48 protein-coding genes, 1 tRNA gene and 4 pseudogenes are annotated in these 57,671 nt (G+C 59.2%); 32 read left to right on the plus strand and 21 right to left on the minus strand.

Annotated features, from left to right (window positions below; translation table 11 throughout):
• Positions 1–114 precede the first annotated feature (114 nt).
• Positions 115–743: pseudogene (locus tag NKH71_RS27750) on the plus strand (DUF6088 family protein).
• A gap of 23 nt (positions 744–766) precedes the next feature.
• On the opposite strand, the gene NKH71_RS27755 reads toward NKH71_RS27750, so the two are convergent.
• From NKH71_RS27755 to NKH71_RS27770, 4 genes are all read right to left on the minus strand, one after another.
• Complete coding sequence (locus NKH71_RS27755; RefSeq protein ID WP_352895494.1) at positions 767–1,447, minus strand: hypothetical protein; 681 nt, start codon at positions 1,445–1,447, stop codon at positions 767–769.
• Positions 1,448–1,614: 167 nt separating this feature from the next.
• On the minus strand, positions 1,615–2,487 hold the full coding sequence (locus NKH71_RS27760; RefSeq protein WP_352895495.1) for a carbohydrate ABC transporter permease: 873 nt from the start codon (positions 2,485–2,487) through the stop codon (positions 1,615–1,617).
• On the minus strand, positions 2,484–3,374 hold the full coding sequence (locus tag NKH71_RS27765) for a carbohydrate ABC transporter permease (protein WP_352857326.1): 891 nt from the start codon (positions 3,372–3,374) through the stop codon (positions 2,484–2,486). Before NKH71_RS27765 ends, NKH71_RS27760 begins: the two co-directional genes overlap by 4 nt.
• A gap of 43 nt (positions 3,375–3,417) precedes the next feature.
• Positions 3,418–4,710 (minus strand): ABC transporter substrate-binding protein, encoded by a 1,293-nt coding sequence (locus NKH71_RS27770; RefSeq protein WP_352895496.1) that lies wholly within the window; start codon positions 4,708–4,710, stop codon positions 3,418–3,420.
• A gap of 327 nt (positions 4,711–5,037) precedes the next feature.
• On the opposite strand from NKH71_RS27770, the gene NKH71_RS27775 reads away from it, so the two are divergent.
• Genes NKH71_RS27775 through NKH71_RS27805 form a run of 7 tightly spaced genes read left to right on the plus strand, consistent with a single transcriptional unit; the run spans position 5,038 to position 11,300 of the window.
• Positions 5,038–6,303, plus strand: a complete 1,266-nt coding sequence (locus tag NKH71_RS27775) for an extracellular solute-binding protein (protein WP_352895497.1) — start codon at positions 5,038–5,040, stop codon at positions 6,301–6,303.
• Between the two features lie 27 nt (positions 6,304–6,330).
• On the plus strand, positions 6,331–7,263 hold the full coding sequence (locus tag NKH71_RS27780) for a carbohydrate ABC transporter permease (protein ID WP_031195041.1): 933 nt from the start codon (positions 6,331–6,333) through the stop codon (positions 7,261–7,263).
• Between the two features lie 2 nt (positions 7,264–7,265).
• Positions 7,266–8,099 (plus strand): carbohydrate ABC transporter permease, encoded by an 834-nt coding sequence (locus NKH71_RS27785; RefSeq protein ID WP_352549465.1) that lies wholly within the window; start codon positions 7,266–7,268, stop codon positions 8,097–8,099.
• On the plus strand, positions 8,096–8,833 hold the full coding sequence (locus tag NKH71_RS27790; RefSeq protein WP_352895498.1) for a PIG-L deacetylase family protein: 738 nt from the start codon (positions 8,096–8,098) through the stop codon (positions 8,831–8,833). The genes NKH71_RS27785 and NKH71_RS27790 overlap by 4 nt, the downstream gene beginning before the upstream one ends.
• Complete coding sequence (locus tag NKH71_RS27795) at positions 8,830–9,705, plus strand: ROK family protein (protein WP_352895499.1); 876 nt, start codon at positions 8,830–8,832, stop codon at positions 9,703–9,705. Before NKH71_RS27790 ends, NKH71_RS27795 begins: the two co-directional genes overlap by 4 nt.
• Entirely contained in the window at positions 9,702–10,472 is a 771-nt protein-coding gene (locus NKH71_RS27800; RefSeq protein ID WP_352895500.1) for a GntR family transcriptional regulator, read from the plus strand. Before NKH71_RS27795 ends, NKH71_RS27800 begins: the two co-directional genes overlap by 4 nt.
• A gap of 36 nt (positions 10,473–10,508) precedes the next feature.
• Positions 10,509–11,300 (plus strand): sugar isomerase domain-containing protein, encoded by a 792-nt coding sequence (locus NKH71_RS27805; protein ID WP_023722251.1) that lies wholly within the window; start codon positions 10,509–10,511, stop codon positions 11,298–11,300.
• 24 nt (positions 11,301–11,324) lie between these two features.
• On the opposite strand, the pseudogene NKH71_RS27810 reads toward NKH71_RS27805, so the two are convergent.
• The 9 genes and pseudogenes from NKH71_RS27810 to NKH71_RS27850 all read right to left on the minus strand — a co-directional run.
• Positions 11,325–11,989, minus strand: a pseudogene (locus tag NKH71_RS27810) (IS5 family transposase); the annotation flags it as partial.
• A 157-nt stretch (positions 11,990–12,146) separates the two neighbouring features.
• Positions 12,147–12,575 carry a type II toxin-antitoxin system VapC family toxin gene (locus NKH71_RS27815; protein ID WP_352790604.1) on the minus strand — a complete coding sequence of 143 codons (429 nt, stop codon included), beginning with the start codon at positions 12,573–12,575 and terminating at the stop codon, positions 12,147–12,149.
• Entirely contained in the window at positions 12,575–12,820 is a 246-nt protein-coding gene (locus NKH71_RS27820) for a type II toxin-antitoxin system VapB family antitoxin (RefSeq protein ID WP_023722247.1), read from the minus strand. Before NKH71_RS27820 ends, NKH71_RS27815 begins: the two co-directional genes overlap by 1 nt.
• Before the next feature lie 744 nt (positions 12,821–13,564).
• A complete protein-coding gene (locus tag NKH71_RS27825) occupies positions 13,565–15,610 on the minus strand; it encodes a CHASE2 domain-containing protein (protein WP_352895501.1) in 2,046 nt (681 codons plus the stop codon).
• 15 nt (positions 15,611–15,625) lie between these two features.
• Positions 15,626–16,438, minus strand: coding sequence for a FecR family protein (locus NKH71_RS27830; RefSeq protein WP_352895502.1), 813 nt, complete (start codon positions 16,436–16,438; stop codon positions 15,626–15,628).
• Between the two features lie 11 nt (positions 16,439–16,449).
• Positions 16,450–17,724 (minus strand): tetratricopeptide repeat protein, encoded by a 1,275-nt coding sequence (locus NKH71_RS27835; RefSeq protein ID WP_352895503.1) that lies wholly within the window; start codon positions 17,722–17,724, stop codon positions 16,450–16,452.
• A gap of 312 nt (positions 17,725–18,036) precedes the next feature.
• Positions 18,037–19,380 carry a cyclic nucleotide-binding domain-containing protein gene (locus NKH71_RS27840; protein WP_352895536.1) on the minus strand — a complete coding sequence of 448 codons (1,344 nt, stop codon included), beginning with the start codon at positions 19,378–19,380 and terminating at the stop codon, positions 18,037–18,039.
• A 70-nt stretch (positions 19,381–19,450) separates the two neighbouring features.
• Positions 19,451–20,191 (minus strand): annotated as a pseudogene (locus NKH71_RS27845) (SulP family inorganic anion transporter); the annotation flags it as partial.
• Positions 20,192–20,330: 139 nt separating this feature from the next.
• Positions 20,331–21,518, minus strand: coding sequence for a magnesium transporter (locus NKH71_RS27850; RefSeq protein ID WP_352895504.1), 1,188 nt, complete (start codon positions 21,516–21,518; stop codon positions 20,331–20,333).
• A gap of 684 nt (positions 21,519–22,202) precedes the next feature.
• On the opposite strand from NKH71_RS27850, the pseudogene NKH71_RS27855 reads away from it, so the two are divergent.
• A pseudogene (locus tag NKH71_RS27855) lies at positions 22,203–23,098 on the plus strand (TIM barrel protein).
• 448 nt (positions 23,099–23,546) lie between these two features.
• Here the strand turns inward: NKH71_RS27855 and NKH71_RS27860 are convergent.
• Positions 23,547–23,795 (minus strand): helix-turn-helix domain-containing protein, encoded by a 249-nt coding sequence (locus NKH71_RS27860; protein WP_352895505.1) that lies wholly within the window; start codon positions 23,793–23,795, stop codon positions 23,547–23,549.
• Between the two features lie 149 nt (positions 23,796–23,944).
• Between NKH71_RS27860 and NKH71_RS27865 the strand changes: the two genes are divergently transcribed.
• Positions 23,945–24,673: a hypothetical protein gene (locus NKH71_RS27865; protein WP_352895506.1), complete on the plus strand. Its 729-nt coding sequence runs from the start codon at positions 23,945–23,947 to the stop codon at positions 24,671–24,673.
• A 298-nt stretch (positions 24,674–24,971) separates the two neighbouring features.
• Here the strand turns inward: NKH71_RS27865 and NKH71_RS27870 are convergent, their stop codons facing one another.
• The 3 genes from NKH71_RS27870 to NKH71_RS27880 form a co-directional block, all read right to left on the minus strand.
• Positions 24,972–26,903, minus strand: coding sequence for a calcium-binding protein (locus NKH71_RS27870; protein WP_352895507.1), 1,932 nt, complete (start codon positions 26,901–26,903; stop codon positions 24,972–24,974).
• A 1,065-nt stretch (positions 26,904–27,968) separates the two neighbouring features.
• Positions 27,969–28,337, minus strand: coding sequence for a VanZ family protein (locus NKH71_RS27875; protein ID WP_352895508.1), 369 nt, complete (start codon positions 28,335–28,337; stop codon positions 27,969–27,971).
• Between the two features lie 291 nt (positions 28,338–28,628).
• Positions 28,629–28,703 (minus strand) — tRNA-Gln (locus tag NKH71_RS27880).
• 565 nt (positions 28,704–29,268) lie between these two features.
• Between NKH71_RS27880 and ppdK the strand changes: the two genes are divergently transcribed.
• The 7 genes from ppdK (at position 29,269) to NKH71_RS27915 (ending at position 35,821) form a co-directional block, all read left to right on the plus strand.
• Positions 29,269–31,944 carry a pyruvate, phosphate dikinase gene (gene ppdK, locus NKH71_RS27885; protein ID WP_352895509.1) on the plus strand — a complete coding sequence of 892 codons (2,676 nt, stop codon included), beginning with the start codon at positions 29,269–29,271 and terminating at the stop codon, positions 31,942–31,944.
• Positions 31,945–32,150: 206 nt separating this feature from the next.
• Positions 32,151–32,336, plus strand: a complete 186-nt coding sequence (locus NKH71_RS27890; RefSeq protein ID WP_352895510.1) for a hypothetical protein — start codon at positions 32,151–32,153, stop codon at positions 32,334–32,336.
• Positions 32,337–32,472: 136 nt separating this feature from the next.
• Positions 32,473–32,655, plus strand: coding sequence for a hypothetical protein (locus tag NKH71_RS27895; protein ID WP_031194824.1), 183 nt, complete (start codon positions 32,473–32,475; stop codon positions 32,653–32,655).
• A gap of 180 nt (positions 32,656–32,835) precedes the next feature.
• Entirely contained in the window at positions 32,836–33,003 is a 168-nt protein-coding gene (locus NKH71_RS27900) for a hypothetical protein (RefSeq protein ID WP_352895511.1), read from the plus strand.
• A gap of 158 nt (positions 33,004–33,161) precedes the next feature.
• A complete protein-coding gene (locus NKH71_RS27905) occupies positions 33,162–33,332 on the plus strand; it encodes a hypothetical protein (protein WP_352895512.1) in 171 nt (56 codons plus the stop codon).
• A 320-nt stretch (positions 33,333–33,652) separates the two neighbouring features.
• Positions 33,653–34,942 carry a glycosyltransferase family 9 protein gene (locus tag NKH71_RS27910; RefSeq protein WP_352895513.1) on the plus strand — a complete coding sequence of 430 codons (1,290 nt, stop codon included), beginning with the start codon at positions 33,653–33,655 and terminating at the stop codon, positions 34,940–34,942.
• 141 nt (positions 34,943–35,083) lie between these two features.
• Positions 35,084–35,821: a polysaccharide deacetylase family protein gene (locus NKH71_RS27915; protein WP_352895514.1), complete on the plus strand. Its 738-nt coding sequence runs from the start codon at positions 35,084–35,086 to the stop codon at positions 35,819–35,821.
• Here NKH71_RS27915 and NKH71_RS27920 read toward each other — a convergent pair whose 3' ends face one another.
• Complete coding sequence (locus NKH71_RS27920) at positions 35,822–36,211, minus strand: DUF427 domain-containing protein (protein ID WP_352895515.1); 390 nt, start codon at positions 36,209–36,211, stop codon at positions 35,822–35,824.
• A 125-nt stretch (positions 36,212–36,336) separates the two neighbouring features.
• Positions 36,337–36,723, minus strand: a complete 387-nt coding sequence (locus NKH71_RS27925) for a hypothetical protein (RefSeq protein WP_352895516.1) — start codon at positions 36,721–36,723, stop codon at positions 36,337–36,339.
• Positions 36,724–36,901: 178 nt separating this feature from the next.
• Here NKH71_RS27925 and NKH71_RS27930 point away from each other — a divergent pair, with 178 nt between their 5' ends.
• Both NKH71_RS27930 and NKH71_RS27935 read left to right on the plus strand, forming a co-directional pair.
• Entirely contained in the window at positions 36,902–38,530 is a 1,629-nt protein-coding gene (locus tag NKH71_RS27930) for a fatty-acid--CoA ligase (RefSeq protein WP_352895517.1), read from the plus strand.
• An 83-nt stretch (positions 38,531–38,613) separates the two neighbouring features.
• Complete coding sequence (locus NKH71_RS27935) at positions 38,614–39,399, plus strand: DUF1499 domain-containing protein (RefSeq protein WP_352895518.1); 786 nt, start codon at positions 38,614–38,616, stop codon at positions 39,397–39,399.
• A 13-nt stretch (positions 39,400–39,412) separates the two neighbouring features.
• On the opposite strand, the gene NKH71_RS27940 is transcribed toward NKH71_RS27935, so the two are convergent.
• Positions 39,413–40,321 (minus strand): MBL fold metallo-hydrolase, encoded by a 909-nt coding sequence (locus NKH71_RS27940; RefSeq protein ID WP_352895519.1) that lies wholly within the window; start codon positions 40,319–40,321, stop codon positions 39,413–39,415.
• Between the two features lie 114 nt (positions 40,322–40,435).
• Here NKH71_RS27940 and NKH71_RS27945 point away from each other — a divergent pair, with 114 nt between their 5' ends.
• The 13 genes from NKH71_RS27945 (at position 40,436) to NKH71_RS28005 (ending at position 54,317) form a co-directional block, all read left to right on the plus strand.
• Positions 40,436–41,026: a biotin transporter BioY gene (locus tag NKH71_RS27945; protein WP_352549035.1), complete on the plus strand. Its 591-nt coding sequence runs from the start codon at positions 40,436–40,438 to the stop codon at positions 41,024–41,026.
• Between the two features lie 401 nt (positions 41,027–41,427).
• Positions 41,428–41,991, plus strand: coding sequence for a transcription termination/antitermination protein NusG (gene nusG, locus NKH71_RS27950; RefSeq protein WP_352549037.1), 564 nt, complete (start codon positions 41,428–41,430; stop codon positions 41,989–41,991).
• Between the two features lie 147 nt (positions 41,992–42,138).
• The gene (locus NKH71_RS27955) at positions 42,139–43,458 is read left to right on the plus strand and encodes a UDP-glucose dehydrogenase family protein (RefSeq protein ID WP_352549039.1); all 1,320 of its coding nucleotides are present in this window, start codon (positions 42,139–42,141) and stop codon (positions 43,456–43,458) included.
• Between the two features lie 40 nt (positions 43,459–43,498).
• Entirely contained in the window at positions 43,499–44,776 is a 1,278-nt protein-coding gene (locus NKH71_RS27960) for a sugar transferase (protein ID WP_352549040.1), read from the plus strand.
• 153 nt (positions 44,777–44,929) lie between these two features.
• Positions 44,930–46,024 carry a GDP-mannose 4,6-dehydratase gene (gene gmd / locus NKH71_RS27965; protein WP_352895520.1) on the plus strand — a complete coding sequence of 365 codons (1,095 nt, stop codon included), beginning with the start codon at positions 44,930–44,932 and terminating at the stop codon, positions 46,022–46,024.
• A 22-nt stretch (positions 46,025–46,046) separates the two neighbouring features.
• Positions 46,047–46,805 carry a glycosyltransferase family 2 protein gene (locus NKH71_RS27970; protein ID WP_352549044.1) on the plus strand — a complete coding sequence of 253 codons (759 nt, stop codon included), beginning with the start codon at positions 46,047–46,049 and terminating at the stop codon, positions 46,803–46,805.
• A gap of 49 nt (positions 46,806–46,854) precedes the next feature.
• Complete coding sequence (locus tag NKH71_RS27975) at positions 46,855–48,204, plus strand: hypothetical protein (RefSeq protein ID WP_352895521.1); 1,350 nt, start codon at positions 46,855–46,857, stop codon at positions 48,202–48,204.
• Between the two features lie 59 nt (positions 48,205–48,263).
• Positions 48,264–49,487 carry an MATE family efflux transporter gene (locus NKH71_RS27980; RefSeq protein WP_352895522.1) on the plus strand — a complete coding sequence of 408 codons (1,224 nt, stop codon included), beginning with the start codon at positions 48,264–48,266 and terminating at the stop codon, positions 49,485–49,487.
• Between the two features lie 626 nt (positions 49,488–50,113).
• Positions 50,114–50,860, plus strand: a complete 747-nt coding sequence (locus tag NKH71_RS27985; RefSeq protein WP_352895523.1) for a class I SAM-dependent methyltransferase — start codon at positions 50,114–50,116, stop codon at positions 50,858–50,860.
• Positions 50,861–50,889: 29 nt separating this feature from the next.
• A complete protein-coding gene (locus tag NKH71_RS27990) occupies positions 50,890–52,089 on the plus strand; it encodes a glycosyltransferase (protein ID WP_352895524.1) in 1,200 nt (399 codons plus the stop codon).
• 275 nt (positions 52,090–52,364) lie between these two features.
• Complete coding sequence (locus tag NKH71_RS27995; protein ID WP_352549053.1) at positions 52,365–52,637, plus strand: LbetaH domain-containing protein; 273 nt, start codon at positions 52,365–52,367, stop codon at positions 52,635–52,637.
• A 2-nt stretch (positions 52,638–52,639) separates the two neighbouring features.
• On the plus strand, positions 52,640–53,608 hold the full coding sequence (locus tag NKH71_RS28000; RefSeq protein WP_352895537.1) for a glycosyltransferase family 2 protein: 969 nt from the start codon (positions 52,640–52,642) through the stop codon (positions 53,606–53,608).
• Between the two features lie 37 nt (positions 53,609–53,645).
• The gene (locus NKH71_RS28005; protein WP_352895525.1) at positions 53,646–54,317 is read left to right on the plus strand and encodes a class I SAM-dependent methyltransferase; all 672 of its coding nucleotides are present in this window, start codon (positions 53,646–53,648) and stop codon (positions 54,315–54,317) included.
• Between the two features lie 495 nt (positions 54,318–54,812).
• Here NKH71_RS28005 and NKH71_RS28010 read toward each other — a convergent pair whose 3' ends face one another.
• Positions 54,813–56,591: a hypothetical protein gene (locus NKH71_RS28010; RefSeq protein ID WP_352895526.1), complete on the minus strand. Its 1,779-nt coding sequence runs from the start codon at positions 56,589–56,591 to the stop codon at positions 54,813–54,815.
• Between the last annotated feature and the right edge of the window lie 1,080 nt (positions 56,592–57,671).

A 57,671-nucleotide genomic window follows, 5' to 3' on the forward strand; every position in this document is an offset into this window, starting at 1 on the left:
CGCCGTGTGTCCGCCGCTCCGCTAAACACGGGGGCTGCGCGGCGGACACGCCGACGTCACAGCTACTGCCACGCCATTTTTGCAGAACTTGACGCACACAACTTTTTCTGACGCATGAAGATGGTCGTTTCCTCAGTTCCTGATCGGATCTTGAGGCGCGCCCGCGGTAGTGGGCGCGGGAGCGTTTTCACGCCCAGCGATTTTCTTGATCTGGCGGGACGGTCAGCGATCGATCAGGCGCTCTCGCGCCTCGTCAAAAGAGATAGGTTGCGGCGTCTCGCCCGCGGACTTTACGATTTCCCGAAACTGCATCCAAAACTTGGGGCGCTTTCCCCGTCGCCCGATTATGTTGCCCAGGCGCTGGCCAGGGAGAAGGGCTCTCATGTGCAGGTCGCCGGGACGCATGCGGCCAATGCGCTTGGTCTGACCAGCCAAGTTCCCGCCCGAACCTCGTATCTCACGGATGGTCCATCCCGTCGCGTGGTGCTCGGAAAGCGTGTTATCGACCTGCGCCATGCGTCGCCCAAACACTCGATAGCACCGGGGAGTGCTGCGGGAACAGTCGTTCAGGCGTTGCGGCATCTCGGGCCATCACGGGCCGCCGATGTCGTTCAGATCGCGTCGCGCCAACTGTCCCTGAGTAACAAAAAGAGACTCGTCTCAACCGCCATACAGGCGCGGCTTGGATGCGTCCAATACTAAGCGCCATTGGCGACTCACCATCGGATGCGGCTCATGGATAGCTTCGTGCGCCAAGCCGCGTCGGTTAGCCATGTGGTGCGCGTGCTAACTCATCCACGGCAGCTGAAAGAACGCGTTCGGGGTCCGAGGCGAGCACATCTTGCGGACGTTTGCCGCCAAGGAAGCTATTGATCGATGCAAACCAATAGGCGAGCCCCCAGGCATCCCTTTTCCCGCGAAACACACTCAGAACCTTAGCGAGCGGTTTAGTGGGCCGATATCCAGCTGCAATATCCAGAGCGTAGCCGGGAAAATAGTCTACACCCCGATGCCGAACTGCTAAGATGCGGCCTTGTTTTTTCCACTTATTTGGCTGCGCACGTGGGTTGCTCGTGCTGAACCCTGCCATTGTCGCGACTTGAGGAGCGGTCAGCCAACCGCCGCTTTCCAATACTTCTCTTCTCGCCTCGGCCGCCATCCGCGCTTGTGTGAGCACGTGTTGCGGAGGGAGTACGTCAGGGACCAGGGCGTCGATTATCGTGTTTATGGCTTCGCGCTGGCGACTCATCAGGATCGTACGCACCAGAGGCGCAATGCTGACGAGCGTGTCCGCGAGGCCGCGCACAGCAGGTTCACTCCCATGCTCGACCGTTACTGCTATGACCAGCTCGGCAGTTAGGCGATCAAGTCGGTCACCAACCTCCTTCGGCCTTCCGGTGAGGACGCCAAATCCCGACAGTTCAATAGTCTCATGGGTAAGTGCCATGATCTCCCGCTCCTGGGGTGATGAGCATGGTTACATATGTAGCACAACAACCGGTATCACAGGTGCAGCTAAGCTGTGGGCATTTGGCGTCCAAGTTCGCTGATTGCCTGGAGCTTGCAGACCGCGTCCCAACGACCGACCGGCGTAAGCCGGCAGTGCCCCCGACGCTATCCCTTGATCGCCGAGCCGACGATCGAATCCACGAAGAAGCGCTGCAGGAAAACGAACAGCACCAGTGGCGGCAGGACGGCAAGAGTGGCGCCCGCCATGACCAGTCCGGTGTTGAGCGCACCTCTGTTGTAGCTGAGCAGGCGGCTGAGGCTAATGACGATCGGATAATCTTCCGCATTGCCCTGCAGCACGGTAAGCGGCCACAGATAGCTGTTCCAATGATAGACGAAGGCCAACAGCGCCAATGCCGCGGTCGCGGGCGCCACGCTCGGCGCGACGATCTTGAACAGGATCACAAGTTCCGACGCCCCATCCATCCGTGCCGCGTCGATCAAATCGTCCGGCACGCCGGCGATGAACTGGCGCATCAGGAAAATGCCGAAGGCATTGGCGAGGTTGGGCACGATGATGCCGGCAAGGCTGGCATTCAGACCGATCGATCCGACGAGACGGTACAGCGGGACCAAAGTCACGATCGGCGGCAGAAACATTGTGGCGATCAGCACCGAAAACAGCAGTGAGCGGCCGGGAAAGTGATGCTTGGCGAAGGCGTAGCCAGCCATCATGCTGGTGACCAGAATGCCAGCGGTGGTGATCGTGGCGATCACGAGCGAATTCCACATCGAGCGGCCGACATTGATGATGCCGGACACTTTCTCATACGCTTCGAGGCTCGGCGTGCGCGGTATCCACACCGGCGGCACCTGCATGGTTTCGGCCGGCGTCTTCAGGCTGGAGAGCACCATCCACAACAGCGGAAAGGCGGAGGCCACGGCAACCAGCAGCATTAGCGTGGCGAGCAGTGCTCTGCGGCCCGCCAGGCGTTTGCGCGCCAACCGGCTCGATGCTGATCGGCCCGGCGCGCTCATTCGTCATCCTTCCGGTTGGCAAATGCAAACAGCGCGCACACAACGACGATCAGCGCCAACATCAGCATCACTGCCATGGCCGAGCCCAATCCGCCTTGCGCGCGCTCGATGCCGACACGGCGGATGTGATAGGTCAGCACATTGGTCGAGCCGACCGGCCCGCCTTGGGTGATCAGCGCCACCGGCTCGAACACCTGCACGGCGTTTATGATGGCGATGACGGCGCTGAACAGAAGCGTGCGCCGCAGCAGCGGCAAAGTGATAAAGCGGAACTGTTCGCGTCGGGTGGCGCCGTCCAGAGTCGCCGCCTCGTAAAGACTGCCCGGGATCTGGGTCAGCCCGGCAACGGCCAGCACGGTAAAATAGCCGATCTGCTGCCAGACATTGAGGACGACGATCGAGATCAACGCCGATCTTGGCGAGGACAGCCAGGGTTGCGGGCCGATGCCGGCGAGGCCGAGCATCTGGTTGAGCGGCCCTTCGCTCGGCGAATAAAGCTTCGACCAGACCAGCGTCACGGCGATCATCGGCACCATGTAGGTGGAAAACAACACGGTCCGCAGCGCCGTGCCGCCTGCGACATCGCGCTGGTAGACCATCAAACCGAACGCGACCGAAAGGGGCAGGATGAGCATCACCGACAATGCCGTGTAGATCGCGGTGTTGAGCAGTGCTCGCTTGAAATCCCGCCCGACCGAGGTCGGTCCGAATATTTCGCGAAAATTGTCGAAGCCGATGAAGCTCGCATTGGAAAAAGGCGTCTGCGTCGACCAGTCCTGGAATGACAGCCAGATGGTGAGCAGCATCGGCAGCAGGATGAAAACACCGATCAATGTCACGGCAGGCGCCAGCATGATGCCCGCCGAGGCACGATAGTTCTTGATCATCGCTCTGCTTCCAAAGCGCCGGGCTCTCGAAACAGCGCCTTCGCTATTTGGCGGCACGCTCCAGGATCGAGACGGCATCGGCCTGCGCGTTCGCCTGCGCATCCTTGGCCGAGAGCTGACCATACTGCAACGCCTCGAGCGTCTGCTGCAGCGATTCGCTGAACTCCTGGCCGCCCGGCACGACAGGGAAGGGCTTGGCGTCGGCAAGGACGCTGACATAGCCGGACAGGAACTCGGAGCCGAGCTTGTCCTTATGGGCTTCGATGTCGGAGGTCCGCGTCGGCAGGATGCCCATCGACATCAGAATATCCGACATTGCCGAGGCGCCGTTCTCGCCGGACTTCGGACTGTTCAGCCACGCCAGGAAATCCCATGCCGCTTTCTGCTCGGCTTCACCGGCATTGGCGTTGACGACGGTCATCCACGAATAGGAGATCGAGTGCGGCTTGTCGCCGTTCGGACCCACCGGGATGGGTGCGGTGGCGATATTGGAGAACTTGTCGCCCATGCCGCTCTTCAATGCGCTTTCCCACCAGTTGGCCATGATGATCATGCCGGTCTTGCCGGAAACGAAATTGTCGAGGAAGGGACCGGTTGTGTTGGCGTCGGCCGTGGCCATCGCCGGATCGCTGGCACCGGACTTGATCAGGTCCTCGTAGAGCTGGAAAGTCTCGCCGGCTTGAGGACTGTCGAGCACCGGTTTGCCGTCCTTGACCAGCTCGCCGCCATTGGAGGCCAGTAGCGAGGCGAAGGGATGGACGACGCCCGCCGCCCAGGAATTGATCATGCCGAAACCTTGCTGGCCGGCATCTTTCCTGGTCAGCTTCTGGGCCGCATCCTTCAATTCGGACCAGGTTTTCGGCGCGGCCGTAATGCCTGCCTGCTTGAACAGCTCCTTGTTGTAGTTCAGTGCATAGACGTCGATCTCGTTTGGAATGCCGTAGAGCGTGCCACCAACAGAGGCCGCACTGACGACACCGGCCGGCCACGCACTCTTGACCTCGCCGGCAACCGCATCGGGGGCCGGCGCGACCAGCTTGTCTCGCGCCAGTTCGGGCAGCCACAAATCATAGATGCCGCCGATCGTCGGCCCGTCCGAGCTGCCGCCCTGGGAACGCAGTGTCGTCAGGAGATCGCCGAAGGGGACGGCGCGCACGGTGACGGTCACATCCGGATTGCTCTTGGCGTAGTCCTTGGCCGCGGCGTCCAGCAAAGCGACCGTTTCGGGCGACCAGTGGGTCAGATAGGAGATGTTGACCGATTGGGTCCAACCAATGGTGGGCGAGGCCAACAACCCTGCAGCCAGCGCCAGTTTCGAAATCCAAGCCAAAGACATCCGACCCTCCGCATAGCCACACAGCGACGTCCATGACGTTATGACAAGTTGAAGCAACGATGCAAGCGCTATCTTCGTGGAGAGCTCCTGCCGGTGTTGCGGCGTTTTCTTACTGCGGTCAACCAAGTATGCAAGATTACATCGTGAAAACAAGAAATTATCTGATACAGTTCGAGATGTTTCTCCGCTGCCGGCCATGCCCGAACATACCGCAAGGCACTTGCGGTCCAAGTCATGTCGTTATAATGACATGAGAAAAGCTATGACTGCCTTGCGGCTTTTGAACCGCCGTGGGATGACAATATCGACAAGAATGGGAGACTGAGCATGCTTTCAATTCATCGACGCGCCGCACTCGGCCTGATCGGCGGGTTTGCCGCAGTCTGCACCGGGGTCCTCACCGCACTGCCGGCCAAGGCCGACGACACCGTGACCCTGTGGAGCTGGCGCACCGAGGACGAGGCTGCGATGCGCCGCATCTTCGACGCCTTCGAGGCCAAGACTCCCGGCATTAAGGTCAACATCCAGTTCACCCCCGACGCCGACTACCAGAACCGGCTGAGCACGGCGCTGCGTGGCGGCCGCGGGCCTGATATCGCTCAGCTCAAGGCTTACGGCGAACTGCAACCGTTCATCGAGGGTGGGTATCTCGACGCGCTCGACGACAGCGTGCCGGAGCTGAAGAACATGCCCGATAGCGCGCTGGGCGGCGCTCGTGGCCGTGCCGACGGCAAGACCTATGGCGTGCCCTATTCGGTGCCGATGATGGGCGTCTTCTACAATCAAGACATCTTCGCCGCCCAGGGCATCGACATTCCCAAGACCTACAAAGATTTCGTCGCCGCCTGCGAGAAGCTGAAAGCGGCGGGGATAACGCCAATAGCCGCCGGCGGTGCCAACGGCTCCGCCTGGGCGCTGGAGATCGGCGTCGGTGTTGTCGGCCCGACCATCTATGGCCCGGGCTTCTACGACGAAATGATGAGCGGCAAGGCGACCTTCGAGGATCCGCGCTACGTGGCTGCCCTGAAACGCTATGCCGACTTGAAGCCATATTTCTCCGACGGCTTTGCCGGGGTCGATTACACCACCTCGACACAGCAATTCATCGGCGGCAAGGCGGCCATGTTCTTCGGCGGCTCGTTCGAGAACGGCAGCTTCAAGGCGCAGAACCCGAAGCTGAAATTCTCGATCTTCCCGTTCCCCGCCGACGATCCTGCCACCAAGCTCTACACCTCGGCCTTTTCAGACGGCTCCTATGGTCTGGTCTCTGAAAGCACCAACAAGGAGGCAGCGATCAAGGTGCTCAACTTCATGGCTTCGGCCGAGTTCGCGCAGCTCTTCGCCGACGAGTTGGGCTGGCCGCCGGCCCGTACCGACGTCACCGTGAAGGACCCGGTACTCGCCACGATGATGGAGATGTCGAAGAATTCCACACCCTATCTGACGCTTGTCGGCTTCCGCTGGCAAACGCCTACGGCCTCCTCGATCCTGCAGTCCGAGATCATCGACATGGTCGAAGGCAACATCACGCCGCAGAAGCTGGCGGCGGACATGCAGGCCGCCGTCAGCAGCTGGTTCAAGCCGAAGCAGTAGGCCGTCACACCCTGCGCGAAACAGCACATGATCGCCCGTCGCCGCAAAAGCAGCCTTCAGCGCACCCAGCAGCGCATGGCCGTGCTGTTCATCGTGCCGGCACTGGCCGTTTATGCGCTGTTTGTCCTTTATCCGCTGCTGATGTCGCTGTGGGGCAGCTTCTTCGTCTGGAGGGGCCTGCGCATGCTGGAGTTCGCCGGCCTGTCGAATTTTACCCGCCTGTTCGTTTTCCCGAGCGGTGGGCGGCTCTACGGAGCGCTCTGGCACAACGTCGCCTGGTTCTTCGGCATCATGCTGTTCCAGAACGGCCTTGGTCTGCTGTTGGCCTGGCTGCTGTTCCTGCGCGCCAAAGGGGCGGCCTTCTTCCAGTCGGTCTTCTTCTTCCCGGCAGTGCTGAGCCCGGTCATCGTCGGCGCCCTGTGGCGGCTGCTGCTGGCGCCCGGCGGCACCATCGAATGGATGCTCAACGGCCTTGGCCTGCATCAAGGCAGCCTGACGGTTCTCGGCAACAGCCACACGGCACTCGTGATGCTGATCGCCGTCGACGCCTGGAACTGGATGGGCCTGCCGGTGCTGATCTACACCGCCGGCCTCAGGCAGATTTCGTCCCAGATATTCGAGGCTGCCAGGCTGGATGGCGCCGGCAGCGGCCGTATGCTGGTCTCGGTTGCCCTGCCTTTGCTGATGCCGGCCGTCGGCACGTTGACGACGCTGTCGTTCATCAACACCTTCAACCAGTTCGACATCGTCTATGTCATGCAAGGCGTGCAGGGCAATCCGAGCTATTCCACAGACACGCTGGTGACCTATTTCTACCGGCTCGCTTTCGGCGCCGAAGGCGCGGTCGGTATCACCGATATAGGCCTGGCGCTTGCGCTGGGAACGCTGCTGTTTCTCATCCTCAGCATCGGCACGCTTGTGATGCTGCGCTTCTTCGACCGCCGCACGGTGCAACTGTGAATATGCTCGCCATCCCTCGACAGCTTGCTCGGCTGCCCGGCTGGACGGCGCTGGTCCTGTGGACCGCAGCGGTGCTGCTGCCGCTCTATATTCTCGTCGTCTCCTGTTTCAAGACCACGGCGGAGATCTACGACAACAGGCTCGGCCTGCCGCAAAGCTTTGCCTTCGACAATTTCGTTGCGGCCTGGACGCGCGCCGATCTCGGCCAGAATTTCATCAACAGCCTGATCGTCACCGGCGGTGCGGTGATCCTGACGATTATCGTGTCGGCAATGGCCGCCTATCCGCTGAGCCGCTATCGGCTGGGCTGGAACGGTATCATGCTCGGCCTGTTCCTGTCCGGCATCATGCTGCCGATCCGGCTTGCCTCGGTGGAGCTGTTCACGCTGATGCGCAACCTTGGCCTGCTCGATTCGCTGATCGGCCTGATCCTCGTCTATTCGGCCATCCGCATTCCCTTCGCCGTCTTCATCTTCGCAAATTTCATGCGGGTACTGCCGTCCGAGCTCGACGAGGCTGCGCGCATGGATGGGGCCGGCGAGGCGCGCATTCTGTTCCAGATCGTGCTGCCAATGGTGAAGCCAGCCGTATCGATCGTCGCCATCTTCACCGCTATCGCCGTGTGGAACGACTTCTTCTTCCCGCTGATCTTCATCTTCGACGACCGCTACAAGACCGTGCCGCTGGCGATCAGCGTGTTTGTCGGCCAGTTCCGCACGGATTGGGGCCTCGTGTTCGCCTCGCTTGCCATCTCCATGGCGCCCATCCTGATCATGTACTGTCTGCTTGCCCGCCAGATTCGCGAGGGCGTCGGCTCCGGGGGAGGCGCGAAATGATCGAGGACAAGGTCTATGCCGCACGCTCGATTCTGGTCGTCGGGGCGCATGCCTTCGATGCCGAGGTGATTGCCGGTCCACTGGCGGCGGCGGCGGTGCAAGGCGGTGCCGAAGTCACCTTCCTGCATCTCAGCATGGGCGAGCAGGGCCATCCAAGCCTCGCCCCCGAGTACTATTGCGTCCAGAAGCAGGAGGAGGCCGCAAAGGCCGCAGCCAGGCTGGGCGTTGCCATGCGCAGTCTCGGGCTGCACGACGCCTTCCTGCCCTGCGACGACGAGACGGCGCTCAAGGTTTGCGATGTTGTGCGCGAGTTGAAGCCGCAAATCGTCATCACTCACTGGCATGGCAGCTGGCACAAGGACCATCGCGCCGCGGCCCGACTGACACAGACCGGTATTTTTTTTGCGGCATTGCCGACGCTGAAGCGCGACCATGCTGCACACACACCGCAACTGCTGCTGTTCGGCGAAAACTGGGAGGACGACGAAGGCTTTCGCCCCGAACACCTCGTCGACGTCACCGACGGCTTCGAGGCCTGGAGCGAGGCGGTGCGGGAATACGAACTGGCACGCGGCCTGAGCAGTTTCCCCTACGTCGATTATTGCAGTGCGCTTTATCGGCTTCGCGGCTGCCTGCGCGGCACGCGCTACGCGCAGGGTTTTGCGGCGGCCTCGCAGTCCTGGCAAGCCGGCAGTGGCCTGTTCGCGCCGGCCAATCGGAGCGGCTCTCGATGACACGCATTCTGGCTATCGATCTTGGCGGCACCAATTTGCGCGCCGTAATCCATAGCGGCGATGTTCGCTGGCTGGAGATGCTGAGCCGCGAGCCTGCGCCGACAAGCCTGGATGCCTTCGTCGCCCGTATCGGTGCCTTGCGCGCCGAGGCCGGTCCGGTCGACGCCCTCGGGCTTGCGGTGCCCGGACTTGTCGAGGGCTCGGTCTGCCGCTGGATTCCGAACCTTCCCTATCTCGACGGCATCGACATCGCGGCCTTGTTTCCTCGTCTGCCTGTTGCCATTGGCAATGACGCGCAGGTCGCCATGCTGGCCGAAGCGGTCGAAGGTGCCGCAAAAGGCCTGTCCGATGCCATCCTGCTGGCGATCGGCACCGGTATCGGCTCCGCCGTTCTGGCCAACAACCGCATCGTTGCCGGCGCACGTGGCGGCGCCTGCTCATTCGGCTGGGCCTGCGCCGACATCGAGGATGAAGGCGAGGACCGCAGCGGCTGGCTGGAGCGCTTCGCTTCCGGGCGGGCGTTCGACGCCGCGGCGCGCCAGATCGGGCTGGCCAATGGCGGCAGGCTGGTCGAGGCCGCGCGGGCTGGCAACACGGCCGCACTTGACGCCTTGGAGCTGCCGGCGCGCCGGCTGGGCACTGTCCTTGCGGGTGCGGTCGCGCTGCTCGATCCGCAGGCGATCCTGATTTCCGGGGGTCTTGCCGATGCGCTGGACGTGGTAGGGCCGCCGCTGCTTTCGGCTTTGCAGCGTCAGCTGCCGCCGCATCTGCGCGATGTCGTTCTGCGGTCCGGCGAATTCGGCTCCCGCGCCGGTCTCGTCGGCGCCGCGCTGGCCGGTCTCGCCGGAGCACAGTGGAGGCAGATAAGATGAGTCAAGCGAGCTTCCATCTGCCCGACCGCCGAAGGCCCGAGCCGCTCTGGTATCAGGTGGAAGAGGCCATCCGCGCCATCGTCAAGAGCGGCGAGTGGGCGACCGGCGACCAGATTCCGGCCGAAGACAGATTATGCGCCCTGTTCGGGGTGAGCCGTATCACGCTGCGCCACGCTCTGCGCAATCTTGAGGAGCACGGGCTGCTCAGGCGCGAACATGGCCGTGGCACCTTCGTGCGCTCCACTACGCTGGTCGCCGGCACCCGCGAACTGACCAGCTTCACCCAGGAAATGGGCAATATGGGCGTGGTCGCCGGCTCTCGCTTGCTCGACTGCAGCCTGACCACCGCCAACGTCGCCGCGGCCGGAGCGCTGGAGATCGAGGAGGGCGACCCGGTGGTGCGCATCCGGCGGCTCAGGCTCGGGAACAACGAGCCGATCGGCATCCAGACGGCGCAGCTCTCGGCCGCGCGCGTGCCCGGCTTTCTCGATGCCGGCCTGCTGCAGGGCTCGCTCTACGAAGCACTGGAACGCCACTATGGCATCGTGCCGGTCGCAGCGCGCGAAAACTACCGTGTCGGCGCGGTCGGGGCGGCGGATGCCGAGTTGCTCGATCTGCCTGCGGGGAGCCCCGCTTTCGTGGTCGAGCGCATCACCACCGACGAGCGCGGCCCGTTCGAATTCACTGTCTCGGTGATGCGTGGCGACCGCTACGAAATCCGCTCGACGCTGCGTGCCGGTCGCGCCGCGCCAACCGCAAGAAGCTGAGCCATACCCAAGCCGACCCATAACAGGAGTACCGACGTGTCCGATCTTTACATACCCCGCCTTGCCGCCCTCATCGAACAGGCCTCGAAAGCCAATGCCGAAGCCTTTGGCGAAGCGGCCAGCCGCTTTGCCGACACGCTCGAGAGCGGCGGGTTGGTTCATCTTTACGGCTCGGGCCACTCGGTGTTGCCGGTCCAGGAAGTGTTTCCGCGCTACGGCAGCTATGTCGGCTTCAATCCGCTGACCGACCCGCGTGTCATGTGGCATAACGTGCTCGGCGCCGGCGGCGTGCGCGAACTTCTGTGGCTGGAGCGGACCGAGAAATACGCCGAGAAATTCCTCGACCACCAGCCGCTGAACAAAGGCGATTCGATCATCATCTTTGGCCACAGCGGCCGCAATTCGTCCGGCATCGACACCGCGCTTTATGCGAAAAAACGCGGCATCTTCGTCGTTGCGATAACTAGCAAGAACAATCTCGACAAGCCGGCGACGCACTCTTCCGGCAAACGGCTTGCCGATGCCGCCGACCTTGTCATCGACACCTGCTCGCCGATCGAGGATGCCATCGTGCCGGTCGAGGGCTGGAGCCGGCCGGTCTCCGGTTCGTCGACCGTGCTTGCCATGATCCTGGCGCATGAGCTGATCGCGCGCACCGCCGAGGCGCTTTCGAAACGCGGCATCGAACTGCCGGTTTTTGCCTCGCCGACAATTGCCGGCGTCACACTGCACGACACCGACGTCATCTATGGCGTCTATCGCGAGAAAATGCTCGAGGCGCAGAAGAAGCACCTGCCGACGTTCCAGGCGACCATGCGCGGCGAATGACAACCGGGCAGGGCACGCAAAACGCTAGGACGTAGACTCATCACCGCGTAGCCAGAGGCGAGTTGACACGAGTTTCAGGGCAGCAAGGTAGTTTTCTGCCAGCTTGTCATATCGAGTTGCGATGCGAGGGAACTGCTTGGCCTTGTTGAAGAACGTTCGACGAGGTTGCGGGCCTTGTAGAGAAAGGGGCTGAAGCACATCGGGTCCTTGCGGTTGGCCTTGGGCGGGATGTTGGCCCATGCCTTTTGCTCGGTGACGGCATTGCGCAAGGCGTGGCATCATAGCCCTTGTCGGCGAGCAGCATGGCACCCTTGGGCAAATCCTTGATCAAGTCCGCTGCGTAGGCGATGTCACTCATTTGACCTGCCGTGAGCGTCAGCTTGATCGGCCTGCCTTCGGCGTCGACAAGAGCATGGATTTTGGTCCTCAGCCCGCATCGGGAACGACCGAGACAATAATCTCGATCCCCCTTTTTGCTGTCGCGCCTTGCTGATGGACGCGAACAATGGAGGTATCGATCATCTGCACCGTTGCATCATGGGCTTTGGTGATGCCATGCATGAGGCGGTCCCACACACCTGCTTTCCGCCATCGAACGAAGCGATTGTAGCAGGTGGTGCGTGGGCCGTATCGCCCCCTGGAAGATCGCGGCATGGCGCACCCGATCGCAGCACCCAGAAGATGCCGTCTGCCCGCTGTGCCTGGACGGTGATCGTGCCGAAGAAAACCAGTGCTGCAGCGAACGTTCGTCGTAATATTGCGTTTAACCATGAAAGACGACGATTCGCCCAAAGCATGCAAAAGGGCCCATCGGCTCTCGCGCCGCGATGCAAGGCCAGGAAAGCCTTACGCCAGATCAGTTTGTGAAAAGTCATTGCCCTTGTAAAGCAGGGCAAGCCGGTGAGCCTTCGCGCAAGCGTAGGCAAAACAATCGCCGAAATTGAGATCGGCTTTGTGCCCGACTGCTTTGCCGTATTTCATGCTGGCTTCGATCGCCCGGTCGCCGATGTCGCCGGACATCATGATTTCCTTGCCGGCGATCTCGATCAAAAAGGCGTCGACGGTCTCACGGGCTTGCGCCAGCATGTCGGCCGTGGGCTTGGCGTTCTTTTTGATGGCTTCGGCCGATGCTCGCGCGAGACCCTGGACTGCCTCGAACCGGACGAGCGGGGAGATATACAGCGGCTTGGTCGCGGCCGCGAGCCGCTTTTCCAGTTCTTCCGCGCCAGGTTCCTCGTTCAGGATGGCAACGATCACCGAGGCATCGACGAACATCAGTCGTCGCTCCACATTTGGTCGGTGAATTTCTTCATATCGAAATCAGGGTTGGCCGGCCCGATCCGCCGTGCCATTTCCTTGACTTTGGCAAGTCTCTCGCGCAGCGGGACGCTGCCGCGGTTGCGCTCGATCTCATGGCGCAAGGCGGTTCTGACGGCCTCGGTCTTGCTGCGCGCGTTGGTAATCTGCTGCAGCTCGACGGCCATGGCATCGACGTCGGGATCGCGAATGAAGAGCGGCATTTGTATATCCTCTAAGTGATATATGTATATCATATCGCAGATATACTGGCCAGCGAATTCGCGAGCGGCGGTTTTGATAAGGAGGGGAGGGAGGAATGCAGCTCGCGAAAATCCGTCGGAAGGTTCGGTTCTGGTGCTCAGTCCTTGGAATTGCTCGGCGTCTGAAACACGTCGCTGCGGCCATGTCACTGTCAACGCCCACATGCCCAAGGCGCATCGGTGCTGCGTACGCCGACGCCTGCGCATCCGAACATCCGCGCGACCGATTGATGTCGATAGACCGCCCACGCGCCCGACGAGGCCAGCGCTGCATCGATTGCGTCAGGTTCATAACGGCCATAATCCCGGCCCAGCGAACTCTCTCGTTAGGGCAGCTCGGGGAGTGCTACGGCTGGATGCTCTTGGGAACATCCCGAGCGCATGATCCGGCGGCGAGGATAAACAATCTGAACCACGCGCTGCCTCCACATGATGGCGCCGGCTAACTCAACGAAGCCGTGCTGCCATTCGTGGTGAACTGGATAACACGGCCTATCTTCTCGCTCGAAAATTCGGCGGCCTCGACAATCATTGCCGGGGTTACCTCGACGGATCCCTTCGCCGTCTATCCGCGTCTCATCGGCTGTCGCGCTGATCCGGATTGACAGCCACCCGCAATTAAAGGGCCGTTTGATGACACCTAGGCCTCCCCAGCAGTATTAGTTCACAAAGCAGGTCGGCACCCCTGCCATCCGCTGGATCCGGTCAGCGTGTGCTTCGGGTTCGGGGTGCAAGATCAGGCGGTGCCATTTGCACGGATGGCGGCGAACCAACCACCACGGCAGGGGCGCCAGATTGCTCACCACGTTGGCTCTCTACTTCGCGGCTCATACCTTGGTGAGCAGCTTGCATCTCCGGAACGGTGAAAACCGGCACCTCGCCCTTGAAACCCTGGAGCTCAAAAGCGCCTGCCTGGACGACCGGCATCGATGCTCCTGCCGCAAAGCCGGGACCAAGCACCAGGGGGATGCCCAGCTTCTTGGTCGTCGACTCGAGCCGTGCCGTGCGGTTCACCGGGGAGCCGATCGCGGTGTAATCGAAGCGCCGTTCGGAGCCGAAATTGCCTACCGAGCAGATGCCGGTCTCGATGGCGACGCCGATTGCGATGGAGGGGTGGCCGTCCGCGGTGAAGGCGGCGTCTTCACGCTTCACCCGTTCGATCAGGGCAAGCCCCGCGTCGAGCGCGCGCTCGCGATGGTCCGGCTGATCAAGCGGCGCGTTCCAGAAGGCGAGCACCGCATCGCCCATGAACTTGTCGATGGTGCCGTCGCGCTTGAGGATCTCATCGGTCGCAATGCCGAGGAAGTGATTGACCACCTTGGCGATTTCCTGGGTATCGAGTTGTTCGCTCATCGTCGTGAAGCCGCGTATGTCGCTGAGCAGGATCGTGATCTCGCGCTTCTCGCCGGACAGGATCGCTTCGGTGTCCGAGCTTGCGAGGCGCTGCACCACGGAAGGCGACAGATACTGGGAGAACTGCCGTGCCAGGGTGGACCGGCGCTGCTCGCTGCGCCTGTAGAGAACATAGCCTTCGAAGCCGGCTACCAGGATCGTCGCAAGCGCCGGCTGCAGCGGGTCATAGAGTGCACCCTGCAGGCTGTATTCGAGAGCGCCGAACACGAACGGCGTGACGGCCAGCAGCACGAGAGCCAGGGCACCAAGCACGACACGCCAGGCGAGCACTCCGGAAAGTCCGATGAAAACGACGGCACTGAGGACAAACCAGAGCCGCTCGAGCGTACGCGCGTGCGTTGGCTCTGCAAGGTAGCGCCCGGCAAGCATCTGGCCGATTGCATCGGCGTGGATGTCTGCGCCTGGTCGCGCTGGACGCGTCGGGGTGGGCAGGTACTGCGTCAGTCCCACGGCCGACAGATCGACAATGGCGATGGCGTCCCGCAGCCGCGGATCACTGCCGCCCGAAAGGATAGTGCTGGCAGATATGCGGGGCGTATCCGTGGCGGTTTCCCAGAGGCGGATGCTCCCCTCCGGCTCGAGCGGCACGATGGCGCCGGCCATCCTGAGTGCGTCGAACCCGGCGGCATTCATCCGGGCTATGTAGCCGTCCTGCCCGGCGTAAAGGCGCAGAAGCTCGAGCGCGAAGGACGGCCACAGCTGCACGCCTTGAGCGGTATTGCGAAGCCACAGCAGCGGCACATGGCGCAGTACGCCGTCGGGATCGGGCAAGGTGCGAATTACGCCGAGGCCCGCGGCGGCGTTCGAGAATTCGGCAAGCGAGCCGGTCAGGCCGGTGAACCCGGGAAGTGTGTCGGGTACCTGCCCGACGATCGACCAGCCGGCTTTGGGCTCTGCTTCTGAAACCGTCGCCTCGTTGCCCAGGCTGACGGCAAGCGCCGTTCGATTTTTGGCCAGCGCCGCTGCCAGGCGCTTGTCTCCGCCGATGCCCTCAGGCGAGGTGTCGGCCTCGGGGAGTACCAGCGCAAGCCCGACCACCACCGCGCCGGATGCGGTGATGCCATCGACCAGATCGGCCAAGAGGCCACGGTTCCAGGGCCATCGCCCATGTGCCTTGAGGCTGGCGTCGTCTATCGAGACGATCACGACAGGATTGCTCGTCGCCTGGCGTGGGGCGAGAAACTGGTAGAAGTCGTACGTCCGCTCACGCAGGCGCGACAACGGCCCGTCAAAAGCCAAATGGCAAGCGAGCAGCAGGAGCACGACCACAAGGCCGGATATTTTGCGCCTGCCAGCTTGCCGCCAATCAGCCCAGCGCCAACCGGCCAAAAGGCTCATGTCGTGCGGCCGGGCCTAATTGCAGTAGTAGTCGCAGCCCTCGCCATCGCCATCGCCCTCATCCTTCACCCCGCCACCGGCAGGTGGCGTTGGGCTGTCGGGGAACTCCATGACCACTCCTGGCAATGCGCCATCGCTGGACTCGCAGACCTTGAGCGAGCCGCCGAGTGCCGACGCACAAAGCGCGCTTACGTCCAATCCCGGACCCGGTGCGCCTGGCAGGCCGGTGCCGGCAATCCGGTCGATGCTGTCCAATATCGGGAAGGTGTCGATTCCGCCGTAGCCGGTCAGCAGCTTGCCATCTTCCGATGTGCAGGCGTAGCCCGGGTTTGTGATGACCAGCCGTTTCCCATTGATCGTGCAGGTCATGCGGCCGGCGCGCAGAATGCCGACGGTCTGGCCGGCTGCCACCAGCACTTCGATGATGCCGCCTCTGGCTCCGAGCACCATATGCGGCGTCGCAACCTGCATGACGCCGCCTTTCGAAACCTGGCCGCCATAGAAACGGGCCAGGCCGCTATTCATCCCGATGTCGATCTTTCCCGATCCGGAGCCCGGATTGTAGACGAATTCATCGATCGTCAGGCTGGTGTTTGGACCAATCTTGGCGCTCGATTCGTCCCGGAACACCAGCATTCCAAGACCAGTGGGATTGCTGCGCAGTTGGTCGCCGAGTTCGACGCCGGCACCGACGTTCATTGTCCCGCCGTTGTTGCGGACGATGTTGGTCTGGTAGGCCGTCATCGACCCGACCGTTTCAGCGGCAGATGGTGCCGCAAAGGCAAGGCAGGCGACAAAAATGGCGATCTGACGGTACGGGGTCCTCATCGCGGCCTCTTTCAATTGAGCGTCAACGTGTAGCTCATGAGCATTTCGAACGATTTTCGGTCGCGGCTGGCGATGTCGAAGTTGGTTTCGCGATAGGCAAGATCGACGCTGATCTTCTGCGACTCCGTCAGCTGAAAATCGCTTTCCGAGGCAATGCGCCAGAAGTCGCTCTTGATATTTGTGCCGATGCCGATGGACAGATCGGGAGTGTCGCTATGGCCGGCCGAGAAGGCGACCTGGTGCGACCATGCGAAAAGATCCGGTACGTTCATCAACAGGCCGCCATAGCGGACCTCGCCCGTGTAGCTGCGGCCGATTTCGCCAGATCCGGAGGCGAAGTCATTCGAGCCGACAAAGCGCAGTCCGAGCGCCTGGCCATTGCGGAAGCGGTAACTGCCGCCTGCCTCATAGAAAACCCTGCTATCGGCGAAAATGCCTTGCGAGGCGCTTAGATCGATGTAGCCGCCACCGGCGAAGAGCGTCGTCTCGACCGTCGGGCGAACGAGGAAGCGTCCACTGAGGCCAATGCCGGTTTCGTGGATATCGCTGTCGAAACGATCTGTAACGGTGAACGCCGAAAGCAGCAGGCGCAGCGAATCGATCCCACTATTGGGCAGTCCCTTGTCCCAGGTGATCGCGGCGTTGCCGTGGATGAAGGTCTCCTTGCTACCTGGAACCGACAGGTCTTCCGTGAAAAAGCGCTGTGTCGCCGTCAACGACCCCGAAAGGACGAGAGCGTCGGCACTTGGCGTGCCGAGGTCCCACCGGACAAAGCCTTCCGCCCGCCCATAGGGCGAGACGAAGCTGTCGTCGTCCTGCGCCCCGCCGGGCTCAAAATCGGTAAATGCGCTGAACACGCCGCCGGTCAGGGCGAGTTCCCAGGTGATGCCACGCAACGCGCGCTCGATGCGGGCGAGCAGGCGAACAGCTTCCTGCTGCTCACTTGCGGTTAGGCCGCCGACTTCGATGCCGTACTGCACCTGCCGCCGGGCCAATTCATAGGAGCCGACATGATAGTACAACCGGCTGGCCGCCAGCCGGGCGCGTGCATCGCGGGGATATTTGATCAGATACTGCTCGATTGAGGAGATCGCCTGATCGTACTGCCCGGCGTTGACGGCAACCGTGACGAACTGGGCGAGTGTTCCGTTGTCGGCCGGACTGGCGATGCGGGCTGAAAACGCATCGTCATAGGCCGAAAAAAGACCCTGCGCGCCGGCCGGCAATACGCCGATACAAAGCAGCGCTGCGGCGCAGCCGACGACCGTTCGAAACGAAGATTGCATGCCGAGAACCCACCCCAAACCCGACTAGTGCGAACGACTTAGCACGACTACAAGAAAAAGGCGACTGACCTGTGACGAACTCGTCCGAGTTTTCAGCAGCTGTTGCAGCTGCGCAACAAACAATAGGGTCAATTCACATTTCGGCTGCGCTGGTTGCCAGAACATCTTCGCAGAGTTGCTGTATTGGCCGAAGTATTCGGTAGCGGCATAAACTAACAAAACTCATCTCCGGATAGCGAATCTAGCGTTCTTCAAGATCAATATAGTTCGCGTGATTCTGCGCGCATTTGGTCGCTGCCTAGCCCATCGATGTCACATATGGCTCATCCGAAGGTCTTCCGTCGCATTGCGGAGGCGATCGGAGAGCTGGCGGGCAATGCTTCTCAACACGGCTTGCGCGATATGCGGCTTGGCCCTTGATATCTTGTTGGCGGCCGACGAGGTCAGCTCATAGGCAACAACGTCCTCGTCCGCGATCACGTCGGTCGAGCGCGGTCGCTCGGTAAGGAAGCCCATTTCCCCGACGGTACATCCAGCCCCGATGCTTGCCAGCCGCCGCCGCCCGCCAGGCGCATCCACCCAGACGCTGATACAGCCGCGCGTCAGCATCCACAGTCGGTCGGCCTGATCGCCAGCGCGGCACAGCACGGCGCCTTTGGGGAACTCGACGCGGTCGAGATAGCTCATCAGCATCTTCAGATCTTCCGGCGCCATGGTCATGCCGAAATCGGTGCGCTCGAGCGGCACCTCTATCACCGAGCGGGCAGCACTGTCGGTCCGCTCGACGATTTCCTCCTCGAAGCGCTCCAGCGCTGCCTCGAGATCGGGGTAGATGTTGGGCCCATCGCTTTGTGACGTAAACTCCTCCAGGGCCTCGGCATCCCTGAGATCACTGAAGAACAATCGCTGACCGCGCCGGGCACAGCGAGCGGAGATCTGCTGCAAGGTCAACGCGCCGGAGGCGTCGACGTCGCTGACGGCGCGGAAATCGAGAATGATCACCCGCACCACGCTGGGCAGCCGGTCAATTTCCTCCGCGAGCTCATCGGCATTGCCAAAGAATAGCACCCCCTGCAGCTCGAGGACTGCCAGTTCGCGCTCGTGAATCGCCAGCAACTCGGTCTGAGCAGTGGAGCGGATGCGCCTAGAGCGCGTCTTGCCGACGATCTCCTTGCGCCGCACCACCGGTCGGCTCATTTCGATCATGAAGACAATGCAGGCCAGCGCCACGCCGACCACGGCGCCGACAACGGGTTGGCCAAGGACTGTGGCGAGCGCCACAGCGGCGACCACGGCCATATTGCGCCGTGCCTGGGTGCGGCCCGCCGCACTGTCGCCGAGAAGTGCCTGCCGCGCCGTCCGCAGCGCCCAACGGTCGATGGTATTGATGCCGACGAAGACCAGAATGGCGGACAGCACAACCAGCGGCATCGAGAAGATCAGATCCGGGAACGCAAGGATGGCCGCAAGCAGCACCGCCCGGCTCGCAAACGTCGACGTGCGCATGCGCCCGCCGGCACGGTAGTTGGCGGCGGTCAGCGCGGCCGACGTGGATACGAACAGCCCGCCCATCATGGGAGAGACAACATTGGCCATGCCCAGCCCGATAAGGGCGCGGTCCTGGCCGACCTGAATGTCGGCCAGATTGGCGCGCAGTGCGCAGGGTAAAGACGGTGTCGAGCGTTCCCACGATCGCCAAGGTCAACGAGCCCGCAATCAGGGTCCACCAGATATGTTTCAGCCCCAGCCGGAGCGTTGAGGCAGCCTCGATCATGCTTACCGGTGCCCAGCCCTCTATATCGATCGATCCGATAACGGGCCCGAGCTCAATGTCGGGCGCCCACAGGCGGGCTGCGTGGTAGATCACATAGCCGATGATCAGGCCGGCAAGCAGCGCCGGAATCTTGGGGGCAAGCCGCGTGATCATCGCCATGGCCGCGATCAGCGCAAGACCGAATGGAAGTCTTGTGATCGTCGCCAGGCTGAAGTCCGCCGCTATGATGCCGCTCCAGGAGGAGACTGCGAGAAGCATCGGCGTCTGGCTCTTGATGACCAGGATTCCGACGCCCGAGACGAACCCGGCGACAACCGGATGGGGGGCAAGCTTGACGATCCGGGCGAGTCCGGTCGCGCCGATAAGCATCATCCATAGGCCGGTCAGCATCACGCAACCGACGAAGGCAAGCAGCGCTTGTGTCGTGTTGCCGTCGAGAGCGACCAACAGGGATCCCAGCAGGCTCGCCTGGATCAGCGAGTTGCTGGGCATGGTCGTCACGAAGCACGACCGTTGAAATGCGGACGCGACAATGCCGCCGACAATGGCAGCGATGACGCCGGCAAGCGCGCCTTCCGCCACCCGATCTGCGCCGAGCGGTGATAGGGCAAGGACGCCGGAGGAGACGCACATCGGCAATGCTACGCCCGCGGTCGTCACGCCCGCGGTGAGTTCCTGGGCCAGAAAGCCCATGCCTGCGCTTAAATTACGCGCAAAATCCGTCTGTATCGCAACCTGCTCAGTCACGGTGGTTCAAAGCTCCAAAAATCCAACGGTGATGATCCCGCCGACCGCGTCCTGTGCAGGACGCGCATCGGCGGACACGCCAAAACTACAACACGAGCATGGTGGCGAGCCCAAGCATCAGGCCCATGCCTACGATATCGGTGACGGTGGTAAGAAAGATCGCCGAAGCTACGGCCGGATCGGCGCCGACCCGCCGCAGCCCCAACGGGATCAGCACGCCGGAGATTCCGGACATGAGGCACGATCCGGACATGGCGAGCAGGATGACAAGTGCCAGCATGGGCGCCTGGGCTGCCGACTCCGGCTGCCGCGAGGCGTAGAACCACATGGCCGCAGCCGCCACAAGACCGACGAGCACGCCGTTGGCGATCCCGAGCGCGCCCTCCCTCATCACCAGGTGCAGTTTCGGTCGCTTATCGACATCGCCCAGGGCAAGGCCACGTAGCGTCATAGCCAATGCCTGGCAGCCGGTGTTTCCGCTCTGCCCGGCCAAGACCGGGAGGAATGCCGCCAGGGCGACGATCTTCTCGATCGTGCCTGTGAACGAGCTGACCACGAAAGCGGCCATGAAGGCCGTCAGCAGGTTGAGTTGCAGCCACGGATGACGCTTCAGGAAGGCTGAAAACAGCGGCGTGAAAGAACGCTCCTCCTTCTGCACACCCACCATCTGGCCAGGCTGGGCAGAAATCTCGATGATTTGCTGCTCGAACAAGCGCCAGCCACGGACCTGCCCGAGCAGCCGGTCCTCCGCGTCCACCACTGGATAGACAGGGTAGTGCCGGCGTACCGCAGCCTTGCAGGCGTCGCTCAAGGACAGACCGACGGGGAGGGCGAACGGCTTTGGCAGCATGATCTGATCCACCGTGGCGTCCGCTTCGCTCAGCATCAGATCGCGCAGGACCACGAGGCCAACCAGTTTGTCGCCCTGGTCGGTGACGTAGAGATAAGTGAGCTCGGTCGGCACCTGGGTGCGTCTGACGGCCTCCACTGCGGCGGCTACCGTCGTGCCGACAGGAACGCTGGCGGGAATCGGGTCCATCAGCTCGACGAGCGACTCGGGGATTGCGGGGTCCTTGCCATCGCCGTGAGGCTTGATAGGCCGCATATGCGGCGGCAAATGCTCCGCCACCTTACGGGCGTGCCGGTCCGGCAACAACTTTAGTGTGTCCCGAATGAACTCGGGAGACTCTCGGGCCAGCAATACCGCCGCGTCATCAGGTGCTCGAGCACGCAGCGTGCGCACCAGCTTTTCAACGTCGTTCTGTTCCTTCATCTGTTCCCCCAATTGCGAGTGTCTTGCCTCTGACGGTATGACACGAATCTGATCGCTCCGCCCTGGCGCAGTGGCCTAAGCGCCTCGATCCGGGAATCTTCGCCTTCTCCAGGCGCCGAGTAGACCGTGCCCAGACAAATCTGAGCCATTGCGGGTGCATACAGGCGGGCTGTAACCTCTGCGTGTCGCCGAGAATTCAACGTGTTGCGAACTTCACCGGTCTTTTCGTGGGCTCTGCGAGCACGCCGCACCAATGAAACGCAAAACCCGGAAACTCTGCAGAGGCTGGGCCTCTGACGTTCGAATGATTTGCCTCATGCGGCGCATCTTGCCAGTTCCACCAGCTCTGCGCTGATGAATTCGCCAGGATGACAGGGTGATTTGCGTGAAACCGTAATAGTTTAGCCTGAGAAAGGGATTCTCTGTATGAAGTCTGTCCGGAGCTAGAGGTGCTTTTGAGAGCTTGCAGATCGGGGCAGGCAGTCTGCTTTGTGAGATTCGAGATCGTTGCGGTCCGGTCCGAGTTAATGTAGGCCCACTGATCACAGCGGTAGACCCCTCGATCGCATCTGGGGGCGAACGAAGACTTGTTTCGAGAGTGGCATCGGTTCGGCAATTGCCATCTCACCTGACAGTGATCCGGACCGGCCTGGGATTCCTGGCCGCCCGTCATCGGGGATGCATATGAGCAACATTATCGCCCCAGGTTTTAACTCAATTTCTGCCAATGGCGGGTTGGAGAGTCTTGCGGCGGACTTTCGCTGATTTGCCGACATGGGCGTCGAAGCCGTCGAACTGGGACTGAGGACCTCGACCTCATAGCCGGTGGCCGTATAGTCCCTGAAAGAGCCGAGAGGCTTATCGCGCTGACGAGGCAGTTCGATTTCCGCTATACGGTTCACGGCGTCGTCTCATCGAACCTCATGGACCCGGCGGTCTGTCGTTACCAGATTGATGCAGCCAAGGCCTTGGTCGAACTCTGCGATCGGATCGATGCGCGCGTGCTTGTCCAGCATAGCGGGCATTTTCGCGCCGACCAGATTCTCGATGGTCCCGGTTTCGAGGAACGCGAACGCGAAGCGTTGCTCGAGCTCGCTGAGTTCAGCAAGCTCTATGGTGTGCGCATCGCCTTTGAGAACCTCTTCGCCATGGACCCAAGTCAGCGCCGGCAGACCCCGGCCGAGGTGGCGCAGACGGTAAAGGCGGTCGGCCATTCGAACCTGGTGGCGCTTATCGATTTCAGTCACGCTTATATTGAATCGACCCATCGCGGCCTGAACTTCCACGAGCAGCTGCGGGCCATGGCGCCGGTGGCGGGGCACCTGCATGTCCATGACTCCTTCGGGCGCCCGCAGGGCTTCCTCAGGACCTATCTCCCGCAGGAGGATGCAGCGCTGGGCATAGGCGACCTGCACATGCCGCTCGGCTGGGGCGATATCGAATGGGATGACATCTTCAGCGAGTTGGTATTCTTACCCGGGACCGTCCTCATCATGGAAATCGGACCCCGCTATCGTAACGAGCAGCCCGATTGCCTGGCCCGGGCAAAAAATTTCATCAGCCCTGAACAATCGCCCTGAGCGCGGGGCGAGGGAGTAAAGGGCCGACAATCCACCGCTGGGTGCTGTCAATTTCGGCCAGAGCTGCCGAACTCGTTGGCAGCGAGCCGTTCCGCATTAGATCGACCGTAGCAAGTGTTTTCGGTTCGATGAGAGGTGACCGGCCGGTCTGCCACACGCTGACGACCATGTGGCAGCCCTTGGTGGTCGAGCGCGGGCAGGCGCCGGAAACGTGCCAATCACCTACCTTTTAGCTAGCCCGCCCTTTGGCCATCTTCCACTGTGCAATCGCATGCCTGCCCAGCAACTCAGTTTTCATATACGCATCGGATGCCCCACATTTCGGTGGAGCTGATGGCGAGGCATTTCTGTCTCAAAATGTTCGCGAAAATCGGGCTCTACGGGGCAATCGTTTGCGAGAGAGGATTCGCCGTCGTTTGATTCAAATGTGACGGCTCGCGGTAATGGCTCATTTGTTGTTAGATCGGCGGGCGAGCCGGACGCCAGGTCCTCTGCCATTCTCTGGGATGAACTCGACGCCAGCGGTCTCAAGGGCACTGCGTATTGCATCAAGGTTGTTCCGATGGGGGACTCGCGCCCCACGTTCGAAGTCCACGAGGGTTGCTCTGGAAATGCCGGCCGCGGCTGCAAGTTCGCTCTGACTCCAGCCAAGCATCGCCCTGGCCCCCCTGCATTGTTCCACGGAAATTAGGCTCATTGGCTGAAGTCAGTCTTTTTGGTTGACTTTCGCCTGGCAAATCAGGCTAAATGAGAGAGTGAGGCAACTGTAAATGCTAGGACGGCTGAGCAGGTGTTGCTGCACCTGCCCAGCCTGACCACAACCAAAGCTTCTGAGGAGCTCGGATCATGGCTGATTCCGACAATACCACGACTCGGTTCCACGTCACCCGCAGGCGAGTGCTTGCCGGAACGATGGTGACTAGCACTGCATGGGTCCTTGAAGGTAGCGCATCCGCAGGCGACGCCGGAAGGACGAATTTGCCTTCTGATCCTGCGTTGGTGCTGTGGCGGGAATGGGAGGAAGCCCATAAGCTGACCAAGCGGCTTTGCCGCAGACAGCAGCACTTGGAAACGAAGCTCGTCGAGAGTGTAGGCTTTCCCTGTGTGACCGTCCGCTTATCCAAGGGCGAGGAGGTGACGGTCCATTCTGTCGAGGCGCTCAAAGACGTGCTTGGCAAAGAGCCAGATACAGCGGCCCTCCGCAAGAAAGCCGAGGCTGATTTCGCGGCGCATCAGGCACGCTGGAATGCGGCTGCGGAGGAGGGCGGCTATACTGCGGCACTTCGAGCCGAGCGCCAGGCTGGCGAGCGGGTGCAGGATCTGCTGCAAACATTCTCAAGGACTGCCGCCACGACTCTCGCCGGTGTTGCAGTCAAGCTCGATGTCGTGTTGCGCGAGGGCGAAAGCGAGGAGGAGTGCTCCGAATTCCCCTGGCCGCAAATCCGCTCGGCGCTCAGCGATCTGGTGCACATCTCCGAAGACGTCGGTGCTGATGGGTGCGGCGTCGAGGTAGTCGGCATGACTAAGCCGAAAATCTCCGCCATGTCCGATGACCGCCAATTAGGACGAGGTTGAACTGCCCGCCGCTTATAGCGATCTTGTCGCCTATGCTGAATTGCTCGTGCGAGACCGGAGAGACCGGCGCTGGTCTGGCAAAGCTGATAGCGCCGATACTGGCAAGGTACTCGCAGTGATAATCCCGAAGGGCGCTCACCAATGGTCCAGCTGCGTTTTCTCGCTCACCTTAGGGCCCGCCTGCTAGCTCCTTGGGGAAGCACAGGCCAAAACTAAGCATCCCACTTGGAATTCCGGTGCTTGAACAAAGACGGAACGGCGGACCGGCTCCAGCAGAAGGTCCGCCGTTCCGGGGCGTTCAGATCACAAGAAACGAACCTGCTGCAAGCGACAGACCTGGAGAGAGAGTGGCGAACTGTATTTGAGATGCGCCGCCGATCCCGTCGCTGTCGAAAGAGAGCGCCCCGGTTGAGCTGTTGTAGATTATATGGTCGGAGCTGTCATGCGCGGCCGTGCCAGCAAAGAAAGCATCGGATGAAAGGCCACCCAATTTAAGCCCGGCAAAAACGGCGTCGTCGAGTTGGATCTTGTCCTGGAGCTTGTCGAAGTCGGTGATCCTGTCGATATTGCCGGCTCCAAGAGCGCTGTTGAACACGAAAGCATCATTGCCTCCGTTACCGGTCAAGATGTCGGCACCGCCGCCTCCGTTGATGATATTAGCGCCAGCATTGCCCTGGATGGTCTGGGCAAAGGTGTTGCCCGTCAGGTTGATTGCAGACGTACCGGACGGAGTGGTGGTGGCGAGAAGCTCGATCTGTGAACTGGCCGAAAGCGCATGGCTCACCGCAGCGAACACCCTGTCGGTACCGCCACCCGCCGCCTCGTTTACCATGTCACCGGCGTTGTCGACATAATAGGTATCATTGCCGCCATAGCCGACCATCTTGTCGGCGCCACCACCGCCGTTGATGACGTTTGCGCCAGCATTGCCAAAAATGGCTTGGCCGAACGCGTTGCCGGTTAGGTTTATTGCTGTCGTGAGCGTCGGATTGTTGGTGGCGAGGAGCTCAACCTCTGAGCCGGCCGAAAGGGCATGGCTGACAGCAGCGTAAACCCTGTCAACCCCACCGCTCACCGCTTCGACTACCTTGTCGCCAGCGTTGTCGATGTGGTACGTGTCGTTACCGCCATAGCCGGTCATGGTGTCGGCGCCGCCGCCGCCCCTAATGTAATTGGCGCCGGCATTGCCCTGGATGGTCTGGCTGAACTCGTTGCCTGTGAGGTTGATCGCCGTGGTGCCGGACGGATTGCTGGTGGCAAGAAGCTCAATCTCCGAGCCGGCCGCAAGGGTATGACTTACGGAGGCGAGTGCTTTGTCGGCACCGCCGCCGGCCGCCTCAATCTCCTTGTCGCGGATGTCGTCGACATAATAGGTGTCATTGCCGCCATAGCCGATCATCGTGTGGCCGCCGGCCCCGTGAAACACATCGTCGCCGCTGGTGCCATACAAGGTGTCGCTTGTGTCGACGGGAGGCGGAGTGGTCCCCGTCGTCGCAAGGTTGTGTTCCCGGAAAACGGCCTGCAGTTCCGAAGAGCTCTCCAACGCTGTGTCGCCTCGCTGCGAACCCCAGGCGTATGCGTAGTCGAAGGCAGGTGACGGAACCAGCTTGGCCCAGTGCTCCATCATGGTTTCCATCTGGGCGGCGGTGGGCACGACATATTTGCCACCCATGTCGGTGTTATACTCGCCACCTCCAAACGCCTGGTAGCCCGGAACGATCTGGCTCGTCGGGATGCCCGATGCTTGAGCAGCGGCGACGAATTTATCGATCATGTTGTAGTCGACCGGGCCATCGGTGCGGACAGGATAGACATCTATGCCGTAGTAATCGATACCCGTATTGGCGGGATTGTACGTGCCCCTAAAATCCGGATTCGCCGACGTCCCCAAGCTCATCATTGTGATGTAGGTCTTGGCGCCTGGAAAATGCTCATGGATCCAGTCGGATTCTGCCTTCAGATTCGCGGCAGAGGCGTAGGTACCCCATTGGCCGGTGGGATCCGGCTCGTCAACCAGGAAGAACCCAAATACGTTCGGATTGCCGAGGAAAGGAGTAACCTTGTCGATAAAGGATTGGGTTACGCCGTTGGCCTCGTCGAGGTAGACCAAGCCTTTCATGCCCTCTGGCAGCTCGTTGACTTGGTCAACATATTGCACGCTAGCCAGATTGAATCCGGCTTTTGCAATGTCCGTGCCGGATCCGCCCGACGTGTAATGGAGAGTCGCCATCCATAATCCCTCATATTGATTCGATAGCGCCCCGCGAATGTCTGCCTACTAGAAGGTGTATATTAGCGCCAAATCACATACCTGCACGCCCTGATAGAATGGTTGATCGGTGGCAGGATTTCGACATTGAGGCGAAAAATATACTTTACAAGGTCGACGATAGCGATGAAGAGTCAAATTTGACTGCGGGAGGATTTTAATGATTGGCTCAAAAGTTATCTATGATATTTTTTACGAGACACTAAATGCACTGATACGTAAGAATAATTAGTTTAATACTATCCAAAAGTTAGTTTATAATTTTGGATTTGTTGATGAATAGATATCCGTTGTAAGCAAAATTGTGATAGTTGTTGTTATAAGGCGAAGATAAATGAAAAAAACTGGTGCTTTGATTAGTGGAGCGTGGGAAGATATCGGTTTGAATGCCAAAGAGCGTGCAGTAACACCCCCATTTTATTCATTATGAATTTTCCTGCCGGCCAATTGGGTCGAGCTTAAACTAGGAGTCTTGCCTGACCACGTTCTCTGCCGGCGACGCCATTTTCTTGTGGACAGGTAACCGCAAGTGGCAGCCCGCGACCAAGTTGTCCGCACTAAGATTGCAACTCGGCAAACTGAAATGCGGTTCAATCAGAATCCAGCAACACCCAGGTGACCATGGGAACGATCCCGGACTGCAGACGTGCCGGTTTGGGCCGAGATGGTAGGGACTCGGAACGCCAGAGAGTTGGGCCATGTGCCTCTTGTGTCTCGACGGATTCCTTGGTCGGAATTCTCCCAGGCATCCCGGCGCATCAGGCAGCAAAAAGACCCGTAAGATATAGAAGGCGGCGCAGCCATTGAGGGGGACGACGTGCCAAGCGCCTGTCGAAAGAGACGAGCGCGCGACAGCGCGTCGAGCAACTCCGGCCCGATGAAGACGGGTAGGCCTTTCCTGCAGGCCTTGCGCAGCACTCGAATCTCGCTGCAAAAAGTCACCGCGGCAACCAACGGCAACCAACATCCGTTCGGCGCTTGAGATATGTCTACCGGAACAGATTGGCGCCGTTCAGAGGATGTCCCTCAAGCCACTCGTCGAACAAGCGAATTTGCACAGCTAATGGCTGCCAGCGCGCACCAGATGCCGACACAATCAGCTGCCCAATCAAATCCATCGAGATCTCGCCCTATTAAGGTCGTACCCTGAAGGATTTCAATCGCAGCACCAACCAGAGCGAGGAAGACCATCAAACTCGTTTTGCGTTCCGGCCAACCCAGGCTGCCAACAAGCATCAGCGCCGCGAAAGCGACACCGTGATTAAGCTTGTCATAGTGGAAGCCTATGCCGAAGCCGAGCTCCTTGAGACGGAAAACTGGCAGAAGTGCAAGCACGAGAACGGCAAGCAGCGTAACGAAAAAGGCTGCTCTTTCGGCAATTGAGTGTAATCTCATTCTGCTCCTACGATGTTGTTTGCGGGCCGGGCGTTGCCACCCAAGGCTCGGCTCCGAGATCGACATCGGCTCCCGCATGGTGCGAGGCGAGGCTATTGCTCCCCCCTCACGATCGCATCCGATTTGTCCAAAATCAACCGAGCTACATATTGAGCCGCCACATTCGTAATAAAAACTTGCGACACGTTAAACGCTGTCTATCTCTCGCGCGAAAATTGTCGTGCCCCTATGGAGCGGAGAACTCCAACGGGCACGTGCATTCGGAGTCGTCAGGAGCGGACCGAGAGAAATTGGCTGGGGCGCCAGGATTCGAACCTGGGAATGTCGGTACCAAAAACCGATGCCTTACCACTTGGCGACGCCCCATCAGCCGGGAACGTGCCCCCAGCGCGCGGGCTTATAAGACGAGCGGGGGGAAAGCTCAACGGCGAAGATACAAAATGTCGTAAGCAGAAATTGTCCGGACTAGGTAGCACGTGAGCTGTCCGGTTTTCTTGCCAGTCCTTGGAGGCTGGGGATCAAACGGACAGCATGGCTACAGGATCGGAGAATGTTCGCGACGCTTGAGCCGCTGGAATGGCGGCGATCTTTCGATGATCGAGGCAGGTGAGTTGCTGGGCCTCTCGGAGCGGTAGGATGGACAATTGGACCGCCTACAGCCCGGAACCATGAGATCACTTTAAGGATAGTGCCGCCCTGTCCCGGCGTTCCGCCCATCGCTGCCATAATCGAATTTTCCGGTCAGTTCTGTCTGTTTGTTCTCGTTATGTGCTGTGGCGGGTACGCCCGAGACACCGGTCTTTCTGGGCATCAGTATCGCTTAATCGATTGTAGAGGACCGCCGGCTTGGTCGACGCCTTGCCTTTCGCACTGCACCATCATATCGCTCGATTTGCCAGTACTTCCAGCTCCTGCAAACCGGGGATTAAGCATGACCAAGTGGGTCTACACCTTTGGCGACGGCGCCGCGGAAGGCCGTGCCGGCGACCGCAATCTGCTCGGCGGCAAGGGCGCCAACCTCGCCGAAATGTGCAGCCTGGGCCTGCCGGTGCCGCCGGGCTTCACCATCACCTCCGAGGTCTGCAACGCCTATTACGCCAACGGCCACACGTACCCGGCTTCGCTCGAAGCGGACGTTGCGGTCGCGCTCGACCATGTCGGTCGGCTGACCGGGCGCCGTTTCGGCGATCCCTCGAAACTGCTTTTGGTGTCGGTTCGCTCAGGTGCGCGCGCCTCGATGCCAGGCATGATGGACACCGTGCTCAATCTCGGCCTGAATGACGAGACGGTCGAAGCCTTGGCCGCCGATTCAGGCGATCCGCGCTTTGCCTATGACAGCTACCGCCGTTTCATCCAGATGTATTCCGATGTCGTCATGGGCCTCGACCATGAGGTGTTCGAGGAAATCCTCGAAGACCAGAAGGGCGGCCTCGGCCATGAGCTCGACACCGAGCTGACGGCCATCGAATGGCAAGGCGTGATCGCGCTCTACAAGGCCAAGGTCGAGGAGGAGCTCGGCAAGCCGTTTCCGCAGGATCCGCACGAACAGCTCTGGGGCGCCATTGGCGCGGTCTTTTCCAGTTGGATGAATAACCGCGCCATCACCTATCGGCGCCTGCACGACATTCCCGAAAGCTGGGGCACGGCGGTCAACATTCAGGCCATGGTCTTCGGCAATATGGGCGACACTTCGGCCACCGGCGTCGCCTTCACCCGCAATCCTTCGACCGGCGAAAAGCAGCTCTATGGCGAGTTCCTGGTCAACGCCCAAGGCGAGGATGTCGTTGCCGGCATCCGCACGCCGCAGAACATCACCGAGGCTGCGCGCATTGCCGCCGGCTCCGACAAGCCGTCGCTGCAGAAGCTGATGCCGGAGGCCTTCCAGGCTTTCGTCAGCATCTCCGACCGCCTGGAAGAACATTACCGCGACATGCAGGATCTCGAATTCACCATCGAGCGCGGCAAATTGTGGATGCTGCAGACCAGGTCCGGCAAGCGCACCGCCAAAGCGGCGCTGAAGATTGCCGTCGACATGGCCAGGGACGGACTGATTTCGAAGGAGGAGGCGGTCGCCCGCATCGACCCGGCCTCGCTCGACCAGCTGCTGCATCCGACGATTGATCCGAAGGCCGCGCGGGATGTGATCGGCGTCGGCCTGCCTGCCTCGCCGGGCGCTGCCACAGGCGAGATCGTCTTTTCCTCCAATGACGCCGAGGAGGCCAAGGCGCAAGGCCGCAAGGCGATCCTGGTGCGCATCGAGACCAGCCCTGAGGACATTCACGGCATGCATGCGGCCGAAGGCATCCTGACGACGCGCGGCGGCATGACCAGCCACGCCGCCGTGGTAGCGCGCGGCATGGGCAAGCCTTGCGTTTCGGGCGCCGGCTCGCTGCGCGTCGATTATAAAGCCGGCACGCTGATGGCGATGGGAGCGACCTTCCGCAAGGGCGACATCATCACCATCGACGGCTCCAACGGCCAAGTGCTGAAGGGCGCCGTGCCGATGCTGCAGCCCGAACTCTCGGGCGATTTCGCCGCCATCATGGAATGGGCCGACGGCGCGCGCCGCATGAAGGTGCGCACCAACGCCGAGACGCCGCTTGATGCGCGCATGGCGCGCTCCTTCGGCGCCGAAGGCATCGGGCTTTGCCGCACCGAGCACATGTTCTTCGACGGCGATCGCATCATTGCCATGCGCGAGATGATCCTGGCCGATACGGAAAAGGACCGGCGAACGGCGCTGGCCAAGCTGTTGCCGATGCAGCGCTCCGATTTCCTCGAACTGTTCGAGATCATGGCCGGCCTGCCGGTGACGATCCGCCTGCTCGATCCGCCGCTGCACGAATTCCTGCCAAAATCCGAAGAGGAGGTGGCCGAGGTCGCCGCCGCCATGAACGTGTCGCCGGACAAGCTCCGGCGACGCACCGAAGCGCTGCACGAGTTCAATCCAATGCTCGGCCATCGCGGCTGCCGGCTTGCCGTCTCCTATCCCGAAATCGCCGAGATGCAGGCACGCGCCATTTTCGAGGCGGCCATCGAGGCCGGCAGGAAGGCTGGCGCGCTGGTGGTCCCGGAGATCATGGTACCGCTGGTCGGGCTGGTGAAGGAGCTTGAGTTCGTCAAGGCACGCATTGATGCCGTCGCCAAAAGCGTGATGCAGGAGACCGGCGTCAGGATCGATTATCTGACAGGCACGATGATCGAACTGCCGCGCGCCGCCATCCGCGCCCATGTCATCGCCGAGGCGGCCGAATTCTTCTCTTTCGGCACCAACGATCTGACCCAGACAACCTTCGGCATCTCGCGCGACGACGCGGCCTCGTTCCTCGAGACCTATCGGAAAAAAGGCATTATCGAGCAGGATCCGTTCGTGTCGCTCGACATAGAGGGCGTCGGCGAGCTGGTGCGGATGGCGGCCGAGAAGGGCAGGGCGACGCGGCCCGACATCAAGCTCGGCATTTGCGGCGAACATGGCGGCGACCCAGCCTCGATCCATTTCTGCGAGAAGGTCGGCCTCGACTATGTCTCGTGCTCACCCTACCGCGTGCCAATAGCCAGGCTGGCTGCTGCGCAGGCGGCAGTGCAAGCTGTAAAAGTCGGAGCGTGAATAGATCCAGACCAAAGATGTCGGACAGACACGCTGGCGAACCATCGATCCATGGAAATGCCTGCCGCCCGACGTCGGACGTGGCACGCGCCGCGATCTTTGGAGCGTGACGGCCTGCTTGCAGCACTGGCTAATGGACTCCTCCGCGCACCAAGGAAGGTTGATGTTTTCGACCCGCCGTGTGAAATGGGCGCGGGATGGTGCACATGCCTGATGATGAACAAACCGGTGCGGCGCGCTGGTCGGTGAGGTCCGAGCTCCGCGCCGTCGGTCGCGACAAGCCGCTGCTGCTGGTGCTGGCGGCGATCCTCTGCCTCTATTGTGCGTTTATCGCCGGACCGATCGTCTATGCGGTGCTGGCCATCAACGGCATTGCGGATTTCTTCAAATAGAGCCGGTTCCGGGGATCTCGCGCCGGTCCGGCGCGCTGTATCGGCCCCGAAATTGCTCGACCTGGACGAAATTACTTAGCCGGGATGAAACCGTTCCCGTCTATCGTTCGTACCTTGGGGGGTACGGGGAGGACACGTGACGATAAGAATCAGGCTTCCGGGCGGGACTTTGAAGATCAAGAAGAGGGACGAGCTGCGGCGTCGCGAGCAGAAGCGCGAGGTGCCGGTTTGGCAGGTCGGCAATTATTTCGTCATCTGGTGGCCGAGCGGCATGTCCGATCGCCCATCCTCGCCCAACAAGTCCTCGCCCAGGAAATAGCCCCCGCACCCGACGATCCCGGCTGGGCATGACGCCCCGGTGCAGGATCAGGAACCGCCGTGCGCGCCAAAACCTCCGAAGACCGCTCGCCAAATCCCAAAAATAGTCAGCGGGCAGGCGTTGACTCTTCCGACACGGAAGGTCTCTTGTGCTGCATTGCACAATGGGGCGGCGGAATCGATGGCGGTGCGTATCAGGATGCCTGGCGGCACGCTGAAGGTGAAGGTGTACCGCGAATTGCGCGACCGCGAGCGCGCCCGCCGCATACCCGTCGTCAAGATCGGCCCGATCTACTTTACCTGGTGGTCGAACCGGCAAAGCGCCGTCAATGATCAGCCGCTGGGCTGACCCACCTGACGCTCGCGGCCTGGCGAGGCGCCTCCCCACCAGACTCTGCCTTCCGGCCCAAGAAAAGTTGATGAAGCCGCTGTTGACTCTTCCGTAACGGACGGTCTCTATTACCGCATTGCACATCATTGCTGCGCTGCACAACGGGAGTTGGACCGATGACGGTGCGTATCAAGTTGCCGGGCGGCACCTTGAAATTGAAGACCTATCGCGAATTGCGAACCCGCGAACGCGACCGGCGCGTGCCTGTGATGAAGATGGGCTCGCTGTATTTTGTCTGGTCGAAGTCTCAAAGTCCTCAGGAAAAGCCACACGACAGCCCTCGGTAAACCCAGCACGCCTTGCACCATCATCAGTGTTCGCGCGGAGTGCAAACGAGGGCGGTGACGAGCCACAGTTTGGGGTGGCAATAGCTGTCGTGAAATCGGGCTCGAGCCATCTTGCCCTGTGTGACCAGAGAACTGTGCCGCTGGTCGAGTGCGAACGAGGCTTTTCATCCGACAGTTGGAGGTCAACCGGTTGTTGGCGCATTGCGCGCGAGCCCTTTCACGCACGGCTAAGCCGTAGCGCACGCACACTGACCTGGCGCCTTGATGCCGGTTTTGGGATCGCCGCTTCGACTTTGATCTGGTCGATCTGGAACCGATAGATGCGCCGCGCAAGCGGCGATGTAGGCTGCAAAGAACGGCCGCGGATAAGAGATGCAGTCCACCAGCATCTGATCTTACCGATTTGTAACCGAATTCACGCGAACGTGCGCGTGACGGCTCCAAATCCCGACATCGTTTCTGCCCAGTTTTCCGGCTCCCGAACCCGCCCCGGTGTCAGAAAACAGATGTTGCAGAACCCGCCCACGCACGTCCGCTCGATTCTCATCCTCCAGACGAAATTCATCGGCGATCTTGTCCTCGCCTCCGCGCTCGCCAGTAACCTGCGCCTCCAATATCCAAGGGCCAGGGTCGTGTTCCTTTGCGAGGCGAGCTTTGCCAGTTTCCTGGTGGCTCATGGCATCGCCTCGGACGTGGTGGCCTTCCGGCGCGTACGGATGCGTGGCACCCCTCTGGAGCGTGGCCGCGAGCTTTACGCGATGGTGCGGGCGCTGCGCCGCTTCCGGTTTGACCTGACCATCGACCTGGCCGATTCCAAAACCTCACGCATCATTGTCAGGCTCGTCAACGCCAAGACCCGCGTCGGATACGATCCTCCCGAAAAACCGTTGCGCTGGCTGGAACGCCAGCCCGCCAACGTCCTAGCCAAGCCGTTTGGCTTTGGTGGCCAGCATTATCTCTACCGCTATCTTTCGCCGCTTGAGGCGCTTGGCGTGGAGTTGCGTGCGCAGGTCCCAACGATTCAGCCGCTGCCGTTGGAGACCGCCAGGACGTTGGCGCTTCTCGACCGGCATCATCTTCGGCGTAACGCCTTCATAGCCGTTCATGCGGGAGCGAGCTTCCGGGGGCGGCAATGGCAGCCGGAACGTTTTGCGCTGGCGATCGACGAGATTTCGCGGCAGACCGGGTTGGACTTCCTGCTTGTCGGCGGCCCCGATGAACGGGCATCTGCCGAGCGCGTCATCGCCAAGGCCGCTTCGCCGATCGTCAACATGGTCGGGGCGCTGTCGCTTGCAACGCTGCTGGCGGTCCTCGGACAGGCACGCCTGTTTCTCGGGAACGAGAGTGGCCCGATGCACATGGCCGCCGCCGCGGGAACGCCGGTTGTCGGCCTCTTCGGCCTGACCGACCCGGCCGTGTGGGGTCCTGTCGGCGTGGCCAATGTTACGCTGCGGCCCTCCATGCCTTGCGAGTGCATAGCCAGGGACCTGTGCCGCCGGCCCGATCCGAGCAAGGCTTGCTGCGTCTGGCGGCTAGAGGTCAAAGCGGTTGTCGACGCGGTGCGCGCGATCCTTTCACGTACGGTTAAGGACGTGGAGCACGCATTGTGACCTCGCGCTTGCCAAAGGTCAGGCCCGCGGGTCAAATTGCCGCTGCCGACGCTTTTGCAGGGGCATCGTCCCGATTTCCGCCTTGATGCCGGTCTTGGGGTCGCCGCTTCAACCTTGATCCGGCCGACCTGGAAACGATCAATGCGCCTGTTCCAAAAACATTTTTGCGCAGTTGCGATATGGCTGTGGGCCGTCTCGGCAAGCAACGCCCAGTTGCTCGTCGAACCGACACTGCACATCAAGGCCGAGGCGGGCAGCGGCCGCGTCGCGCTGACGCTCGATGCGTGCGGCGGAAAGACCGACACCCGGATTCTCTCGGCGCTGGTGGAAAACAAGATTCCCGCCACCATTTTCGTCACCGGCATCTGGCTGAAGCACAACGCCGCCGCCGTCGAGATCATGCGGGCCCATCCCGAACTGTTTGAGTTGGAAAACCATGGCGGCCGTCACGTCCCGGCCGTCGACACGCCGCAAAGGGTCTACGGCATTCGCAGTGCCGGCAGCCCGGAGGCCGTGCTGGCCGAGGTCGAATCCGGCGCCGCCGCTCTCGCCGTGACCGGCGAACCCGCGCCGAAATGGTTTCGCGGCGCAACCGCCGAATACAGCCCGTCGGCAATCGCGATGATACGCAAGCTTGGCTTCAAGATCGCCGGATTCTCGATCAACGGCGACGGCGGCTCATTGCTCGGTGCAAAAGAGACCGCCCGGCGCATCGCCGCGGCAAAGGACGGCGACGTCATCATCGCTCACATCAACCAGCCGACCCATGCGGCCGGTGAAGGCGTAGTGCAGGGGCTCCTGGCGCTGAAGGACAAGGGTCTTACCTTCGTGCGGCTCGACGATGCCGACGGCGTCGGCAATGAAGGCACCACCGACTGATCAGTCGGGCGTGGCCTCGATGGTCACCTTGTTTGGATAGAACGCGCCGTGATCGCGGATCTCCGCCATCTCGTCGAAGGGCCGCTCATACGCCCACATCGCATCCTTGCCAGCATCGCCGGCGGGCAGCGCGCTCCAATAGCTGGCATCGCCCTTGTAGGGGCAATGGGTCGAGAGCTCGGTCTTGCCAAGCCGTTTGAAGTCGATGTCGTCGAACGGAATGTAGAAAACAGGGGGATAGGGCGGTTCGGTCAGCACCTTGACCTTGCCGGATGAGGCGATGACGACATCGCCGGCGCGCACCGTCACGGTGCCCTTGTAAGGCTCGACGGTGATGATCTTGCCGGGATTGCGCTGAAAGCCGGGTGCCGGGTTTGCGATCTGGTCCATGTCGAATCTCCTTGCCTCAACCCCAAGATGTGTCTGGCAAGAGCCTTGCGCAAGACCTGCCTGCCACCAGGCGGGCGTCGCCCGCGGGGGGAAGTCTCGCCTCTTTCTTCCGCTTCGCCGAAAACTCAGGCGGCGGCCCGGAATGCGTCCATCAGCCCGGCATAGGCGGCGGCAATGCCGGCCACCGGATTGGTGCTTTTCGAGGTGGTCTCGACCTTCAAAGCACCACCGTTGGTCGGCAAGGTGAGCAACAGGAACTGGCGGTTGCCGCCATCGCCGACCGATGCGGCGGCGACGTGCTGGGCTTCGCCCTCGTTCTCGACGCACATCTTGAACAAGAGCGTGCCGCCGACCGCCTCGAGGGCGCCGCCGACGACCTCGACGAATTCATCTTCGGAAACGGTTTTGGCGCCGGGAACCAGATCGGCCGGCGCCACATCGGTCGCCACCAGATCGGCCAGACTTTCCGCAAGCGTATTTTCGAGTGCTTCGTCGTCGAGCTGCGCGTCCATGCGAACCTCTTTCATTCGCCAATCGCGCCCCACCTATTAATCAACGTTAACGCCGAGCATGGCCGGATTGTGGCGAATTCGGCCTCGTTTGGCTCTATGCACCGCTTCAGCCCGGTTCTGGCTGGACAATCCGCCGGTTCGTCCCACAATGGCGCAAAAAAATAACGGGAGGAACAAGATGCTCGGGCTGATGCAGGAATGGCCGCTGCTTTGCCACAAGCTGATCGACAACGCCGAGCGGCAGCACGGCAGCCGCGAGATCGTGTCGCGTTCGATCGAGGGGCCGATCGTGCGCAGCACATATGCCGAAATCCATCATCGTGCCCTGAAGGTCGCCGAGCGGCTCGAGCGTGACGGTTTTGGGCTTGGCGACCGCATCGCGACCCTGGCCTGGAACACCGCGCGCCACATCGAGGCGTGGTACGGCATCATGGGTGTCGGCGCGATCTATCACACGCTCAACCCGCGGCTCTTTCCCGAGCAGATCACCTGGATCATGAACAATGCCGAGGATAAGGCAATCTTCGTCGACCTGACCTTCCTGCCGCTGCTTGAAAAGATCGCCGGCGCGGTCAAGTCGCTGAAGCAGGTTATCGTGCTGACCGACAAGGTGCATTTACCCGAGACTGCGCTGCCCAATGTCGTTGCCTATGAAGAATGGCTTGCTCAAGCCGACGGCAACTTCGCCTGGAAGACAGTCGATGAAAACACCGCTGCCGGCATGTGCTACACCTCGGGCACGACGGGCGACCCGAAAGGCGTCCTCTACAGCCATCGTTCGAACGTGCTGCACGCCATGATCGAAGCGATGCCCGACGCCATGGGCCTGTCGTCGCGCGATACCATATTGCCGGTCGTGCCGATGTTTCACGCCAATGCCTGGGGCCTTGCCCAGAGCGCGCCGATGATTGGCGCCAAGCTGGTCATGCCCGGCTGCAAGATGGATGGCGCTTCGATCTACGAGCTGCTCGACACCGAGAAGGTGACCTTCAGCGCCGCCGTGCCGACGGTGTGGATGATGCTCCTCCAGCATCTGGAAGAGACCGGCAAGAAACTACCCTATCTGCAGAAAGTCGTCATCGGAGGCGCGTCCTGTCCACGCGCGATCACGACGAAGTTCCAGGACAATTACGATGTCCAGGTCGTCCACGCCTGGGGCATGACCGAGATGTCGCCGGTCGGCACGCTGTGCACCCTGAAGCCGGACTATGCCGGGCTGAAGGGTGACGCCCGCCTCGCCGTCCAGCAGAAGCAGGGCTTTACGCCGTTCGGCATCGAAATGAAGGTAACGGACGACGACGATAACGAACTGCCATGGGACGGCAAGACCTTCGGCCGACTCAAGGTCCGCGGGCCGGCCGTCGCGCGCGCCTATTATGGCGGCATCGGATCCGAACAGTTCGATGAAGACGGCTGGTTCGATACCGGTGATATCGCGCATATCGACCCCGGCGGCTATATGCAGATCACCGATCGCGCCAAGGACGTGATCAAGTCGGGCGGCGAATGGATCTCGACCGTCGAGCTCGAGAACCTCGCGGTCGGCCATCCGGACGTGGCGGAGGCCGCCGCCATCGGCATTCCGCATTCGAAATGGGGCGAGCGGCCTTTGCTCGTGGTCGTCCGCAAGCCGGGCAGGGAGCCGACCAAGACGGACATCCTCGCTTTCATGGACGGCAAGGTGGCGAAGTGGTGGATGCCGGACGACGTCGCTTTTGTCGGCGAAATCCCACACACCGCTGCCGGCAAGATCCAGAAGATTACCTTGCGCCAGCAGTTCCGGCATTATCACCTGCCGACGGATTGACCGGAGATGCGGCGTCTTTGCGCCTTCAAGCCGCCGCTGAAAGGCACTATGCCTTTGTTCGGGTTGGGGCAGCGCGGAAAACAATGACGGGAATTCCCGAGCGACAAACGTCGAGGGCTGCCGGTTGGTCGCGGCGCGCCGGCGCGTTTTCGGCAGTCCTGGTGCTGACCGCTCTCATCGGCCATCGCTATGACCTCGTCGAGACCCAAGCTTTCCTATGGGTGCTTGGCATTGTCGCCTTGGTGGCCGCGTTCGCGCTTTTGTTTGGCGGGTTTGCCTTCGCGCGATTGTGGAACTTCGGTGATCGTGGCGGCCAAGACCTGACCGCCGGCGCCTTGCTGGCGCTTCTGGTGCTCATCCCTTACGCTGTCGGGGCCTATTGGGCGGCGACCTATCCGCCGCTGCGCGACATCTCGACGGATTTCGACGACCCGCCGGCGCTCGATATTTCTACCCGGACAAAGGATATGAACGAGCTTTTGCCGCCGACACCCGGCGAGCAGCGCCTGCAAATCGAAGCTTATCCGCTTGTTACTGGACGCAGCTACACCTTGCCTTTCGATCGCGTTCTGGAGGCGGTCAAAACTGTGCTCGATCGGCGCGGCTGGCAGCTCACGGCGCCGTTTCCAGACGCAGCAGGGCAAAGCGACGTGACGGTCGATGCGCTGGCCAAGAGCTTGCTGCTTGGTCTTCCCGCCGATGTCGCCATCCGCGTGACCGACGACGGCGATGCGGTCATCGTCGATATGCGCTCGGCCTCGCGTTACGGCCGCTACGACCTTGGCGACAATGCAGCGCGCATCACCGATTTCCTTGCCGAGCTCGACCAGGAAGTCGCCGGCCAGGTGGGCGTGGCGCCGGCAGAATGATATCCGAAGGCTACTACTTTGCCGGCGAATAGATGCCGTCAATAGCCGGCGCGCCGTCGGTGTGGACCAGACCGCGCGCCACCAGGTCTTCCAGATGCGCAAGCACCGACAGGCCGGCCGCGCCATGCAGGCGCGGATCGGTATCGCGATAGATCGCCTCCACCATAGTCCTGATCGTGCGGTCGCCGCTGTTGATCCGCTCCAGAATCGCCCATTCGCGCATTTTGCGATGGGCTTTCAATCCGCGCATGAAGTTGCGCGGCTCGGTCACCGGCCCGCCATGACCGGGCAGCAGCAGCCGGTCGTCGCGCTCGATCAGCCGATCGAGCGATGTCATGTAGTCGGCCATCGCGCCATCCGGCGGCGCGACGATCGTGGTTGACCACGCCATGACGTGATCGGCCGAAAAAAGGATGCCGGTTCCCTCCAGTGCGAAGGCCGCGTGATTTGCGGTATGGCCGGGCGTCAGCACCGTCCGGATCGCCCAGCCGTCACCGTCGATCACCATATCGTCTGGCAGCGCGATATCAGGAACAAAGTCGGTGTCGGCGCTGGCATCGAGCGGATTGACCTCGCCGGTGTGCAACGGCCGCGCCGGGCGATGCCGGCCCTCCGCCAGAACCACCGCACCCGTATGCTGCTTCAACCGCGCCGCCAGCGGCGAATGGTCGCGATGCGTGTGGCTGATGAAGATATGGCTGACCGGCCGGGTCCCGATCGTTTCGAGCAGTGTTCGAAGATGTGCCTCGTCACCCGGTCCGGGATCGATCACCGCCAGCGTCTCGCGCCCGACGATATAGCTGTTGGTTCCGTGAAAAGTGAACGGGCTTGGGTTCTTGGCAGTGACGCGTTGAATACCAGGCGCAACGGCTACGCCCTGGCCGTAGGCCGGATCGAAGCGTGTATCGAATTTCAGCGCCATGCGAACGTCACGGCCTTTTTTGGGGCGAGGGCAAAACCGATTGCCGCATAGCACGGAAGCCAATATAGGAAAACGCAAGGCCGCGTTCGGCGGCAATCCGGAACGGGGAAGACCATGGCAATTGCAACGACGATGCGTCCGCTCATTTCTCTCGCTCTGCCTGAAAAGGGCGCGGCCCGGCTGGCAGGACAGCTTTTGCTGGCGATCGCCGGAACTCTGCTGCTGATCTTGTCTGCCAAGACCAAGGTCATGCTCGGACCGGTCGATATCTCGATGCAGACGCTCGCCGTCTTCCTGATCGCTGCCTCCTTCGGCATGCGCCTCGGCGTCGCCACGCTACTTCTCTACATGGTCGAGGGCGCATTGGGCCTTCCGGTCTTCCAGAGCACGCCCGAAAAGGGCATTGGTATCGCTTACATGCTCGGTTCGACCGGCGGTTATCTAGCCGGCTTCGTCGTCATGGCGGCGATCGTCGGCTGGGCTGCCGACCGTGGCTGGGATCGCCATCCTATCAAGCTCTTCAATGCCATGCTGGTGGCCGAGATCGTCATGATGGCAATGGGCTTTGCCTGGCTGGCGCTGTTGATCGGCCCGGAAAAATCCTGGCAGTTCGGGGTGTTGCCCTTTATCGTCGGTGATCTGATCAAGGTTGCGCTGGCCGCGAGCCTGGTGCCGGCTGTCTGGTCGCTGCTGAAGCGGTCGTGAAGCCGGTCGAGCGGTGATAACCTGTTCTGCGCGACAGTGATTTTTCGCCGTAGTTGGTGTGGCCGTGCAGGATCTTTGTCGCTGGCGGCAGGCTTGTGCGCGACGCCATCCGTCACATTAGCTTCAAGTCGACGGACTAAGTACCAGAACCAACGAGCGATTCGTGACGACCAGCGTAACCAAGCACCTACGTATGGAAATAAATTGCTCGACATAGCATCTCAGCCAGCTGAAAAAGAAAGCGGCTCGATGATTATTTAGGCACAGCTAAATTTCTGGACAATGTGTAGGAAATTCTTAACCCAACCGCCTTGACTCTAGTGGCTTGGTTGCTTGCTGGTATCCACACACTGTCGTAACCGTTGACCTGAGATCATGCGCCGACCGCCGAAGGAAGACACGTGAGTAGCGCGGAAAAAACAACGAGCAAGGCAACAGCCCTGTCGCCTGAGCCGACCGCCGCGCCGGCAACGCGCTGGTATGCGGCCAGCGTCTTTCCCGGGAAGGAGCATGTCGCCGAGCGGCATCTCCGGATCCAGGGATTCGAGCCCTTTGTGCCTCGCTGCGAGAAAACCGTGCGTCATGCCCGGCGGCTCGAAACACGGTCTGCAGCTTATTTCCCGGGTTATATGTTCATCGCCCTTGACGTCGCGCTGCAACGTTGGCGCTCGATCAACGGAACGTTCGGTGTGCGTTCCCTCGTCATGCAAGGCGACCGGCCTTTGCCTGTCCCCTCCGGTCTGGTAGAGCGCTTCATTGCGTTGACCGGCAGGCACGGCCTGCTCGACTTCAGTGGCGGCCTCGCAGCCGGTGCTTCGGTTCGGATCCTTTCCGGCCCTTTCGCGGAAATGATCGGTCGCCTTGACCGGCTCGATCCAGCCGGAAGGGCTCGGGTTCTGGTTGCGATCATGAATGGCGAGATACCTGTCGACCTTGATACCAGGGATCTCGTCGCCATCGCATAGTCGTAAGCATTGAGGTGCGGCGAGGCGATGCAAATTGTTGTAGGATCGGCTCTCGGGTTTTCACCCGGGAGTGCGGTAGCCGTTCTTCGGTGGGACTAGGCGCTGTCTGACGAGATAGTCTCGTCGGCGCTGATGAGAGTACGCGATATGCGGATAACAATGATTGGTGCCGGCTATGTAGGGCTCGTCTCGGGCGCCTGCTTCGCCGACTTTGGCCATCAGGTCTGCTGCGTCGATCGTGATGCGGAAAAGCTTGCCATGCTCAAACTCGGCAAGATACCGATCTACGAGCCAGGGCTCGACGACCTCGTCACCACGAACACCGCGCAAGGTCGCTTGCGTTTCGATGACAATCTGGCCGATGCGGTTTCGCAATCGGATGTCGTCTTCATCGCCGTGGGCACGCCGTCACGGCGTGGCGATGGGCACGCCGATCTGTCCTTCGTCTACGATGCGGCCGCCGAAGTGGGCCGCGCGCTCAAACGATTTACGGTCGTGGTGACGAAATCGACCGTCCCTGTCGGTACCGGCGATGAGGTCGAACGAATCATCCGCGAGCAAAATCCCGCCGCCGATTTTGCGGTGGTCTCCAATCCCGAATTTCTTCGCGAAGGATCGGCGATCGAGGACTTCAAGCGGCCCGACCGCATCATTGTCGGGACCGATGCCGAACGGGCCAAAGCGGTGATGGGCGAAATCTACCGACCGCTCTCGCTGAATGTCGCGCCGATATTCTACACGAGCCGGCGCACGGCGGAGCTTACCAAATATGCCGGCAACGCGTTTCTGGCCATGAAGATCACCTTCATCAACGAAATTGCCGATCTCTGCGAGCGGTTGGGAGCCGATGTTCAGGACGTCGCGCGCGGCATCGGCATGGACAATCGCATCGGCGCAAAGTTTCTTCATGCCGGGCCGGGCTACGGTGGCTCCTGTTTCCCGAAAGACACGCTGGCGCTGGTCAAGACCGCGCAGGACGCGGCAAGCCCCGTGCGGCTTATTGAGACGACGGTCTCGATAAATGACCAGCGCAAGCGGGCGATGGCGCGCAAAGTGGTCGTGGCCTGCGGCGGCTCTGTGCGCGGCAAGACTGTCGGTATCCTCGGCCTTACGTTCAAGCCCAACACCGACGACATGCGCGACGCCCCCTCATTGGCCATCATTCAGGCACTCCAGGACGCAGGCGCTTCGATCAAGGCGTATGATCCGGTCGGCATGGAGCAGGCACGCAAGATGATAGAGGGCATTGAATTCGGGGAAAGCGCCTACGCGGTGGCCGACGGCTCGCATGCGATCGTCATCGTCACAGAATGGAACGCCTTTCGGTCGCTGGATCTGAAGCGGCTCCGTGCAATTATGGCGACACCGGTAATGGTCGACCTTCGAAACGTCTACCGCGGCGAGGACGTCGTGAAGGAAGGCATCGCCTATTCGAGCGTTGGTCGAGAGCGGCACCTTGTAAGGTGAACGTCCAGGTTTCCATGGGACCCGGGTTGCGGGATTCAATTTGAGCACCACCACTGTCCAATTGCCCAATCGAAGGCATCTGCTGCTCCGGATGCGCTTTCAGCTGCTTGGCGGATTGACATTCGCTATCCTGCTGCCTGCGCTGATCCGCATGTCGTTTGATCAACAGGTTATCCTGTACTCAAACTTGCAGGTTACGATCGTCGCGGCAATCATCGCTCACACGACAGGCTACTTCCTCTACAAGCGCATCGGCAATTTCCCAGGCGTCGCGGCGGCTGGCTACATCCTGCCAACTTTCGCGCTGACCTATGGCCTTGTGTTCGTCACTATCTTCTTCTTCAGATTTGACTACAGCCGATTCCAGGCCGCCGCGAGCTTCATCCAGTCAACATTGTGGTACTTTGGCCTGAGCCTGGCCACGCGACGGCTCGATGCATATCGCCTGGCGATAATTCCTGGCGGAGATGTCGACAGGCTGGAGACAATACCGGGTGTGAGCTGGCATAGGATCCATTCGCCCGATACGGTTGTCGAATACGCGAGCGGCGTCGTGGCCGATCTTAGGGCAGATCTTTCAGATGAATGGGAGCGGTATATTGCGGACCGCGCGCTGTCGGGAACACCAGTCTATCACGTCAAGCAAATCAGCGAATCGCTCACAGGCAGAGTGGAGATCGAGCATCTTTCTGAAAACACTCTAGGCTCCTTGAATCCAAACCAGGCTTACTTGAAAATAAAACAGTCGGTAGACTGGGCATCTGCGTTATTTGTGCTTGTTGTTTTCTCGCCATTGCTGTTGTTTGTGGCGATTGCCGTAAAGATCGATTCGCCTGGACCCGCACTATTTAGACAGAAGCGGATGGGCTACGGAGGGCATCCCTACGAGGTCTACAAGTTTCGAACGATGAAGCTCAGCGACACGGCTGTCGACGAGAAGGAAGCGGCCATCACGAAGGCCGGCGACACACGCATCACCCGTTTGGGGCAGTTCCTCAGAAAATCCCGGATCGACGAATTGCCGCAGGCCTTCAACATCGTGCGCGGCGAGATGAGCTGGATCGGTCCGCGGCCGGAAGCACTCGTACTTTCGAAGTGGTACGAGGCCGAACTGCCATTCTACCGGTACCGGCACATTGTTCGACCTGGGATTACCGGATGGGCGCAAGTCAACCAGGGCCACGTTGCGGCTGTTGACGACGTCCTGGAAAAGCTTCACTACGACTTCTACTACATCAAGAACTTTTCTCCTTGGCTCGATGTGCTGATTGTATTTCGAACCATCCGAACCATGCTGACAGGGTTTGGCGCACGTTGACAAGGGTGACAAAGATCTAGTCCACGCAGCCATGCCGCCGCTCACGAGTTTCGCGGGTGGGATAAGCACCACTCTTGGAAAATGGGCATCTATTCAAAAGCTACGCTGATCGGCGTTTGAAGATCGCGTCGTATCGATCTCGGAGAAAGCACAATGACTAGGAAGACCGCGCTCATTACCGGCATCACCGGCCAGGACGGCGCCTATCTGGCGGAACTTCTCTTGGCAAAGGGCTATGATGTCCATGGCATCAAGCGCCGGTCGTCGTCCTTCAATACGGGCCGTATCGATAATCTCTACCAGGATCCGCATGAAAAGAACGTAAGGCTGTCGCTGCACTATGGAGACATGACCGACGCAACCAACCTCATCCGCATCGTCCAGGAAGTGCAGCCCGGTGAGATTTACAATCTTGCCGCGCAGTCGCATGTTCAGGTGAGCTTCGAGACCGCGGAATATACGGCGAATGCCGACGCGATCGGCACATTGCGCCTCCTTGAAGCCATCCGGCTGCTTGGCCTGACAAAAAAGACGCGTTTTTATCAGGCATCGACGTCCGAGCTCTATGGCAAGGTGCAGGAGATCCCACAGAGGGAGACGACGCCCTTTTATCCCCGCTCGCCTTATGCGGCTGCTAAGATCTATGCCTACTGGATCACCGTGAACTACCGCGAAGCCTACGACATCCATGCTTCCAATGGCATCCTATTCAATCACGAGAGCCCTATGCGCGGCGAGACGTTCGTCACCCGCAAGATCACGCGCGCGGCGGCCGCGATAAGCCTCGGCCTTCAGGACAAGCTCTATCTCGGCAATCTGTCGGCTGAACGCGATTGGGGCCATGCCCGCGACTATGTCGAAGGCATGTGGAGAATTCTCCAGCATGACGTGCCAGACGACTATGTCCTTGCAACCGGGGTGAAGAACTCGGTCCGCCGCTTTGTCGAGCTTGCATTCAATGAGGTCGGAACCGAGATCCAATGGGTTGGTTCCGGCATCGATGAAAAAGGCATCGACGCGAAATCCGGCGCCGTTCTGGTCAAGGTGGATCCGCGCTATTTCAGACCGACCGAAGTTGAGCTTCTGATCGGTGACGCTTCGAAAGCGGAGCGCGTTCTCGGGTGGAAGGCAACAACGTCGCTGGCGACAATGGTCCAGGAAATGGTCCAGTCCGACCTCGAAGCGGTAAGGCGGGAATCCGAACATCGGCGCCTGGACGAGGATCGCATTCGTGTTGCGGCGCAGTGAGCAGCACTAGGCTGGGGTCGGCATGAAAATTTCCGTCTTGACCGTCTGTTGGAACTCTGCGGCGACGATCAGGCATACGATCGACAGCTTTCTGGCCCAGGGTCATGACGACAAGGAACTGGTGGTCATCGACGGCAATTCGTCGGACGACACGCTGGCAATTGTCCGGTCTTACCCACAGGAGCAGATCCGGGTGATCAGCGAGCCAGATAGCGGAATGTATGACGCCCTGAACAAGGGGCTGCGCCTATATACCGGAGACGCGGTAGGCGTGCTGAATTCAGACGATTGCTTTCACGATCGTTCGGCTCTGGGACGGATCTCCGCAGGACTCGAACATGCCGACATCGTGCATGGCGACCTCGATTTTGTCGAAGACCATATGAGCAAGCGGATCGTGCGCCGTTGGCGTGCCGTGGCCCGACCCCCCAAGGGTTTTCGGACCGGATGGATGCCCGCCCATCCAACGTTCTATGTAAAGCGCAAGGTGGCGGACGTGGTCGGTGCATTCGATCTCAGCCTCAAAGTGGCATCGGATTATGACTGGATGTTGAGAGCTGTTGAGCTTCACGGATTCCAGACCGCTGCGACCGGCCACGTGCTGGTGGACATGATGGTTGGCGGAGCCAGCACGCGAAGTCTTGCCTCGCACATAGGCCACAATCTGGAAGCGCTGCGGGCACGCCGCCGCTGGCTCGGATCGGGTCCGGTTGACTATGCGCTTGTCGCAAAGCCTGCGCGCAAGCTGAAGCAGCTGGTATCGATAAGGAGAGGAAATTGACGAATTGAAACCACCGTCGACGATATATCGCATGAGTATCTCTAGTTAGATGATAGCAACTTATCTTGCAATTTTTATATTTACTCTGTGCAACGCGGTCCCATTTGTCGTTGAGCGCAGCAAGCAAATATTCCAGCCGATTAAATTGTACGCGTGTGTTCAGGTACTAATTATGGTTCCTGCTATGATAATAGTTTCAAATTATCCTGAATACATTCAGCCAAGCGTATTCTCTGTCGTGGCTTCAGATTTTCAAGCAAGCTTAACTTGGACCATATTTTGCTACGCTCTGATGAATTTGACAATCTACACGGCTTATTATTCAAGCGTGGGAGGCTTCAATTCACTGGAAAGCCTTAGGCGTTCGAGGGTGCATCTTACCGAGTTCGAGAGCATCGGTTCTGTCATATTTTTTCTAGCAGTCGGCACTTTAGCTTTCTATGCCAAGATCAAGGCTTCGGGCGGACTCGAGTTCCTTATGAGCAACGTCTCCCGGCGCGTAGAATTGCAATCAGGTCTGGGCCCCCTGAACTTCATAATCTCAAGTTCCTATTTGTTGGCTAACGTTGCTGCCACTCGGAGAGTTGCCACCAAGGGGGACGTGATCAGTGGTCTCCTCCTTTTTTCCGCCTTTATAACGGGAGCTGCAACGTCAAGCCTTTTTGGAGGAAGAAAGGACACTCTCCAGCTGCTGCTAACGATAATCATGGTTGCGTCTCTGTCGAATCCGAAATTTATGCGATTTAACATCAAGAATATCATAGTACTGTCGGTCCTATATGCGTCAGTTATATTGTATTATTTTGCAGTTCTTATCTATAGAGACGCAAACTCGTTGGATGGTCTGACCGAAAATTTCCAAAATTTGGTATCGATGACGCTAGATTCGTATAGTTCATTAATAATTTCGCTAAGCTACATAGATACTTACCTATTTGCGACAAATTTTTTTAAATGGGACAATTTTTATCTTGGAAGAACTTTTATCGACCTTACGACTGCGTTTTTGCCGAGTTCGCTATATGAATTTAAGCCACCTGTTGACGACGGACTATACATACGAGCAGCCACTTTGGGGTATCTGCTGGAGCCGGGTACACCAGCCGCTGACATCGTTCACAATTCGTGGCCGGGGGAGACACTTGGTACCGGATACATGAACGCCGGACTGGCAGGCGTACTGATCTCAGGCTGGTTCGTCGGGTATCTGCTAGCCAAGGGCTATGCCTATTCCATGAAGAACCCGGACTCGATAGTCGGAATTGTGATTGTATGCAATTTGTTCCTCAACTTTGAGATGTCAAATCTTCGCATTGTGAACCTGATCTCTTCAGTCATTGGAGCAATTCTCGTATTGCTCCTGTACAAAGCCGCCAGGCGAGTGTTGCCCTTTATTTAGCCGTGGCGATCGCCACCGTGGCGCGCAGCGCTCGCTGTGGTCGCCGAACGGAACGAGTCTTGAAGAAAACAATCGTCAATCTAATGGGGCAGGCAGTTTGGGCAGCATCCCAAGCCATTTGCATTCTCGTGCTCTCTCACCACAACATGGCCTCGACGATTGGGGTATACACGCTGGGGCTTTCGATATTTGCGCCGTTGTGCCTGCTTTTCGGCCTTAATCTACGAGTCGTTATGTCGTTCGAAAGCGTCGACGGTTCGGTTGTGAACGACGCACTGATATTGCGAGTCGCTGGTGTGCTTTTTTCGTATACGGTGACGGCCTTGGTTATTTTCTCTTTGAAAGATCCGGGATCATCTGAAAAATGGATTGCGCTCGCTTTGATAGCAGGACGGGTTGGGGACCAAGTAAGCGACCTTATAATAGGGATATACCAACGCGATAATAACCAGGAGCGCATCGCAATCTCCTTTGCCGGCAGGGGCATCGCAGGTATGGTGCCCTTTCTCGGGGTCACTTATCTCAGAGGAAGTTTCATCGAAGCCGCAGTTCTCTCGTCGGCATGTGTGATTGCAACTTCTGTTCTGTTGGACGTCTACATGTCGATGCAACCTGGCCCCGCAAGGCATGTGATTGGGCGAACAAGTTTTAAGAGAATACGCCGTCTAGTTATGGACAACCTTTGGGTAGGGATGTTTCCGGCGTTGGACAGCGTGCATACGAACTGTTTCCGGTTCGGCATTTTTCTCACAAGTTCCGCACAGATAATGGGCTTTGTCGGCGCGGCCCAGACGTTGTTCGTCCCATTCCAAATGCTTGCGACTGCGGTCGGCTTCATATTTCTACCAGAGGCGATAAGGGTTCACCGAAGCGGGAGTAAAGCTGCGTACACTATAAACATATTCAAAGGTATATCCGTTGGGCTGGCCATAGGCTTGGCGTTTTTCATGGCCTCTGTATTGATAAGCGATCGAGCGCTCACCCTAGTGTTTGGGAACGCCAGCGTCGAGATGCGAACAGGACTATATTTGACAGCTGTCGCAATGATCCTCGTTCACTCATCGGGTTTTATTGGGTTGTCGGTCGTCGCTCGCGGCGCAACAAGAGCTTATACCACTGCTCCGATAGTAGGCATTCTGGTATTCGTCGTGCTTCTTGCACCAGAATACCTCTTTGGCGTTGGATTACCTAACATCGGTATGGCTGTGGCGATCAGTTTCGCGGGAAGTGTTTTCGCCAGGCTGTTATTCTCCCTCGCATATCTTTTTTTAAAAATGAAATGAAGAGAAAAGTCTGTGCGTGAGATCCCGTTTATATTGCTTGCTCCCCGGATGACGGCGTACCTTTGGAGAAGAATACTTGATTCTGTTTGGACGATGACCTACAGAAGCGTGCTAAGGCAGTGTGGCAGAGGAACGACGATAGCACGCTTCGCGCGCATTGATCGGCCGGGGTCTGTCACACTCGGCACGCGGTGCACAATCTCACGTGGCGTGGGCGCCTCCAGCGAGTCGCCTGGCAGCCAGCTTGTCGTTGGCGACGATGTAGTAATAAACGCTGCGGTGAAAATCGACTACACGGGGGGAATGTCAATCGAAGACGACGTTTTCATTTCTGAAGGAGTGGTTTTGTATACTCATAATCACGGGCTTGACCCGAGATCAGATCCTATTGCGATGAACAAGAGCATTGGAAGGGGGGCTTGGGTAGGGGCTCGGGTGATCGTTCTAGCGGGTTGCCAGAAGGTAGGTGCCCATTCAGTCATTGGCGCTGGAGCCGTTGTTACTAGGGATGTTCCCGAGCGCGCGATTATGGCTGGCGTGCCTGCGCGGATTGTTGGGACGGTCCCGAAGTCCAGGTAGCCCGTGAGAAGACAAAAGTTCGAATTTCAACCAATTAAGGAGCGTAAATGCCAGGCAATGACACGTCCACCAGTAGTCGTCCGTTACTAGAACGACTGTATAGGCGGCTATATCGAGATCAATCGTTGAATGGAACTACTGCGTTCTACAACTGGATCCGTGCGGAGCTAAATCCGAATTGCAAGGTATTGAACATAGGAGCAGGTCCGTCGACACGGGACAATCGAAGGGTATTGAGGGGTGAGGTCAAGGAGATCGTGGGGGTTGATATTGATCCAGCCGTCTTGCTTAACGATGAGCTGGACCGGGCAGGGACAATAGTAAATGGCCAAATTCCAGAGGGAGACGACTACTTTGACCTGGTTTTTGCGGACTTCGTTTTAGAGCACGTGGAGAACCCCGCGATGTTTCTGAAAGAGGTGCACCGAGTGCTGAAGCCTGGATCCTCATTTTTCTTTCGAACTCCGAACTTATTTCACTATGTAACGTTGATCTCCGCGGTGACCCCTCACTGGGTCCACTTGCGTGTTGCCAACGCGGCGCGTGGAATGAATATGGATGCGCATGAACCCTGGCCTACTTTTTACAGAATGAACCGACGCAAATCTCTTGAAAAGGCAACATTGGCTGCGGGTTTCTCCGGGATTGAACTCCGAATGATCGAGCCAGAGCCGTCTTACATGAGGCGGTCTCTTCCGCTTTTTTTGTTTGGCTCCGCATATGAGCGTATCGTCAATAGTACTACTGCGCTCGAATCGCTACGCGTGAACATACTGGGCAAGGTAAAAAAATAAACTCCGGTATGTAGAGCAGGAATGGTGAATTGAACCTACGCGCAGCTAATGAAGCATTGAGCTTCAGCATTCTTCAAATTGTGGCTTCTGTTGAATCTGAAGCCGCAGGCCCAAGTTATTCGGTCACACGGCTTGCATCGACTTTAGCCGCTAGAGGGCTGCAATCGGGACTGTTTAGCGTTGGAAACCCATCCATGGCTTTGCGAGATGGCGTTGAGTGTCGTGTGTTCAAACGCGATTTTGGTTCTGTTCCTGTCTTTTCCAACCTGTATGCGTCCAGGGACCTGCGGGCTGCTATTGATAGGTTCGCAGTTGCCGGCGGGATATTGCACACGCACGGTCTATGGCTGATGCCGAACGTGTATCCGAGTTGGAGTGCCGGTCTGCACAGCCGGCCGTTACTTCTTTCTCCCAGGGGCATGCTTGGCTCTCCGGCTCTCGAATTTTCGCGTCGCAAGAAGATGATTTTCTGGCGTATCGCACAGCGCTCTGCGGTCGAAGTCGTGAGTTGCTTTCACGCAACTAGCGTCCAAGAGTACGACGATATTCGGAGGCTCGGATTCAAGGCGCCAGTTGCAATAGTGCCCAACGGAATCGACGTGCCGGCTCTGAACCAGAGCATCATTGCCGATCGGCCAAGATCTCAGGAGCAAATGGACACGGTCCTTTATCTTGGCAGAATTCACGCCAAGAAGGGAATTGACCGCCTTTTGGCTGCTTGGGCCCAAGTCGAGCGTCAGAACCCGCATTGGCGGCTTAGGGTAGTTGGGCCACTAGAAGGCAGCTATCCAGCCGAACTGAAGGCGATGTCAGCAAGGCTGGGTTTGGAACGAGCATCATTTGACGACGCTCTTTACGGCGAGAAAAAAGCCATGGCTTATCGGTCGGCGAGTCTCTTCGTGTTGCCGACGCTCGATGAAAACTTTGGGATGGTGGTCGCTGAAGCGCTGGCGCACGGGGTGCCGGTTATTTCAACCAAAGGGGCTCCTTGGGCAGGATTGGACATTGAGGGCTGCGGGTGGTGGATCGACCACGGCACAGAGCCCCTGGTAAGAGCACTTAATGATGCAATGTCGATGCCTAGGAAGGTTCGATTAGCGATGGGCGCGCGGGGGCGCACTTGGATGGAAAGGGATTACTCATGGGATGGTGTTGGCGCTGAGATGGAGAATGTTTACCGGTGGTGCGATGGGCGAGCTGACCGACCGAAGAGCGTGATAGTGGACTAAGTTCGATGTCAGATAAACGGTCGTTCAAATTAGCAGCGGTGCCGGCGCCGAGCGGAAGTGACAAGCTGAGACGTGCCCTTTGGCGATTAGTTGAGAAAACGGCTTACGGATGGTCTCCAACGCCGTTTCATCGATGGAGGTGCTTTTTACTGCGGAGCTTTGGCGCGAAAATTGAAGTTGGCGCTCATCCCTATCCGTCCGCGCGCGTTTGGGCACCGTGGAACCTGCGTATGGGAAGAACCAGTAGTCTGGGTCCAGAAGCGACTTGCTACTCGGTGGCAGAAATTGCCATCGGCGATTACGTCACCATCAGTCAGGGGGCATATTTGTGTTCTGCGACCCATGACTATCGCGATCCCAAATTTCCTCTCGTCGTCGGCAATATCTCAATAGAGGATGGAGCATGGGTCGCGGCCGGCGCATTCGTCGGGCCGGGAGTGAAAATTGGGAAAGGTGCAATTGTAGGCGCACGTGCTGTTGTTGTTAAGGATTTGGAGCCTGGAGTGGTGGTGGCTGGCAATCCGGCTCGACAGGTCGGGTCACGGTGATCATGAGAGCCCCAGCTGAAGCCGAACCCTCGACTGATCAGACGCGGGAAATAAATAAGTCGCCTGACATCCATGCGCTCATTCTCACGAAGGATGAAGAGATTCACATTGGGCGGTGCATCGAGAGTCTTCTTGGTCGAGTCTCAAGTATAACGGTCATTGATAGCGGATCCAGCGACAACACTCGCGAGATAGCGGTGTCGTTGGGCGCGGTGGTAGTTGAGAATCAATGGGTGAATTACGCGACACAAATGAATTTTGGCATCGATTTGTTGTCCGACAAGGGGGGGTGGCTGCTTCGCATCGATGCTGACGAAGTCCTTGACGCAAAACAGCTTAATAGTCTGGCTGATACTGTCTTAAAAGCGGCCGCTGACTGTGATGGAATACTTATCAAGCGGCGCATCTATTTTCTAGGGCGTAGGATTCGGTTTGGCGGCATCGAGCCAAGTTGGCAGCTTCGCCTTTGGCGTAATGGACGCGGCAAATGTGAACAGCGCTGGATGGATGAACACATAATTGTTGAGCGTCGTGTCCAGAAATCAAGATTAAGTCTGTCAGATCGTAATTTGAAATCGATGACTTGGTGGATGTCGAAGCACAATTCCTATGCGTCGCGTGAGGCTGCAGATATTCTCAGCAAAAAGATTAAAGGATTTGAGCAAAAAGCAAAAAAAGACATGAAACTGAGTGGACAAGCAGCGTTTAAGCGTTTTATGAAGGAGAAAATATACCTAAAAATGCCAACAGCATTGAGGTCGTCTGTTTATTTCCTATATAGGTACGCGATCTTGCTTGGATTTTTAGATGGAAAACCAGGGTTATATTTTCACCTTTTGCAGGGTTTTCTTTACAGAACTCTGGTTGACGCTAAGGTGGACGAAATTATCGACCTCGCCAAAAAGACAAATATGTCACTTGAAGATGCTATCAAGGATAGAACCGGAATCGATTTGCGTTCGGGTGTTTGAAGAAGGTGCCTTATTATCAAGACGGAGTAGCACGACCATGTCTGATGAACGAAACATTGAATATGAATATGATACCGCAGAGAAAAATAGCTCTCACCGCATATTATTGCCGGCGGTTAAGCGCATCCTAGCTGAGGCGAACTCGAAGCGCATTTTTGATCTGGGCTGCGGCAATGGCAGCGTTGCGAGTGAACTGAGCGAAAAATATTCCGTTGTTGGCATCGATGCCTCTTCCTCCGCCGTCGCAATGGCTAATCGCGCGTACCCAAACCTCAAAATCGAGATTGGGTCGGCGTATGATGACCTGTCCGCTAAATATGGTACGTTCGACACCGTTCTCAGTCTCGAGGTCGTGGAACATCTTTACGATCCAAGAGCCTTTGCCCGAAACATATTTAATCTGCTCGAACCCGGCGGAACAGCGATCATCTCAACCCCTTATCATGGATACGTGAAAAATTTAGTGCTCGCGGTTACGGGAAAGATGGACAACCATTTCTGGGCTCTCTGGGACGGCGGCCATATTAAATTTTGGTCGATGAAGACACTGAGGATGCTACTTGAAGAAGTGGGATTGGATATTGTCCGTTTCGATCGAGTGGGAAGAGTTCCGCCATTGGCAAAGAGTATGATAGCGATCGCCCGCAAGCCCAATATCTCCTCGCATTCAGCTCTTGAATCGCATTCCGCTCCGAGGAGTTCACGTTGACGGCAAGAGCCTGGATCGTAATATTCATTGTTGCGCTTCTCTTCGCTTTGGTTTTTGGAATGATTTCTATTTCCGAAATTAATAAGCGGATCGCCCGTGTCCCAAAAGCAGATGTCCCGACCGCTCCGTTTACTGGAAGACTGTCCATAGTTTCAATAAGAGACATCAGAGTGGGCGGTTACAATGTGGTTTTGTGTGGCGTTTCGTCTGAGCCTCGCTTGGGGCCGGTGGGCTTAATAACCGAGACTGCTCGAAAAAGTTACGAGCAGAGCGTCGTGACCTGCCGTCCTGTCGGGAGCGGCACGCCGTGCGACGGTAAAGTCGGTCTCAAGTTTGGCAGAGCCTTGGTAGTTCAGTGCTTTACGTCTTCAGGCGCCGATCTTGCAAAGGAGTTTTCGGAGAAAGGGCTCCTGTGCCAGTTGCCTTCGCAGTCATGGGCTGGCTATGTGGCTTGCCCAAGCCAATGATGCAAGCCCTGCAGAGGTGCGTTCACATCTAGATTGGTCGTGGCTGACCATCAAAGATAGCTGTCCAATTGATCAAAGTTTCTCGCAAGCCGGTGACAGTAACCTCGATGGCATTGAGGTGTTGCGAAACCGACACTTGGGGAGGAGCCTCCAGTGCAAAAGGGTCATAGTCAGTTCCAATCATCTGTAGACTGACCAGAGTGCAGACAAAGCTGTCATTTAGGCACACTGCCCTGCGCACCCCGGAGAAGACAATCTTGCGGGCGCTGTCCACGCCTTCAATCACAATGTTGATCGTGGTTAGAGTATCGGTTGGTAGTTGTACAACCGTATGAAGCCCTCGTGCTTCATCCTCGATTGTCAGCGGCTTGCTCGAATTGGTCGTGGTCTGGGTACAAGTGCGGGGATTGCCATATGCAAGATTGGTTGAGAAATTCGGGATTGGCTGGAAATTGGTCCCATAGGTGCAATTCTTCATCACCACGACAGAGCTTGCGCTCGTGTTCGGTCGGCTGATCCAGTCTGTTAGTACAAACGTGTTCTCCGCGAAGTGAACGTTCTCTAAAAAGAGAATCCCGGGGGAACCGCCGTCCTGGTTGCGGACAATGAACGTTGGATTGGCGGCGCCGTTAGTGGTCAGATGTGCATTGCGGACCGTCAGAATTCCCCCTGTCTGTTCAAACATCGTAACGTTTTGATTTGGCTGTGCTTCGGTGAGGCCGTCAAAAACAACGCTCCCCGATCCGGTCATTTTGAGAAGTCGCTTGGTGCCTTGTTCAATACGGACATTGCGGAAGCTGTTGACATAGAGATTGTTACCGATCGCAGCCAGTTCAAAGCACCAGTTGATAGTTCCACAGCCCGCGAGATTGCCGTTTCTCACATCGAGATTCCCGCCGCGTTCAAAAAGGGCGACCCGATCAATAAAATTGCAAGAGACGTGGTCCAGAACGTAGTTGAGACCCTGATCATTCATGACATGAATGAAGGTGTCGAGATTCTGAACGACGCACTTTAGAAAATGCATACCGGCGCACGTGGCATCGCCCCGATTATTGGCAAACTTAATTGCGGTGTCGAAGTGCTGAAACGAGCATTCGACATAGAGACTTTCGCCAGACCCGAACGCCTTGGTCGTCTGGAGCCAGTGATGACATATCCCGGCGCGACTAGCAGCCTCCAGTGACGGCTTGCCGACGAAAGAAAGTTGTTCGAACAGCAGCCCGAGTTGCCCATCCAATTCCATCAGTGTACCGCCGCCGGTGCCGTTCCATACTATGGTCGATTTGGAACTCGCCGCTCTGGGTGAAAAAGCATTCGATGTTTCCATTCCCTGCCCACGCAGTGCCCCGCCTCCATAGGGTGCCGACTTAGGATATGCGATCGTTTTGTCGACGAGAACGGTACCTGCTGGAACAAACCCGTTCGGGCCGATCGCGATGACTGAAGCTAACTCGCCGCCCACCATGTTCGGAGTGATGGTCTCCTCCGCTAATTCCCACCAGGCGCCATCGGCGCTTTGAAATTTGCCGTGATGTCTTGGTTCAGTATCCGCCTTTCTATAGAGCGCGCCGCCGCCATCGCCGGATCGCGCGTACCCTGCCAGCCGCAGAAACTGTTTGGCCAATGGGATACTGGTGGCTTCCGCCACGGCCTTGCTGGCAAAATCTGCAACACCGCTGGCCGAGATTGCTGCATCGGCTGCATCCATCACTTGTTGAAGCATTAGGTTGATATTCTCGGGGGTTGCGATCCGGGCAGGCTCCCGATCGCCAGACAGCGGGGCCGCGGCTGAAGCGTCCGACACTGCAGCGCTCCAACTTACACCCCACGGGGCTAACGCCATCCACCTTGCAAACAGACGGCGGGAGATGCTTTGCATGATCTCTTTCTCTCCAACAAGGTTCGGGTCGCGGATTATGCCGCATCAATGCGCGATAAAAAATGACTGACATCAAATCCAGTCGTCTTGCCGGCCAATGCGGCGCTCTCCGCGGTTTATATGACGATGCCGGCGCCTCTGCGTCCCATAGGCACATTACCGGGCATAATTTTGCAAGTCTTAGGGGACGTGTCGCCTGTCGTTTCAGGACAGTCTCGGCGGGGCGACCATGCTAACTTGATCTCTGATCCGTCCGGCGTCCCGGAGGGCCTCGGTTGCGACCAGGTCACCGGCACCGGCCTTGGCTGACCACTTTTGCCGATTTCGTCGCCAAGCACTATTTTGAAGTCGCTCAGTGGTTCGACAACCTATCTCCACAGCTGGTCATTTCCTGAATATTCCATGCAGAGCTTGGCGGCTCAGAGATCTCGGTTTCAGCCTGCAGATGTCTAGGATGCGCTCCCGACCGCGAAACATTCTATTCGGCTTCGGGCGGCAAGACCGCCGTTGTGCGCTTCGTCGTTGATCTCGATCAAGGCGCATCGAGGCCGCGCGCCAGGCATGAGGTCGGGGCTGAAAGTTGGGCGCTGCTGCTCCCATCGTCGCCATGTGCAAGCTCAACGACGTCAACCCGGTCGCCTACATCGTTGAAACCGCTCGAGGCGATCCTCAACCGGCATCAGCAAGGCCGCATTGAAGACCTCATGCCCTGGCGCTTCCGCAGACGTCAAGCCTAACGTATTGGGGAGCGCGTAAGCGCTTACGGCATTGACGCCAGATCCCGTCCGATCGTGCGCCTTACAGGAAGGCCTCGTCTGCCATCCGGATCGGGTCGCGCGGCGGCCAAAATTGTCACGTGTTGATTGCTGAATGGATCTGCGCCCGTTGTGGCGGGAGCAGGGAATCAAGGCCGGCATTCCGTGCGGACAGCCCCCTCAAGCGGGTTTAATCCATAGATCTTGCGCGCCAGGCTGGTTGCTGCACGAAAGTCGGGAGGGCAATATC

The organism is Mesorhizobium sp. M0983 (assembly GCF_040318975.1).
GTDB lineage: Bacteria > Pseudomonadota > Alphaproteobacteria > Rhizobiales > Rhizobiaceae > Mesorhizobium.

Excerpts from the sequence above, each read along its gene's own strand:
- NKH71_RS27755 (WP_352895494.1), bottom strand. The coding sequence starts at position 1,447 with ATGGCACTTACCCATGAGACTATTGAACTGTCGGGATTTGGCGTCCTC.
- NKH71_RS27760 (WP_352895495.1), bottom strand. The coding sequence starts at position 2,487 with ATGAGCGCGCCGGGCCGATCAGCATCGAGCCGGTTGGCGCGCAAACGC.
- NKH71_RS27765 (WP_352857326.1), bottom strand. The coding sequence starts at position 3,374 with ATGATCAAGAACTATCGTGCCTCGGCGGGCATCATGCTGGCGCCTGCC.
- NKH71_RS27770 (WP_352895496.1), bottom strand. The coding sequence starts at position 4,710 with ATGTCTTTGGCTTGGATTTCGAAACTGGCGCTGGCTGCAGGGTTGTTG.
- NKH71_RS27775 (WP_352895497.1), top strand. The coding sequence starts at position 5,038 with ATGCTTTCAATTCATCGACGCGCCGCACTCGGCCTGATCGGCGGGTTT.
- NKH71_RS27780 (WP_031195041.1), top strand. The coding sequence starts at position 6,331 with ATGATCGCCCGTCGCCGCAAAAGCAGCCTTCAGCGCACCCAGCAGCGC.
- NKH71_RS27785 (WP_352549465.1), top strand. The coding sequence starts at position 7,266 with ATGCTCGCCATCCCTCGACAGCTTGCTCGGCTGCCCGGCTGGACGGCG.
- NKH71_RS27790 (WP_352895498.1), top strand. The coding sequence starts at position 8,096 with ATGATCGAGGACAAGGTCTATGCCGCACGCTCGATTCTGGTCGTCGGG.
- NKH71_RS27795 (WP_352895499.1), top strand. The coding sequence starts at position 8,830 with ATGACACGCATTCTGGCTATCGATCTTGGCGGCACCAATTTGCGCGCC.
- NKH71_RS27800 (WP_352895500.1), top strand. The coding sequence starts at position 9,702 with ATGAGTCAAGCGAGCTTCCATCTGCCCGACCGCCGAAGGCCCGAGCCG.
- NKH71_RS27815 (WP_352790604.1), bottom strand. The coding sequence starts at position 12,575 with ATGTTCGTCGATGCCTCGGTGATCGTTGCCATCCTGAACGAGGAACCT.
- NKH71_RS27820 (WP_023722247.1), bottom strand. The coding sequence starts at position 12,820 with ATGCCGCTCTTCATTCGCGATCCCGACGTCGATGCCATGGCCGTCGAG.
- NKH71_RS27825 (WP_352895501.1), bottom strand. The coding sequence starts at position 15,610 with ATGAGCCTTTTGGCCGGTTGGCGCTGGGCTGATTGGCGGCAAGCTGGC.
- NKH71_RS27830 (WP_352895502.1), bottom strand. The coding sequence starts at position 16,438 with ATGAGGACCCCGTACCGTCAGATCGCCATTTTTGTCGCCTGCCTTGCC.
- NKH71_RS27835 (WP_352895503.1), bottom strand. The coding sequence starts at position 17,724 with ATGCAATCTTCGTTTCGAACGGTCGTCGGCTGCGCCGCAGCGCTGCTT.
- NKH71_RS27850 (WP_352895504.1), bottom strand. The coding sequence starts at position 21,518 with ATGAAGGAACAGAACGACGTTGAAAAGCTGGTGCGCACGCTGCGTGCT.
- NKH71_RS27860 (WP_352895505.1), bottom strand. The coding sequence starts at position 23,795 with ATGAGCCTAATTTCCGTGGAACAATGCAGGGGGGCCAGGGCGATGCTT.
- NKH71_RS27865 (WP_352895506.1), top strand. The coding sequence starts at position 23,945 with ATGGCTGATTCCGACAATACCACGACTCGGTTCCACGTCACCCGCAGG.
- NKH71_RS27870 (WP_352895507.1), bottom strand. The coding sequence starts at position 26,903 with ATGGCGACTCTCCATTACACGTCGGGCGGATCCGGCACGGACATTGCA.
- NKH71_RS27875 (WP_352895508.1), bottom strand. The coding sequence starts at position 28,337 with ATGAGATTACACTCAATTGCCGAAAGAGCAGCCTTTTTCGTTACGCTG.
- ppdK (WP_352895509.1), top strand. The coding sequence starts at position 29,269 with ATGACCAAGTGGGTCTACACCTTTGGCGACGGCGCCGCGGAAGGCCGT.
- NKH71_RS27890 (WP_352895510.1), top strand. The coding sequence starts at position 32,151 with ATGCCTGATGATGAACAAACCGGTGCGGCGCGCTGGTCGGTGAGGTCC.
- NKH71_RS27900 (WP_352895511.1), top strand. The coding sequence starts at position 32,836 with ATGGCGGTGCGTATCAGGATGCCTGGCGGCACGCTGAAGGTGAAGGTG.
- NKH71_RS27905 (WP_352895512.1), top strand. The coding sequence starts at position 33,162 with ATGACGGTGCGTATCAAGTTGCCGGGCGGCACCTTGAAATTGAAGACC.
- NKH71_RS27910 (WP_352895513.1), top strand. The coding sequence starts at position 33,653 with ATGCGCCGCGCAAGCGGCGATGTAGGCTGCAAAGAACGGCCGCGGATA.
- NKH71_RS27915 (WP_352895514.1), top strand. The coding sequence starts at position 35,084 with ATGCGCCTGTTCCAAAAACATTTTTGCGCAGTTGCGATATGGCTGTGG.
- NKH71_RS27920 (WP_352895515.1), bottom strand. The coding sequence starts at position 36,211 with ATGGACCAGATCGCAAACCCGGCACCCGGCTTTCAGCGCAATCCCGGC.
- NKH71_RS27925 (WP_352895516.1), bottom strand. The coding sequence starts at position 36,723 with ATGGACGCGCAGCTCGACGACGAAGCACTCGAAAATACGCTTGCGGAA.
- NKH71_RS27930 (WP_352895517.1), top strand. The coding sequence starts at position 36,902 with ATGCTCGGGCTGATGCAGGAATGGCCGCTGCTTTGCCACAAGCTGATC.
- NKH71_RS27935 (WP_352895518.1), top strand. The coding sequence starts at position 38,614 with ATGACGGGAATTCCCGAGCGACAAACGTCGAGGGCTGCCGGTTGGTCG.
- NKH71_RS27940 (WP_352895519.1), bottom strand. The coding sequence starts at position 40,321 with ATGGCGCTGAAATTCGATACACGCTTCGATCCGGCCTACGGCCAGGGC.
- NKH71_RS27945 (WP_352549035.1), top strand. The coding sequence starts at position 40,436 with ATGGCAATTGCAACGACGATGCGTCCGCTCATTTCTCTCGCTCTGCCT.
- NKH71_RS27955 (WP_352549039.1), top strand. The coding sequence starts at position 42,139 with ATGCGGATAACAATGATTGGTGCCGGCTATGTAGGGCTCGTCTCGGGC.
- gmd (WP_352895520.1), top strand. The coding sequence starts at position 44,930 with ATGACTAGGAAGACCGCGCTCATTACCGGCATCACCGGCCAGGACGGC.
- NKH71_RS27970 (WP_352549044.1), top strand. The coding sequence starts at position 46,047 with ATGAAAATTTCCGTCTTGACCGTCTGTTGGAACTCTGCGGCGACGATC.
- NKH71_RS27975 (WP_352895521.1), top strand. The coding sequence starts at position 46,855 with ATGATAGCAACTTATCTTGCAATTTTTATATTTACTCTGTGCAACGCG.
- NKH71_RS27985 (WP_352895523.1), top strand. The coding sequence starts at position 50,114 with ATGCCAGGCAATGACACGTCCACCAGTAGTCGTCCGTTACTAGAACGA.
- NKH71_RS28000 (WP_352895537.1), top strand. The coding sequence starts at position 52,640 with ATGAGAGCCCCAGCTGAAGCCGAACCCTCGACTGATCAGACGCGGGAA.
- NKH71_RS28005 (WP_352895525.1), top strand. The coding sequence starts at position 53,646 with ATGTCTGATGAACGAAACATTGAATATGAATATGATACCGCAGAGAAA.